At 74.7% G+C, this 43,195-nt stretch carries 41 protein-coding genes, 1 tRNA gene and 1 pseudogene (1 of these 43 running past the window's edge); 19 read left to right on the forward strand and 24 right to left on the reverse strand.

The features are described from left to right. Both G8D98_RS10570 and G8D98_RS10575 read right to left on the reverse strand, forming a co-directional pair. Nucleotides 1–1,544: the 5' portion of a sodium-translocating pyrophosphatase gene (locus tag G8D98_RS10570; protein WP_166102726.1), read on the reverse strand. 823 nt of this gene lie to the left of the window's left edge; 1,544 of the gene's 2,367 nt are visible here — the first part of the coding sequence; it begins with the start codon at nt 1,542–1,544; its stop codon lies off the left edge, out of view. A gap of 144 nt (nt 1,545–1,688) precedes the next feature. Next, the gene (locus G8D98_RS10575; protein WP_166102729.1) at nt 1,689–2,024 is read right to left on the reverse strand and encodes an STAS domain-containing protein; all 336 of its coding nucleotides are present in this window, start codon (nt 2,022–2,024) and stop codon (nt 1,689–1,691) included. Nucleotides 2,025–2,165: 141 nt separating this feature from the next. Here G8D98_RS10575 and G8D98_RS10580 point away from each other — a divergent pair, with 141 nt between their 5' ends. Together G8D98_RS10580 and G8D98_RS10585 are read left to right on the forward strand one after the other, a co-directional pair. Continuing rightward, on the forward strand, nt 2,166–4,385 hold the full coding sequence (locus G8D98_RS10580) for a DEAD/DEAH box helicase (protein ID WP_166102865.1): 2,220 nt from the start codon (nt 2,166–2,168) through the stop codon (nt 4,383–4,385). A 65-nt stretch (nt 4,386–4,450) separates the two neighbouring features. Beyond that, nucleotides 4,451–4,936, forward strand: a complete 486-nt coding sequence (locus G8D98_RS10585; protein ID WP_166102731.1) for a hypothetical protein — start codon at nt 4,451–4,453, stop codon at nt 4,934–4,936. A gap of 24 nt (nt 4,937–4,960) precedes the next feature. Here G8D98_RS10585 and G8D98_RS15615 read toward each other — a convergent pair. From G8D98_RS15615 to G8D98_RS10630, 9 genes and pseudogenes are all read right to left on the reverse strand, one after another. Then, nucleotides 4,961–5,320: pseudogene (locus G8D98_RS15615) on the reverse strand (Rv3654c family TadE-like protein); the annotation flags it as partial. Then, on the reverse strand, nt 5,317–5,676 hold the full coding sequence (locus G8D98_RS10595) for a TadE family type IV pilus minor pilin (RefSeq protein WP_166102734.1): 360 nt from the start codon (nt 5,674–5,676) through the stop codon (nt 5,317–5,319). The pseudogene G8D98_RS15615 and the gene G8D98_RS10595, both read right to left, overlap by 4 nt. Then, the gene (locus G8D98_RS10600) at nt 5,673–5,873 is read right to left on the reverse strand and encodes a DUF4244 domain-containing protein (RefSeq protein ID WP_166102737.1); all 201 of its coding nucleotides are present in this window, start codon (nt 5,871–5,873) and stop codon (nt 5,673–5,675) included. The genes G8D98_RS10595 and G8D98_RS10600 overlap by 4 nt, the downstream gene beginning before the upstream one ends. Nucleotides 5,874–6,003: 130 nt before the next feature. Further along, nucleotides 6,004–6,534, reverse strand: a complete 531-nt coding sequence (locus G8D98_RS10605) for a type II secretion system F family protein (protein ID WP_166102739.1) — start codon at nt 6,532–6,534, stop codon at nt 6,004–6,006. Next, a complete protein-coding gene (locus G8D98_RS10610) occupies nt 6,534–7,250 on the reverse strand; it encodes a hypothetical protein (RefSeq protein WP_166102742.1) in 717 nt (238 codons plus the stop codon). Before G8D98_RS10610 ends, G8D98_RS10605 begins: the two co-directional genes overlap by 1 nt. Further along, nucleotides 7,247–8,392 (reverse strand): TadA family conjugal transfer-associated ATPase, encoded by a 1,146-nt coding sequence (locus G8D98_RS10615; protein ID WP_166102744.1) that lies wholly within the window; start codon nt 8,390–8,392, stop codon nt 7,247–7,249. The genes G8D98_RS10610 and G8D98_RS10615 overlap by 4 nt, the downstream gene beginning before the upstream one ends. Then, nucleotides 8,389–9,129, reverse strand: coding sequence for a CpaE-like family protein (locus G8D98_RS10620; RefSeq protein WP_166102746.1), 741 nt, complete (start codon nt 9,127–9,129; stop codon nt 8,389–8,391). The genes G8D98_RS10615 and G8D98_RS10620 overlap by 4 nt, the downstream gene beginning before the upstream one ends. 610 nt (nt 9,130–9,739) lie before the next feature. Then, nucleotides 9,740–10,672: a Fic family protein gene (locus tag G8D98_RS10625; RefSeq protein ID WP_240920862.1), complete on the reverse strand. Its 933-nt coding sequence runs from the start codon at nt 10,670–10,672 to the stop codon at nt 9,740–9,742. A 72-nt stretch (nt 10,673–10,744) separates the two neighbouring features. Continuing rightward, entirely contained in the window at nt 10,745–11,767 is a 1,023-nt protein-coding gene (locus tag G8D98_RS10630; protein WP_166102749.1) for an Lrp/AsnC family transcriptional regulator, read from the reverse strand. A gap of 99 nt (nt 11,768–11,866) precedes the next feature. On the opposite strand from G8D98_RS10630, the gene G8D98_RS10635 reads away from it, so the two are divergent. From G8D98_RS10635 to G8D98_RS10655, 5 genes are all read left to right on the forward strand, one after another. Beyond that, entirely contained in the window at nt 11,867–13,273 is a 1,407-nt protein-coding gene (locus G8D98_RS10635; protein ID WP_166102752.1) for an MFS transporter, read from the forward strand. 124 nt (nt 13,274–13,397) lie between these two features. Next, on the forward strand, nt 13,398–14,606 hold the full coding sequence (locus tag G8D98_RS10640; protein WP_187566555.1) for a sensor histidine kinase: 1,209 nt from the start codon (nt 13,398–13,400) through the stop codon (nt 14,604–14,606). A gap of 10 nt (nt 14,607–14,616) precedes the next feature. Then, a complete protein-coding gene (locus G8D98_RS10645) occupies nt 14,617–15,399 on the forward strand; it encodes a LytR/AlgR family response regulator transcription factor (RefSeq protein ID WP_166102755.1) in 783 nt (260 codons plus the stop codon). Between the two features lie 5 nt (nt 15,400–15,404). Next, complete coding sequence (locus G8D98_RS10650; RefSeq protein ID WP_166102758.1) at nt 15,405–15,785, forward strand: hypothetical protein; 381 nt, start codon at nt 15,405–15,407, stop codon at nt 15,783–15,785. Further along, a complete protein-coding gene (locus tag G8D98_RS10655) occupies nt 15,782–17,314 on the forward strand; it encodes a sodium/solute symporter (protein ID WP_166102760.1) in 1,533 nt (510 codons plus the stop codon). Before G8D98_RS10650 ends, G8D98_RS10655 begins: the two co-directional genes overlap by 4 nt. Nucleotides 17,315–17,331: 17 nt before the next feature. Here the strand turns inward: G8D98_RS10655 and helR are convergent, their stop codons facing one another. The 3 genes from helR to tdh all read right to left on the reverse strand — a co-directional run bounded on the left by helR (nt 17,332) and on the right by tdh (nt 22,073). Continuing rightward, nucleotides 17,332–19,545: an RNA polymerase recycling motor ATPase HelR gene (helR, locus tag G8D98_RS10660; protein WP_166102762.1), complete on the reverse strand. Its 2,214-nt coding sequence runs from the start codon at nt 19,543–19,545 to the stop codon at nt 17,332–17,334. Between the two features lie 137 nt (nt 19,546–19,682). Then, on the reverse strand, nt 19,683–20,876 hold the full coding sequence (locus G8D98_RS10665) for a glycine C-acetyltransferase (RefSeq protein WP_166102764.1): 1,194 nt from the start codon (nt 20,874–20,876) through the stop codon (nt 19,683–19,685). A 156-nt stretch (nt 20,877–21,032) separates the two neighbouring features. Continuing rightward, nucleotides 21,033–22,073 (reverse strand): L-threonine 3-dehydrogenase, encoded by a 1,041-nt coding sequence (gene tdh / locus G8D98_RS10670; RefSeq protein WP_166102767.1) that lies wholly within the window; start codon nt 22,071–22,073, stop codon nt 21,033–21,035. A 211-nt stretch (nt 22,074–22,284) separates the two neighbouring features. On the opposite strand from tdh, the gene G8D98_RS15515 reads away from it, so the two are divergent. Together G8D98_RS15515 and G8D98_RS10680 are read left to right on the forward strand one after the other, a co-directional pair. Further along, nucleotides 22,285–22,623 carry a DUF485 domain-containing protein gene (locus G8D98_RS15515; protein ID WP_187566557.1) on the forward strand — a complete coding sequence of 113 codons (339 nt, stop codon included), beginning with the start codon at nt 22,285–22,287 and terminating at the stop codon, nt 22,621–22,623. 2 nt (nt 22,624–22,625) lie between these two features. Next, nucleotides 22,626–24,263 carry a solute symporter family protein gene (locus tag G8D98_RS10680; protein ID WP_166102771.1) on the forward strand — a complete coding sequence of 546 codons (1,638 nt, stop codon included), beginning with the start codon at nt 22,626–22,628 and terminating at the stop codon, nt 24,261–24,263. Nucleotides 24,264–24,318: 55 nt separating this feature from the next. Here the strand turns inward: G8D98_RS10680 and G8D98_RS10685 are convergent, their stop codons facing one another. Next, the gene (locus G8D98_RS10685; RefSeq protein ID WP_166102773.1) at nt 24,319–25,215 is read right to left on the reverse strand and encodes a phenylalanine 4-monooxygenase; all 897 of its coding nucleotides are present in this window, start codon (nt 25,213–25,215) and stop codon (nt 24,319–24,321) included. A 326-nt stretch (nt 25,216–25,541) separates the two neighbouring features. Here G8D98_RS10685 and acs point away from each other — a divergent pair, with 326 nt between their 5' ends. From acs to G8D98_RS10700, 3 genes are all read left to right on the forward strand, one after another. Then, nucleotides 25,542–27,494 carry an acetate--CoA ligase gene (acs, locus tag G8D98_RS10690; RefSeq protein WP_166102872.1) on the forward strand — a complete coding sequence of 651 codons (1,953 nt, stop codon included), beginning with the start codon at nt 25,542–25,544 and terminating at the stop codon, nt 27,492–27,494. Between the two features lie 186 nt (nt 27,495–27,680). Continuing rightward, on the forward strand, nt 27,681–29,042 hold the full coding sequence (nhaA, locus tag G8D98_RS10695) for a Na+/H+ antiporter NhaA (protein WP_166102775.1): 1,362 nt from the start codon (nt 27,681–27,683) through the stop codon (nt 29,040–29,042). A gap of 52 nt (nt 29,043–29,094) precedes the next feature. Next, nucleotides 29,095–29,487 (forward strand): phage holin family protein, encoded by a 393-nt coding sequence (locus tag G8D98_RS10700; protein ID WP_166102778.1) that lies wholly within the window; start codon nt 29,095–29,097, stop codon nt 29,485–29,487. 10 nt (nt 29,488–29,497) lie between these two features. Here the strand turns inward: G8D98_RS10700 and G8D98_RS10705 are convergent, their stop codons facing one another. From G8D98_RS10705 to nth, 3 genes are all read right to left on the reverse strand, one after another. Continuing rightward, nucleotides 29,498–30,703, reverse strand: a complete 1,206-nt coding sequence (locus G8D98_RS10705; protein ID WP_166102795.1) for a MarP family serine protease — start codon at nt 30,701–30,703, stop codon at nt 29,498–29,500. Continuing rightward, the gene (locus G8D98_RS10710; protein ID WP_229661979.1) at nt 30,700–31,377 is read right to left on the reverse strand and encodes an NUDIX hydrolase; all 678 of its coding nucleotides are present in this window, start codon (nt 31,375–31,377) and stop codon (nt 30,700–30,702) included. The genes G8D98_RS10705 and G8D98_RS10710 overlap by 4 nt, the downstream gene beginning before the upstream one ends. A 63-nt stretch (nt 31,378–31,440) precedes the next feature. Next, nucleotides 31,441–32,229, reverse strand: a complete 789-nt coding sequence (nth, locus tag G8D98_RS10715; RefSeq protein WP_166102800.1) for an endonuclease III — start codon at nt 32,227–32,229, stop codon at nt 31,441–31,443. A gap of 89 nt (nt 32,230–32,318) precedes the next feature. Here nth and G8D98_RS10720 point away from each other — a divergent pair, with 89 nt between their 5' ends. Continuing rightward, nucleotides 32,319–32,996: a Crp/Fnr family transcriptional regulator gene (locus G8D98_RS10720; RefSeq protein WP_166102803.1), complete on the forward strand. Its 678-nt coding sequence runs from the start codon at nt 32,319–32,321 to the stop codon at nt 32,994–32,996. A gap of 18 nt (nt 32,997–33,014) precedes the next feature. On the opposite strand, the gene G8D98_RS10725 is transcribed toward G8D98_RS10720, so the two are convergent. Genes G8D98_RS10725 through G8D98_RS10740 form a run of 4 tightly spaced genes read right to left on the reverse strand, consistent with a single transcriptional unit; the run spans nt 33,015 to nt 35,223 of the window. Further along, nucleotides 33,015–33,839 carry an MBL fold metallo-hydrolase gene (locus G8D98_RS10725; RefSeq protein ID WP_166102805.1) on the reverse strand — a complete coding sequence of 275 codons (825 nt, stop codon included), beginning with the start codon at nt 33,837–33,839 and terminating at the stop codon, nt 33,015–33,017. 37 nt (nt 33,840–33,876) lie between these two features. Continuing rightward, nucleotides 33,877–34,572, reverse strand: coding sequence for an NUDIX hydrolase (locus G8D98_RS10730; RefSeq protein WP_166102808.1), 696 nt, complete (start codon nt 34,570–34,572; stop codon nt 33,877–33,879). Nucleotides 34,573–34,594: 22 nt separating this feature from the next. Next, on the reverse strand, nt 34,595–35,068 hold the full coding sequence (locus G8D98_RS10735; RefSeq protein ID WP_166102810.1) for a RidA family protein: 474 nt from the start codon (nt 35,066–35,068) through the stop codon (nt 34,595–34,597). A 2-nt stretch (nt 35,069–35,070) separates the two neighbouring features. Next, a complete protein-coding gene (locus G8D98_RS10740) occupies nt 35,071–35,223 on the reverse strand; it encodes a Sp36 family protein (protein WP_166102813.1) in 153 nt (50 codons plus the stop codon). A 44-nt stretch (nt 35,224–35,267) separates the two neighbouring features. Between G8D98_RS10740 and G8D98_RS10745 the strand changes: the two genes are divergently transcribed. The 3 genes from G8D98_RS10745 to bagB are packed head-to-tail and all read left to right on the forward strand — an operon-like array spanning nt 35,268 to nt 38,256. Further along, entirely contained in the window at nt 35,268–36,032 is a 765-nt protein-coding gene (locus tag G8D98_RS10745; protein WP_166102815.1) for an alpha/beta hydrolase family protein, read from the forward strand. A gap of 32 nt (nt 36,033–36,064) precedes the next feature. Continuing rightward, the gene (gene bagA / locus G8D98_RS10750; protein WP_166102818.1) at nt 36,065–37,078 is read left to right on the forward strand and encodes an ATPase BagA; all 1,014 of its coding nucleotides are present in this window, start codon (nt 36,065–36,067) and stop codon (nt 37,076–37,078) included. Next, on the forward strand, nt 37,078–38,256 hold the full coding sequence (gene bagB, locus G8D98_RS10755) for an ArsA family ATPase (RefSeq protein ID WP_166102821.1): 1,179 nt from the start codon (nt 37,078–37,080) through the stop codon (nt 38,254–38,256). Before bagA ends, bagB begins: the two co-directional genes overlap by 1 nt. 87 nt (nt 38,257–38,343) lie before the next feature. Here the strand turns inward: bagB and G8D98_RS10760 are convergent, their stop codons facing one another. Beyond that, a complete protein-coding gene (locus G8D98_RS10760; RefSeq protein WP_187566559.1) occupies nt 38,344–38,670 on the reverse strand; it encodes a WhiB family transcriptional regulator in 327 nt (108 codons plus the stop codon). A 222-nt stretch (nt 38,671–38,892) separates the two neighbouring features. On the opposite strand from G8D98_RS10760, the gene G8D98_RS10765 reads away from it, so the two are divergent. After that, a complete protein-coding gene (locus tag G8D98_RS10765) occupies nt 38,893–41,316 on the forward strand; it encodes a penicillin-binding protein (RefSeq protein ID WP_166102826.1) in 2,424 nt (807 codons plus the stop codon). 40 nt (nt 41,317–41,356) lie between these two features. Here G8D98_RS10765 and G8D98_RS10770 read toward each other — a convergent pair whose 3' ends face one another. Then, nucleotides 41,357–41,821, reverse strand: a complete 465-nt coding sequence (locus G8D98_RS10770; protein ID WP_166102829.1) for a GatB/YqeY domain-containing protein — start codon at nt 41,819–41,821, stop codon at nt 41,357–41,359. An 80-nt stretch (nt 41,822–41,901) separates the two neighbouring features. On the opposite strand from G8D98_RS10770, the gene G8D98_RS10775 reads away from it, so the two are divergent. After that, nucleotides 41,902–42,882: a metallophosphoesterase gene (locus tag G8D98_RS10775; RefSeq protein WP_166102832.1), complete on the forward strand. Its 981-nt coding sequence runs from the start codon at nt 41,902–41,904 to the stop codon at nt 42,880–42,882. 108 nt (nt 42,883–42,990) lie between these two features. Further along, a tRNA-Pro gene (locus G8D98_RS10780) sits at nt 42,991–43,067 on the forward strand. The last annotated feature ends 128 nt before the right edge of the window (nt 43,068–43,195 follow it).

A 43,195-nucleotide genomic window follows, 5' to 3' on the forward strand; every position in this document is an offset into this window, starting at 1 on the left:
CCGAAGAGCGCGGTCGCCGCGAGGACGGCGGTGGCGATGGCGATGCCCTTGGTGATCGCCTTGGTCGTGTTGCCCACGGCGTCGAGCTCGGTGAGGACCTGGGCCCCCTCCTCGTCGACGTCGCCGGACATCTCGGCGATGCCCTGGGCGTTGTCCGACACCGGCCCGAAGGTGTCCATGGCGACGATGACGCCGACGGTCGTCAGCAGCCCGCAGCCGGCCAGTGAGACGAGGAAGAGGGCGAGCGCGGTGGAGCCGCCCCCGAGGAGGAAGGCGAGGTAGACGGCGCCGCCGATGATCGCGGCGGTGTACACGGCCGACTCCAGACCGACCCCGATGCCGGAGAGCACGACGGTCGCCGGCCCGGTGAGCGAGGTGCGGGCGACGTCACGGGTCGGCCGCTTGTCGGTGCCCGTGAAGTGGCCGGTCAGCCAGAGGATGATGCCGGCGAGGACGATGCCGACGACGACCGCGAGCAGCGCGGTGAGCCGGGGGTCGCCGGTGAGCGCGCTGATCTCGTCGTTGCTCGAGCCGAGGTCGGCGTAGCTGCCGGGCAGGTAGACGAAGGCGGCCACGGCGGAGAGCAGGGCCGAGACCACGGCGGCGATGTAGAAGCCGCGGTTGATCGCCCGCAGCGGGTTCTCCCCGGCCCGCGCACGGGTGACGTAGACGCCGAGCAGCGCGGTGAGGGCGCCGATCGCCGGGACGAGGAGCGGGAAGACCAGCCCGTAGGTGCCGAAGGCCACCGAGCCGAGGATGAGGGCGGCGACGAGGGTGACGGCGTAGGACTCGAACAGGTCGGCCGCCATGCCGGCGCAGTCACCGACGTTGTCCCCGACGTTGTCGGCGATCGTCGCGGCGTTGCGCGGGTCGTCCTCGGGGATGCCCGCCTCGACCTTGCCGACGAGGTCGGCGCCGACGTCGGCGGCCTTGGTGAAGATGCCGCCGCCGACGCGCATGAACATCGCGAGCAGCGCCGCGCCGAAACCGAAGCCCTCGAGGACCTTCGGGGCGTCACCTTCGTAGAGGAGCACGACGATCGAGGCGCCGAGCAGGCCCAGCCCCACGGTGGCCATGCCGACGACGCCCCCGGTGCGGAACGCGATCCGCATCCCGAGGTCGCGGCCGCCGTCGTTCCGGGCGGCCGAGGCGACCCGGACGTTCGCCTTGACCGCGAGGCTCATGCCGAGGTAGCCGATGGCGGCCGAGAACAGCGCGCCGAGCACGAAGAACCCGGAGCGCCCCCAGCGGATGCCGGTGGTCTCGGCGGGCAGCAGGAGCAGCAGGCCGAAGACGAGGACGACGAAGATGCCGAGGGTGCGGAACTGCCGGTTGAGGTAGGCCTGGGCGCCCTCCTCGACGGCCGCGCCGATCGAGCGCATGCTGTCGGTCCCGGTGTCGGCCGCCAGGACCTGGCGCCGGAACACGAAGCCCATGGCGAGCGCCACGAGCGCGATGACCGCGACCGTGACGACGAGCGTGAGGTTCGTGCCGCTCAGGTCGAGGCCTCCCGACTCGGCGGTCGCGAGTGCGAGGGGTGCCATTCCATCCTCCTTGACGGCGTGGGTCGTCCCCGGGCGCAGGGGTGCGCCGAGTCGAGGGACGGTTCGCGAGGACTGTACCCGGCGCGCCGGTGTGGACGCCCACCCGGGCGGGAGTGACGCAGTTCACACCCCCCGTACCGGTGCTCAGCCCTCGAGCGCCTCCTCGACGGTGCCGAAGATGCCGAAGACCTTGTCCAGACCGGTGATCCGGAACACCCGCAGGATGCGCTCGCTCGTGCACACCAGCCGCAGCCACCCGGAGCTGTTGCGCACGAGCTTGAGCCGACCGACGAGGACGCCGAGCCCGGTGGAGTCGAGGAAGGAGACGGCGTCGAGGTCGACGACGAGGCGGGTGCGCCCCTCGGCGACCTCCGCATCGAGGGCCTGCCGCAGCTGGGCGGCGCTGTGGACGTCGACCTCGCCCTCGACGGTGACGATGCCGATGTCGTCGCGCCGGGAGGTCGTGACGGAGAGCTCCACGCGTCTGGCTCCTCGGGGTGGGCGGTCCTCGCGGTCCCAGGGTGGACGGGAGCGTCGGGACCAAGGATTACCGTAGCCGCCGTGTCCAGCCCGGCCCAGCACCTCCAGCGGATCGCCCGGCGGTCCGACACCGGGCGGCTCATGCACCTCGAGGTGCTGGCGGCGCGCCCGCCGCGGCTCGCCCAGTGGCCCGAGGGGGTGGCCCCGGCGGTGCTGGCGGCACTGCTCGGGGCCGGGGTCGAGCGGCCGTGGTCCCACCAGCGCGAGGCCATCGACCTCGCGAGCGCCGGTACCCACGTCGTCCTCTCGACCGGCACCGCCTCGGGCAAGTCCCTCGGCTACCTCGTGCCGGTCCTCGCGAGCCTGGCCGAGCGGCCCGCGTCCGGGCTGAGCGGCCCGAGCGCGCTCTACCTCTCGCCGACGAAGGCGCTCGCGGCCGACCAGCTCGCCCGGGTGGACCGGCTCGCCGTCCCCGGGGTGCGGGCCGCGACCTACGACGGGGACACCCCACCGGAGGAGCGTCGCTGGGTCCGCGAGCACGCCAACCTCGTCCTGACCAACCCCGACCTGCTCCACCACTCGCTGCTGCCCGGGCACGAGCGGTGGTCGCGCTTCCTGCGCGGTCTGCGGTACGTCGTCGTCGACGAGTGCCACGTCTACCGCGGGGTGTTCGGCTCGCACGTCGCCGCGGTGCTGCGGCGGCTGCGCCGGGTGGCCGCCCGGTACGGCGCCTCGCCGACCTTCGTGCTCGCCTCGGCCACGGTGAGCGACCCCGCGGAGCACGCCGCCCGGCTCACCGGGCTGCCCGTGCGGGCGGTCACCGACGACGGCTCGCCACGAGGGGCGATGACCTTCGCGCTGTGGGAGCCCGCGGCCGACGAGGAGGGCGCCCGACGCTCCGCGACGACGGAGGCGGCCGCCCTGATGGCCGACCTCGTCGGCCACGGGGTGCAGACGGTCGCGTTCGCCCGCAGCCGCGCCGGCGCGGAGGCGCTCGCCAGCGGCGCCCGGCGCCGGCTCGCCGCCGAGCACCCGCAGGCCGTGGAGTCGGTCGCCGCCTACCGCGGTGGCTATCTCCCCCAGGACCGGCGCGAGCTCGAGGCGGGGCTGCGCGCGGGCTCCCTGCGCGGCCTCGCGGCGACGAACGCGCTCGAGCTCGGGGTGGACGTCAGCGGGCTGGACGCCGTCGTCATGGCCGGCTGGCCGGGGCGGCGGGCCAGCCTGTGGCAGCAGGCGGGGCGGGCCGGCCGCTCCGGTGGCGAGTCGCTCGCCGTCCTCGTCGCCGCCGACGACCCGCTGGACGGCTACCTCGTGCGCCATCCCGAGGCGCTGTTCGGGGCACCGGTCGAGAGCACGGTCCTCGACCCGGAGAATCCGCAAGTCCTCGCGCCGCACCTGGCCGCCGCGGCGGCGGAGCTGCCGCTCGTGGAGGACGACCTGGGCCTCTTCGGCGAGGGGTCGCGCCGGCTGCTCGACGTGCTCGTCGAGAGCGGCATCCTCCGGCGGCGCCCGGCCGGGTGGTTCTGGGCGCGGCAGGACCGGCCCGCCGCACACATCTCGCTGCGCGGGGCCAGTGAGGTGGTGGCCGTCGTCGAGCGCCGCACCGGGCGGGTCGTGGGCACGGTCGACGAGGCCGCGGCGCACAGCCAGGTGCACACCGGGGCGGTGCACGTCCACCAGGGCGAGGCGTGGGTGGTGACCGAGCTCGACCTCGAGGCCCGGGTGGCCCACGTCGTCCGGGGCGACCCGGGGTGGTCGACGCAGGCGGAGTCGGTGAGCCGGTTCGACATTCTCGCCACCGAGCGCTCCGCGCAGCGGGCCCGGGTGGTGACCTCCTTCGGCACGGTGCGCGTCACGAGCCGGGTCACCGGGTTCACCCGCCGTCTGCCGGGGGGCGAGGTCGTCGGGCGGCATGCCCTGGACCTGCCGGAGCGGACCCTGACGACCAAGGCCGTCTGGTGGACGGTCGAGCCCGAGGTGCTCACCGCGGCGGGCGTCGAGGAGGCGGCCGTCCCCGGCGCGCTGCACGGCGCCGAGCACGCGGCCATCGGGATGCTGCCGCTCGTCGCCACCTCGGACCGCTGGGACGTCGGCGGCGTCTCGACGGCCCGGCACCCGGACACCGGGCTGCCCACGGTCATGGTCTTCGACGGCTACCCGGGGGGTGCCGGCTTCGCGGAGCGGGCGAGCGAGAGGTTCCAGGCGTGGGTGCGAGCCACCCGGGACGCCGTGCTCGCCTGCCCGTGCGCCGACGGCTGCCCGGCGTGCGTGCAGTCGCCCAAGTGCGGCAACGGCAACGACCCGCTCGACAAGGCCGGCGCCGTGGCCGTCCTCGACCTGGCCGTCGCCGGCGCCGGCTGACCCCGAGCGGGCACGGTCCGCGTTCGACGGGCATCCGGGCTGGTCAGCGGAGTAGCGTGCCCGCCATGGTCCTCCTCGGCGTCGTCCTCGTCCTGCTCGGCCTGGGGCTGGGCGCCCTCCTCGTCGCGGGCTCGGTGCGCCTCGACGACCCGGTGCCGGTCCACGTGCTCGGGGGCACCATCGAGCTGCCTCCGGTGGTCTTCCTCGTGAGCGGCATGGTCGTCATCTCGATCTTCTGGCTCGGCTGGGTGGTCCTGCGGACCGGGCTCAAGCGCGGCCACCGGCGGCGCGTCGAGGCCCGGGAGGCGCGCAAGGCGGCCGAGGAGGAGCGGCTCGCCCAGGAGCAGCGGATGAAGGAGGAGGTCGAGGCGCGCGAGCGTGCCCTCGAGGCCGAGCGCCGCCGACACGAGGAGGAGACCGCCCGGCTGCGGCAGGAGGCCGAGCAGCGGGTGGCCGAGCAGCACGTCGCGACCGAGACGGCGCGCCGTCGGGCCGAGGTGGCCGAGGCCCGGACCGAGGAGGAGGGCCCCGCGCCCGAGGCTCCCCGCTGAGCGGAGCGACGCCGGGCCGGCACGCGCTCGGGCCAGAACAGCGCGTGGCAGCCCCGGCCACCACAGCGTGGGGCGCCGCTCGACCCGTAGCTCGGTGAGGACGCTGCCGTCGGGAAGCGCCGTGCAGCTGCTGAGCCGCCCGCCGTTGGCGCGGGCCACCGACTCCGCGGCGCGGCAGTCGGCCGCGCCCCCGGCCGGGAGCGGACCGGCGGCGGCGAGCGCGGCCAGGTCGGCCGCGGCTCGTGCCCGGTGGACGTCGGCGACCACCGACGTCAGCACGAGGGCACCCACGAGCACCGCCACGAGCACCCCGATACCGCCGCTGACGAGCACGGTGGCGCTCCCGCGCTCGGACCGCGACGGCCGCCGACGGACCGCTCTCACGGTGATCCCTCCCGACGGGCGACGGCCTCCCCCTGCGGGGTGAGAGGGGCCCCGAGCACCGCGAGCGGCTCGGGCGCCGAGCCACGGACCCGCACGAGCACCTGCTCCTCGCGGACCTCGAGGGTGACCTCGGCGCCGGACGGGGCGAGCGCCGCCACCCGGTTGCGCACCGTGGCGGCGGGCTCGCCGCGGGCGAGCAGCCGGGCGCCGGCCGCGGCCGCGTCCACGCAGCGCACCCGGTCGATACCGACCCGGACCGCGGAGAGGGCCACCGCAAGGACGAGGAGCAGGGCGGGGATGGCCACGGCCAGCTCGGCCGTGGCCATCCCCTGCTCGCGCCGGCCGGGCCGCCTCACGTGCCGAGCGCACCGACGATGATGCTCGTCAGCGCGCTCTTGACCGGCCCGGACTTGACGACGACGAGCAGCAGCGCCGCGAACGCGACCGCCGCCACGGTGCCCACCGCGTACTCGGCGGTGGTCATCCCGGCCTCGCCGGCCCGCGTCAGCCGCCGCGTGGTGGCGTGCACCCGCGCCATCAGACGTGCCCTCATGGCTCCTCCTTCGTGTCGTGGGGCGCGCGCTGCGCCCCCTCGGGACCACGCTGGCGCGGGCGGGGCCGCCCGGCGACGGGGCCGGGCCGATCTGTGGACGGCCCAGGCCCCGGCGCCGGCCTGTGGACGCTCACCCGAGGCTCCCGAGCAGGAGGAGGACGACCGGGACCACGGTGGTGGCGACGAACCCCGGCAGGAAGCAGAGCCCGAGCGGCAGCACGAGCAGCACCCCGGCGCGCTGGACGGCGGACTCGACACGACGCGACTCCGCGACCCGGATCCGCTCGGCGGCCGCGTCGAGCAGACCCGCGGGACCCGCGCCGGCAGCGGTCGCGGCGTGCCACGCGGCCGCGGCGGGAGCCCAGCCCGGCCCCACCCGCGACCACGCCCGCTCGTGCCCCTCGCCCCAGCGCTGGGCAGCCGCGACGACACCGAGCTCGCGCCCGGCGGGCGTCGGGTCGACGGTGGAGACCGCCTCGAGGCACTCGAGGGTGCCGCCACCGCCCCGGAGAGCCGCCGCGAGCAGCACGAGGGCGACCGCGGCGTCCTCGAGGGTGGCCGCTTCGGCCGGCGGGGCCACCGACCGCGGTCGCCCGGGGAGCCGGCGGACGGGACGGGGAAGGACGAGCACGGCGGCCACGACGAGGAGGGCGCAGAGCATCACCCGCTCCCGGAGGTCCGCCCGGGCCGGGCCGCCCCGCCGACCATCCGCCGGGCCCACGCCCAGCCGAGCGCGGTGAGGACCAGACCGCAGCACGCGGCGGCGCGGGCGGCCGCGGACCCGTACAGCTGCACCGGCGACAGCCCGAGCAGAGCGCCGACGACGGGCCCCCCGAACGGCAGGGCCGTGAGTAGGCGCATCGAGGCCCGTGGCCCGGAGAGCGCGGAGTCGGTCCGCTCCTGGGCGGCGGCGCGGGCCCGCAGCGCCGCCGCGGCCGCCGCCGTGGTGCGGGAGGCCTCCGACCCGGTCAGCTGCGAGAGCCGCCAGGCCCGGCCCACGACGGCGAGCGCGGCCCGGTCCGGGGGCGCCGCCTCGGGACCGGCCGTGCCGACCACGACGTCGGCCGGCCCGGCGCCGGTGGTGTGCGCCTCGTGCAGCGCGGCGAGCATCCAGGGCGCCTGCTCCTGCACCGCGGGGGCCCTGGCCGCGACCTCGACCGCCGCCGGGAGGTCCAGGCCCGCCCGCAGGCCGACCGCCGTGACCTCGGCGAGGTCGGCCACCCACCCCGCACCCGGCCGGCCCCGCCCACCGCGCACCCGGCGGGCGACCCGGGCCGACCAGGGTGGGCGCCGAGGCGCAGACCGTGCCGGCGCGGCCGGGACCCCGACCGCGAGCAGCACCGCCAGGGCGACGAGCACCGCCGCGAGCACGCTCACCGGAGCGCCCCGTCCGGCACGAGCTCGCCGAGAGCCGCCCAGGCCGGCCCGGGGCGCGGACCGTCGTCGGTGTCCTGGAGGCCGACGGGTACCTCGACGATCCCGTCGGGCCCGGCCCGGGGCACCCCGACCCGGTCCACCCGCCGCCGCTCGCCGTCTCGCACGACGTGGACGACGGCGTGCAGCGCGCCGCGCAGCTGGGCGTGCACGGCCTCGCGGGGCATCCCGGCCAGCACGCAGAGCGCCTCGAGGCGAGCGGGCACCTCCTCGGGCCCGTTGGCGTGCAGGGTGCCCGCCCCGCCCTCGTGCCCGGTGTTCAGCGCGGCGAGCAGATCGCGCACCTCGGGCCCGCGGACCTCGCCGACGACGAGCCGGTCCGGGCGCATCCGGAGTGCCTGGCGCACGAGGACCGTCAGCGGCACCTCACCGACCCCCTCGACGTTGGCGGCCCGCCCCTGGAGCCGCACGACGTGGGGGTGGGCCGGGTCGAGCTCGCGGACGTCCTCGACGACGACGACGCGTTCGCCCGCGGGGCACTCGGCGAGCAGCGCCCCGAGGACGGTCGTCTTGCCCGAGCCGGTGCCGCCGGTGACGAGGATGCTGCGCCGGGTGTGGACGAGACCGCGCAGGACCTCGGCCGTCCGCGGGCTCACCGCACCGGTGGCGACGAGGTCGTCGACGCCGGCGAGCCGACGGCGCGCGACCCGCAGGCTGAGGTGGGGGCCGTCCTCGGCGAGCGGCGGGAGCACCGCGTGCAGCCGGACGCCGCCGGGGAGCAGGCCGTCGACCCAGGGCTGGGCGTCGTCGAGCCGCCGCCCGGCGAGCCCGGCGAGCCGGACCGCGAGTGGGCGCAGCTCCTCCGCACCGAGGCGGAGCCCTGCCCGCTCGACCCCGGCACCGCGGTCGAGCCAGACCGCCCCGTCGCCGTTGACGAGGACGTCGGTGACCCGCGCGTCCTCGACGAGGGGGGCAAGCGGCCCGAGCCCGACGAGCCGGGAGGCCATGGCCTGCTCGGCGAGCTCGCGACCGTCACGCCCGAGCACGGGGACCTGCTCGTGGGTGATCCTCCCGATGACGGCGGGGGTGGGCCCGACCCCGGCCCGGATCGACCGTTCGACACCGGGGGTCTGCGCACCGGTCACGACGCCTGCCCGAGAACGTCGGGAGCCCCCGCCGCGACGACGGCGTCGGCACACCGGCGCAGCGCGGAGCGGGTGGTTCCCGGCCACAGGCCCCGCTCGGCCTCCCGGGGGACGTGGGCGTCGTCGACGAGATGGTCCAGGTGCGCGATGCCGAGCGCGGCGAGGACGTCGTCGAGGACGCCCGCGCTCGGCCGTGGCCCCCGGGTGACGAGCCGCAGGTCGGGGTGGCCTCCCTCCTCCGGTGCGGCCTCGATCAGCCGCTCCACGAGAGCGTCGACGTCCGCGAGCTGCCGGGTACGCAGACCGGCGAGGACGACCAGGAGCGGCTCACCGGCGAGGGCCCCTGCGAGGTGCGGCGAGGAGGGGGGCAGGTCGACGACCACGGCCTCCGGCCCCGCGAGCACCGAGGCGAGGGTGTCGCGAACGGCCACCGCGGGCACCGACCGCGGGCCTAGACCACCCGCGGAGAGCACCCGGCACCCGTCCTCGTGGGGCAGGGCGCGCAGCAGCGGCCCCGGCGGGACCGGACCACGGACCTCGGCGAGCGCGGACCACCGGCGACCGGGAAGGTGCTCGATGCCCGCCGTGACGTCGAGCCCGCCGGCCGTGGTCGCGAGGTCGACGACGGTGCACGGCGTGCCCGCCACGGCCAGCCGACGACCCACGGCGAGGGCGAGGGTGCTCACCCCGAGGCCGCCGGAGGCCCCGGTGAGCACGATGTGTGCGCGGGGAGTCATGGGTCGACGCTCGCGCGCCGTGGCGCCGTTGGACAGCTCCGTCGCCGGATCTGTGGACGGAGGAGACCGCCCGCGCCGGCTGTGGACGACGCGGGACCGGCATACCCCGGGGTGGATTCACCGCATACCCGGGGGAGGACATGGGACGGCCCCGGTCGGGGGGACAACCGGGGCCGTCGGCGAGCCGAGCTCCGGGGGGGAGAAGCCGGTTCGCCGGTCGCTCTACCCCGAAGGGGAGCGAGTAGGTCAATCGTGTCCCATGGACGGCCTCGGACGCAAGTCCGCAGGCCACCGTTCCGGAATCGTTCTGAGATCGCGCACAGGACGAGGGATTCCGCAGCCGAGGGCCGACCGGCGGGACACGTCGGCTCTCCACGTGACGGCGCCCCCGCGCGCCGGCGGGGGCGTCGTCCTGCCGCGTGCTCCGGGCGACCAGGCGTGCTCCGTGCCGTCGTCGGGAGGGGTCGAGCCCCTCGCGATCGGTCCATCAGTGGACTGCCCGCGCGTGGGTACCCGTCGCCTCGCGGTAGGTCTGGCGGTGAGGACGGCCGAGGTCGCCCTCACCGCCAGTTGTACTCCTGCGCCTCCGGGGCGGCAACCGGCGCGCGGGTCACCGCGGCGGGTCGAGTCGCCCCGCGCGGACGGCGGCGGCGACCGCCTCGCCCTCGGCCGCGGCCGCGCGGACGGCGGCGGCGCAGTGCCCGAGCCAGAGCCCCACCCCCGCTGCGTCGCCGCGGCCGTAGGCGGCCAGGGCCCCGACGTAGGCCGCGGCCCCCTCGGCGCCGTGGCCGGCCTCGGTCACGGCCACGCCCGTGGGGTCGAGGCCTCCGGCGCGGGTGACGGCCCGGTCCAGGGCGCGCGCGACGACCGCGTTGCCGCGCACGAACGGGCGCACCGTCACCAGCTCGGCGTGGACGACGGCGGCCACGAGGAGGACCGGCAGGCCCGGGGTCGCGACCAGCACCTCGACCACGCCGCGCAGCCGCTCGGCGGCGACCGCCGCCGAGGGGGCCGGGCCGAGGTCGGGCAGCTCCTCGCAGTCCTCCCCGGGCAGCCGGGGGCGGCCGAGTGCGGAGTCGGGCACCGCGCCGGCCGACGCCACCGTGTGCAGCCGGGCCAGCGCCTGCAGGGGCGAACGCAGGACGAGCCCCTCGACGTGCTCGGTCTCGAGCGTCGCGCCGAGCACGCCCCTGACCACCCGCTCCACCGGGTCGGGCGCGGGGGACCAGGTGGCCGACCCGGTGAGCACCTCGCGCACCGCGGCGAGCGGCATCCGCGCCCCTTCGAGCTCGGCGCTCGCGACCGCGCCCCGCACGCGCGACTCGGCGGCGGCCTCGGGGATGCGTCGGCGCAGGCCCTCGTGCCAGCGCAGCCGGGTGCACGCCTCCCGGGCGGCCTCGAGCTGGTCGGGCACCCCGGGCAGCTCGGCGAGCCGGGCGACCGCCGCGACGCTGCCGCTCAGCTGCCGGGAGGTGGCGCCCGTCGCTGCCCCCTTCTCCGCCCGCGACTCGGGGGTGAGGTGGGCACTCGTCGGCTCGGACACGCCGGCTCCTTCGGGGGGGACGCCGCCGGGGTGGGCAGCGCTTGGATCGTATCGGGGGCGCCGAGCCTGGGCTCAGTCGGCGGGGAGGACCAGCCGGCCGTCGTCGAGCAGGCCGCCGGACTGCTTGACGACGCGTCCGCCGATGCCGACCTCGAGATCGCGCACGCCGTCGAGGCGGCCGATCTGCTCGGTGGTGAACGTGTAGACGTCGAAGAGGGATCGACAGGAGAGGGTGGCCAGCAGGTTGTGGGTGCCGGAGATCGCCGCGGCCATCCCGACCTCGGGCCGCTCCGCGAGCGACTCCCCCACTTCCTGCAGCCGGCTCGGGCTCACCCGGAGGAAGAGGTAGGCGTGCACCGGGAAGCCGATCGCCGCGGCTGCGATGTCGGCATCGATGGTGACGGCGCGGCGCTCGATCAGCGTGCCGAGCCGACGCGCCACGCGGCCGGGGCTGATCCCGGCGGCGGCGCCGAGGTCTGCGTACGTCGCCCGCCCGTCGCGCTGCAGCGCATCGAGGATCGCCACGTCGGTCGGGAGCAGCTCGATCCCCCGCGGGTCGGTGCGGGGGCCGGGCGGCATGCGCAACGCCGCGTCCTCCTCCGCGGTGAGGTGGTCGGCGAGACCGCCCCAGTCGTCGGCGCGCAGGCCGGTGAAGTAGTGCAGGACGACGGCCGCGGAGATGTCCAGCACGTGCGAGGTCCGCGGCAGGGTGCGGGTGAGCAGCGCCTCGCGGCGTTCGGCGGTCAGCGAGCGGACGACGAAGAGCACCTCCGCGCCGGCCGCGCCGATCCCGACCCAGACGATGTCGTCGCGGCGCGCCAGCGCGTTCGCCAGGGACTCGGCGGCGTCCGGCCGGCAGCGCACCCGGACATGCCACGCCGCCTCGCCCACGACCTTGGGGTTGACCACGCCGAAGATGCGCAGCACGCCGCTGCGCACGAGCCGCCGGTAGCGGCGCGCGGTTGCCTGCTCGGAGAGGCCGAGGACCTCGCCCAGCCGGACGAAGCCGACCCGCGGCCGGAGCTGGAGACCCCGAATGATCCGTCGATCGACCGCGTCGACGGTGGCGGATCTCGCGAGGGACTGCTGTGTCATCGACGGAAATCTACAGCGCGGTCGATCCGGCCGGGTCCCGGTCCTCGCCGGTTGCGAAGGTACGTCGTCGGACATCCGCTCTCTCGAAGGAACCTGCCCATGAACCGCAAATGGTGGACCCTGGCCGTCGTCTGCGCGGCCACGTTCATGCTCCTGCTCGACGTGACGATCGTCGTCGTCGCGCTTCCCGACATCCAGACCAGCCTGAAGACCGACTTCGGCGAGGTCCAGTGGGTGACCGACGCCTACGCACTCTCGCTCGCGGCACTGCTGCTGACCTCCGGCGTGCTCGCCGACCGCTTCGGCCGACGCCGTCTCTTCCTCGTCGGGATGGTCGTGTTCACCCTCGGCTCGGCGTTGTGCGCGGCCGCCCAGAGCCCCGCGATGTTGATCTGGTCGCGGGCCGCGCAGGGCGTCGGCGGCTCGATCCTCTTCTCGACGTCGCTGGCCCTCCTGGCGACCACCTTCCACGGTCGGGAGCGTGGCGTCGCCTTCGGCAGCTGGGGCGCGGTCACCGGCGTCTCGACGGCCCTGGGACCGCTGCTCGGCGGCCTGATCACCAGCGGCATCAGCTGGCGGGGCGTCTTCTGGGTCAACCTGCCGATCGGCATCGTCGCCATCGCGCTGGCCGTGGCCAGGGTGCAGGAGTCCCGCTCGCCGCACCCCTCGCGTCCGGACTGGGGTGGCTTCGCCACCCTCACCATCGGCCTGTTCACCCTCGTCTACGGGCTGATCCGTGCCGGCCAGGACGGCTGGTCGGAGGGCCGTGTCTGGGTCTGCTTCGCCGTCGCGGTGGTCGCGCTCGCGGCCTTCGTCGCGGTCGAGGCACGGCACAGCCACCCGATGTTCGACCTCGGCCTGCTCCGGACACCGACCTTCGTCGGCGGCTCTGCCGCGGCCTTCGCGATGAACGGCTCGCTCTTCGCGATGGTGCTCTACCTGACCGTCTACCTGCAGAACGACCTCGGCTACTCGGCCCTCCAGGCAGGCCTGCGGCTGCTCCCGATCTTTGCGACCTCGATGGTCGCGGCCACCGTCGCCGGCCGGATCTCCAGCCACGTGCCGGTCCGACTGCTCGTCGGCCCCGGGCTCCTCCTCGTCGGCGCCGGGCTGCTGCTGATGACCCGCATCGGCGAGCACACCACGTGGACGGCGCTGGTACCGGGCTTCCTGGTGGCCGGGCTCGGCAGTGGGCTGGTGAACCCGCCGCTCGCGTCGACGGCAGTCGGCGTCGTCCCGGTCCACAGGTCCGGGATGGCGTCCGGCGTGAACAGCACCTTCCGTCAGGTCGGGATCGCCGTCGGCATCGCGGCGTACGGCACGCTCTACGGCAGCTCGCTCCGCAGCCACCACACGGTGGCGCACGCCCTCGACCAGCTCTTCCTCGTCTCCGGTGCGGTCGCCGTCGTCGGCGGCCTGCTCGCCCTCGCCCTGATCCGCTCGCGCGACTTCGTGGCGCACGGTCCGGCACGGCCGACCCCCGCGGAGACCACCTCCGTCTCCTGACCCCTCCGAGGGGCGTCAGGCAGCGGCCCCAAGCGGCCGGCGGAGGTCCTCTCGCGCGACCGGAGCGGCGACGGGGTCCCGGGGAGCGGCCCCGCAGGTGCCCGAGAAGCCTAGGGTGTCGGCCATGGCGGGCAGCATCCACTGGCCGACGGCGGCCCTCGTCGCGGTGACGATGCTGCTGCTCTGGCTCGGGGTCGCACTGATGCGTCGCAGCCGCCGCCGCGGGTTCATCTCGGAGACCGACCGCGCGACCTACGCGACGCTGCACACCGCCTCCCTCGCCTCGCGTCACCTCGCCGACGGGCTGACGACCGAGACGGCCGAGCGTGCGGGTCGCCACCTGCTGTCCATCCTCGGGGCGCACGCGGTCTCGCTCGCCACGCCGGGTAGCGTGCTGTCCTGGACCGGGGCCGGTGACCACCACCGCGCCGACGCCCTGGCGCTCGGCGAGCGCACCCTCGAGACGGGTCGTACGGTCGCCCACGGCCCCGACGACGTCGCCTGCGCCGACCCCGACTGCCCGATCCGGATGGCGGTCTCCGCCCCGCTCGTCTCCGACGACCTCGTCGTCGGCTCCCTGACCGCCTGGACCTCCTACTCCTCCCCCGGCCTGACCCGGGCGACCGAGGAGGTCGCGGCGTGGGTCTCCAGCCAGCTCGCCCTCGCCGAGCTCGCCCGAACCCGCGGACAGGTGGTCGAGGCCGAGCTGCGGGCGCTACGGGCACAGATCAGCCCGCACTTCATCTACAACAGCCTCGCCGCGATCGCCTCGTTCGTGCGCACCGAACCCGACCGCGCGCGTGAGCTGCTGCTCGACTTCGCCGACTTCACCCGCTACGCGCTGCGGACCGGAGGGGAGTTCACCACGCTCGCCGAGGAGCTGCGCAACGTCGAGCGCTACCTCGTCCTCGAGCAGGCCCGCTTCGGCGACCGGCTGCGGGTCTCCCTGCTCGTCGCCCCGGAGGTGCTCCCGGTGACCCTGCCCTACCTCGCCGTGCAGCCCCTCGTCGAGAACGCCGTCCGGCACGGCCTCGCGGCGAAGGAGGGCATCGGGCACGTGACGATCACCGCGACCGACCTCGGCGCCGAGGCGGAGATCGCCGTCGAGGACGACGGGGTGGGCACCGACCCCGAACGGGTCCGGGCGATCCTCGACGGCGCGCGGACCACCGGCTCGGTGGGCCTGGGCAACGTCGACTCCCGGCTGCGGCAGGTCTACGGCGACGAGTTCGGTCTCGTCGTCGAGACGGCACCCGGTGCCGGGACCCGGGTCACCTTCCGTGTGCCGAAGTTCGCACCCGGAGTGCACGCACAGGGCCGACCCGGGTCGTAGGCTGCCCGGCATGTCCTCGGACCCGGGACTGGTGGTACTCGTCGTCGACGACGAGCTGCCTGCCCTGTCCGAGCTCGGGTACCTGCTCGGCGGGGACCCCCGGGTCGCCGAAGTGGTCACCGCCTCGAGCGGCACCGAGGCCCTCCAGGTGCTCGACGCGCGCGACGTCGACGTCGTCTTCAGCGACATCTCGATGCCCGGCCTGGACGGCATGGCGCTCGCCCGGGTCATCTCGCGCTTCGCGGTGCGCCCGCAGGTCGTCTTCGTCACGGCCCACGAGCGGCACGCCGTCGACGCCTTCGCCCTGGACGTCACGGACTACGTCATGAAGCCGGTGCGGGACGAGCGGATCGCCGAGGCGGTCCGGCGGGTCGTCGAGCAGCGCGAGCGGGCCGGCAGCGAGCCCCCCACCGAGGCCACCGCGCCGCCGGTGAGCGAGGACGAGACGATCCCCGTCGAGCTCGGCGGGGTCACCCGGTTCATCGCCCGCAGCCAGATCCGCTACGCCCAGGCGCACGGTGACTACGCCCGGCTGCACACCGACACCGGCAGCCACCTGGTCCGGGTGCCGCTGAGCGTGCTCGAGGAGCGGTGGGGCGAGTTCGGGTTCGTGCGCATCCACCGCAGCACCCTCGTCGCCCTCCCCCACGTCCGGGAGGTGCGGATGGACCACGGGCACTGCACCGTCCTCGTCGGCCAGGCCGAGCTCCAGGTGAGCCGCCGGCACACCAAGGAGCTGCGCGACACCCTGCTGCGGCGGCCGATCGGCGACCGCCGGCCACCCGCCGGCTGACCGGCATGAGTGACCTCCCGCCCCCGCGCGAGCGCGTCCGGGTCACGAGCTCCCGCCGGGGCGCCAGCCCGCTGCGGGTCCGGGCCGCCGCCCGCGACATCGACGAGCAGACGGCGCTCGGTGACGTCTACCTCGAGGGCCTGATGCGTGCCCAGCTGCGCCTGTCGCTCGCCGTGCTCGCCCTCACCCTCGTCGGGCTGGCCGCCCTCCCGGTGCTCCTGCTCCTCGTCCCGGCGACCCGGAGCACCACCGTCGCCGGCCTGCCGTTCGCCTGGCTCGTGCTCGGCGTGGTGGTCTACCCCGTCGCGTGGGTGCTCGCCCGCTGGTACGCGCGGGCGAGCGAGCGGATCGAGGCCGACTTCGCCGACGTCGTCGAGGACCCGTGAGCCACCCGCTCTCCCTGGCCGCCGTGGCCCTCGTGTGCCTGACGACCCTCGTCGTCGGCGGCCTCGGGCTGCGGCTGTCCCGGCGCACGAGCGACTTCTACGTCGCCGGCCGCACCGTCTCCCCGCGGCTGAACGCCTCGGCCATCGGGGGCGAGTACCTCTCGGCGGCGAGCTTCCTCGGCGTCGCGGGGCTGGTCTACGGGGTCGGGGTCGACATGCTGTGGGTCCCGGTCGGCTACACCCTCGGCTACCTCGTGCTGCTCGTCATGGTCGCCGCCCCGATGCGCCGCTCCGGCGCGTACACCCTCCCCGACTTCGCCGAGGCACGGCTCGGCTCCCTTCCGGTCCGGAGGGTCTCCTCGATCCTCGTCGTCGCCATCGGGTGGCTCTACCTCGTGCCCCAGTTCCAGGGGGCCAGCCTCACGCTGACCCTCGTGTCGGGCGCACCCTCCTGGGTCGGGGGGCTCGTCGTCATGGTCGTCATCGCCGCCGCGGTCGGGGCGGGAGGGATGCGCTCGATCACCTTCGTCCAGGCGGTGCAGTACTGGGTCAAGCTCACCGCCCTCGCCGTCCCGGCGTTCGTCCTGCTCGCGCTGTGGTTCCGCGACGGCCACCCCTCGCCGACGGTCCCGGACGGCTGGAGCATCCCGCTCGCCCCGACCGCACCCGACGACCACCCGGTCTACCGGACCACCTCGACCGTGCTCGCGCTCTCCCTGGGGACGATGGGGCTGCCGCACGTGCTCGTCCGGTACTACACCAACCCGGACGGGGTCGGCGCCCGGCGCACGACGGTCACCGTCGTCGCGCTCCTCGGCACCTTCTACCTCCTCCCCCCGGTGTACGCCGCCCTCGGCCGGCTGGCCTTCCCCGTCCTGCCGGAGGGCGTGCGCTCGGACTCGGTGGTCCTCCGGCTGCCCGGGGAGCTCGTCGGCGGTCTCGGGGGCGACGTCCTCACGGCGATGCTCGCAGGAGGCGCCTTCGCCGCCTTCCTCTCCACCGCCTCCGGACTGACGATGTCCGTCACCGGCGTCCTCGACCAGGAGGTGCTCCGGCCCCGGCTGGCCCGGCTGACCGGCGGCGACGCGCCCGGGGTGCGGGGCTTCCGGTTCGCTGCGGTCGCCGCGGTCGTCGTGCCGTACGTCGTGAGCAGGGCCTCCGAGCCGCTCGGCGCCGCGACGACCGTTGGGCTCGCCTTCGCGGTGGCCGCGGCGACCTTCGCCCCACTGATCATGCTCGGCGTCTGGTGGCGACGGCTGTCCACGGCGGGGGCCCTGGCAGGCCTCGTCGTCGGCGGGGGCGCGACGGTCGCCGCACTCGGCACGACGATGGCCACCGACCGGTTCACCGGCTGGCCCGGTGCGCTGCTCGCCGACCCGGGGCTGTGGGCGGTGCCCCTCGCCTTCGCCACCGCCGTCGTCGTCTCCCTCGCCACGCCCGGTCGCGTGCCGGCGTCGACCACCCGCGTCCTCGTGCGCCTGCACACACCCGAGCGGGTCCGGTTGGCCCGCAGCCGAACCCACGACTGAGCGGATGCGCGGCGCGGTCAGCCCCCGCTCGTCAGCACGACGAGCTGCTGGGTCGCCCGGGTCATCGCGACGTAGTGGTCGACCGCGCCCTCGACCCCCTCGCCGAAGGTCTCCGGGTCGACGAGGACCACGAGGTCGAACTCGAGCCCCTTGGTGAGCACCGGGGTGAGGGACCGCACGCGAGGGCGGTCGGAGAGCCCCGGGGCGCCGACGACGCAGGCGACCCCCTGCGGATGGTCGGCCGCCCAGCGCCCGACGAGGTCGTCCAGCTCGTCGACCCCGCCGTGGTGCACGGGAATGCCGCTGCGGCGCACCGACGTCGGCACGTTCGCATCCGGCAGGACCGCCCGGATGACCGGGGCCGCCTCGGCCATCACCTCCTCGGGGGTGCGGTAGTTGACCGTGAGCGTCGAGACCCGCACGTCCCGCAGGCCGACCCGGGCGAGCCGCTCGCCCCACGGCTCGGCGAACCCGTGCCGCGCCTGCGCCCGGTCTCCGACGACGGTGAGGCTCCCGGACGGGCACCGCTGCAGGAGCATCCGCCACTCGGCGTCGGTCAGCTCCTGGGCCTCGTCGACGACGACGTGCCCGAAGGGGCCGCCGAGCCGGTCGCGGTCGACCGGCGGACCCGCGGAGCGGTCGACGAGCGCGGAGCGCAGGTCCTGACCGCGCAGCATGGACATGACCTGGAGGTCGGAGTCGTCGCTCGCGAGCAGGTCGGTGACGACGTCGTCCATCCGGGCACGTTCGCGGGCCTGCGCAGCGGCGCGGCGGCGGCGGCGTTCCGCGTCGTCGGGGTCGCCGAGGCGCCGGCGCAGGGCGTCGAGCAGCGGGAGGTCCTCGACCGTCCAGGCCGCGGGGTCCGCGCGCTGCAGAGCGGCCACCTGCTGCGGCGTCAGCCAGGGCGCACAGCGACGCAGGTAGGCCGGGACGCTCCAGAGGTCTCCGAGCAGGTCGGTCGCCTCGAGCAGCGGCCAGGCTCGCTCGACGGCGCGCACGAGGCCGCGGTCGGCGGCGAGCGCGCGGGCGAGCGCAGGCCTCGAGCCCTCCACGTCGAGGGCGTATGCGTCGAAGTCGTCCGACCCCTCGCGCCAGTCGGTGTCGTCGCCCACCTGGACGCGCACGGCGTCGGCGACGAGGTCGACGAGCGCCTCCCACACCGTGTCCCGGGCCTCGTTGTGCGGCGTCCCGGGCTCGACGGCCGCGAAGGCCTCCTCCCAGGCGCTGGGCGCCAGCCGCACCTCGCCCCACGGCGTCACCACCTCTACCGCGGAGGTGGGTGGCTCCTCGTAGAGCGCCACCGCGGGCTCGACCGCGTCGAGCATCCGGGCCGACGCCTTGAGCCGTGCCACCGCGGGGTCCGGTTCGGGTGCGGCGGAACGGCCCTCGGCGACGAGGTCGCGAATGGTGCACGTGGCGACGCCCTCCTCGCCGAGGCTCGGCAGGACGTCGGCGACGTACTCGAGGTACGGGTGGTGGGGGCCGACGACGAGGACGCCACCGCGGCCCTGGCCGAGGTGGGGCTCGGCGTGCAGCAGGTACGCGGCCCGGTGCAGCGCCGCGACCGTCTTCCCGGTGCCCGGGCCGCCGTCGACGACGAGGACCCCGCGGGAGCCGGCCCGCACCACCGCGTCCTGGTCGGCCTGGATGGTCGCGAGCACGTCGGGCATCCGGCCGTCCCGAGCCGCCCCGAGGCTCGCGACGAAGGCCGACTGGTCGTCGAGGGCGGCGTGCCCGGCGAGGGACCCCGGGTCGAAGACCTCGTCCCAGTAGTCGGTGACCCGACCGAAGGCCCACCGGTAGCGGCGCCGGCTGGCGAGCCCGAGTGGGTGCGCGTGCGTCGCGGCGAAGAAGGGCTCGGCCGCGGGGGCGCGCCAGTCGACGAGCAGCGGGTCGCCGTCGGCGTCGGCCAGCCCGAGGCGCCCCACCCGGACGACGTCGCCGCCGGTCGTCACCATCCGCCCGAGGCAGAGGTCGAGGCCGAAGCGCTGGAGGAGGCGGAGGCGGGCGGCGAGGCGGTGGGTCTCCAGGTCGCGCTCGACGGCCTCGCTGCCCTCGCCGGCCGGGGCGCGTCGGGCGGCGTCGAGGCGCTCGGCGGTGGTGGCGACGCGCTCCTCGAGTGCCTCGGCGAGGTGGTGGAAGAAGCGCTCGTCGTCGGCGACGAGGGCCGGGTCGCGCTTGGCGGCGAGGTGGTCGGGCAGGTCGAACGCGCTGGTCGTCGCGGGGGTCACGGGTGTGCTCCGGTGCCTCTCGGCCGGCCGGGTGCCGGCACTGCAGCGGTGATCGTCCCGCGCACGGGGGGCCTTGCCGCAAGGCCCCCTGTGCGCTATACGTTGGAGGTAGAGGGGATCCGGGGGCGATCGGAGCGTCAGTCGACGGCGTCGCGCCCGGCCACGAACGCCTCGACGCAGCGCCGCACGTCTGCCTCGGAGTGCGCCGCCGACAGCTGCACGCGGATGCGAGCCCGGCCCGTCGGCACCACCGGGTAGCTGAACGCGATGACGTAGACGCCGTGCCCGAGCATGTGGTCGGCGATCTGCGTGGCCCGGCGCGCGCCGTCCTCCCCGGGGAACATCACCGGGACGATGGGGTGGCTGCCCGGCAGCAGCTCGAAGCCGGCGTCGTCCATCAGGTCGCGGAACAGGGATGCGTTGCGGCGCAGAGCTTCCCGTGACTCGGCGGACGAGGAGACCAGGTCGAGCGCGGCCAGCGACCCCGCGACGACGCCGGGCGCGACGGAGTTCGAGAACAGGTACGGACGCGAGCGCTGGCGGAGCAGGTCGACCACCTCGCGGTGGCTGGAGACGTAGCCGCCCGAGGCGCCGCCGAGGGCCTTGCCGAGCGTGCCGGTGAGGATGTCGACCCGGTCCATGACGCCGAACAGCTCCGGGGTGCCCCGGCCGCCGTCGCCGACGAACCCGACGGCGTGGCTGTCGTCGACGAGGACCATCGCCTCGTACTCGTCGGCGAGGTCGCAGATCCGCTCGAGCGGGGCGTACGACCCGTCCATGGAGAACACCCCGTCGGTGACGACGCACAGCCGCCGGGCACCGGCCTCCCGTGCCGCCTCCAGCCGGCGTCGCAGGTCGTCGGTGTCGGCGTTGCGGTAGCGGTAGCGCGCCGCCTTCGACAGCCGGATGCCGTCGATGAGCGAGGCGTGGTTGAGCTCGTCGCTGACGATGGCGTCCTCGGCGCCGAAGAGCACCTCGAAAACCCCGCCGTTGGCGTCGAAGCACGAGGAGTACAGGATCGTCGCCTCGGTGCCGAGGAAGGCCGAGAGCCGCTCCTCGAGCAGCGTGTGCTGGGTCTGGGTGCCGCAGATGAAACGCACCGAGGCCATCCCGAAGCCCCAGGTGTCGAGCGCCTCGCGGGCGGCGGCGACGACCCGGGGGTCGTCGGCCAGGCCGAGGTAGTTGTTCGCGCAGAAGTTGAGCGACTCCCCACCCGTCGTCGAGACGTGCGCGGCCTGGGGGCTCGTCAGCTCCCGCTCGCGCTTGGTGAGCCCCGCGTCCTCGATCTCCCGCAGCGTCGCCGCGAGCTCGTCCTTGACCGCTCCGTACACCTGGGCTCCTCCGTCCGCTCTGCCGGACCTCTCCACGGGATGTCACCGCACCGCCGGGCCGGCGTCACCAGCACTCTCGCAGACCCGGCGCCGGAGGACGAGGGGTGGGGGCTCGAGGCATCCTCCCCCGGCTCCGGTCGAGAGCCGCCGCGCCCGTCAGGTCCAGTCGAGGACGACCTTGCCGCCCTGCCCGGCCCGGGCCTCGGCGAACGCCGCCTGCCACTCGTGGGCCGGGTAGCGGCCGGTGACCACCGACGACACCGCCGAGCGCAGCCGCGCCGACGAGGCGAGCATCGAGCCCATGAGGTACCACGTCTCGAACATCTCGCGGCCGTAGATGCCGCGCAGGGTGATCATGTGCGTGATGACCCGCCCCCAGTCGATGGCGTAGCGGTCCTGGGGCAGCCCGAGCATCGCCACCCGGCCGCCGTGGTTCATGTTCGCCAGCAGGTCCTCGACCGCCCCGGGCGCGCCGGACATCTCCAGCCCGATGTCGAACCCCTCGAGCATGCCCAGTGCCTCCTGGGCCTCCCGGAGGGTCTCACCCAGGGAGACGTCGACCACGTGGTCCGCGCCGGCCGCCAGGGCCAGCTCCAGGCGCCGGGCGGACAGGTCGGTGACGGCGATGCGCCGGGCCCCCGCGTGCCGGGCCACCGCGGTCGCCATGACCCCGATCGGACCGGCCCCGGTGACGACGACGTCCTCGCCCGCCACCGGCCACTGCAGCGCCGTGTGCACCGCGTTGCCGAGCGGGTCGAAGAGGGCCCCGAGGTCCGGGTCGAGGTCCGTGGGCTGGACCCACGCGTTGGTCGCCGGGATGACGACGTGGTCGGCGAAGGCGCCGTCGCGGTTCACCCCGACGCCGACGGTGTGGATGCACAGGTGGCGCCGGCCGGCCCGGCAGTTGCGGCAGGTGCCGCAGACGATGTGCCCCTCCCCCGAGACCAGGTCGCCGACCGTGACGTGGTCGACGTCGGAGCCGACCTGCACCACCTCACCGAAGAACTCGTGCCCCACGGTCATCGGCACCCGGACCGTCGACGCGGCCCAGTCGTCCCACCCCTCGAGGTGGAGGTCGGTGCCGCACAGGCCGGCCCGGGCGACTCGCACCTTGACGTCCTTCGGTCCGCACACCGGCTCCGGGATGTCGACCAGCTCGAGACCGGGACCCGCGGAGACCTTCCTCAGCGCACGCACGCCGACCATCATGCCCGCGTCGCCGCTGGGCGCACCATCGGGCCCGTTCGGCGCGCGCCCGTGGGCCCGCTCGCCGGGCGCGCACCCGTCCGGCGCGGCAAGCAGCCGTCGGGCGCGGGGGTGGGCGGAGGCACTCCCCTCCCGCGTGGAGGTGGCGCACCCTGGGTCGCGACCCGGGCGTCCGCCCGAGGCATCGACACCGGAGGTGACCGTGAGCAACGACGCTCGCACGTCGGCCGAGGACCCCTACCTCGCGCTGCAGTCCACACCGGAGTTCCAGGAGCTGCGCCGCAGGTTCCGGGGGTTCGTCTTCCCGATGACCGCGTTCTTCCTCGCCTGGTACTTCCTCTACGTCCTGCTCTCGATCTTCGCGCCCGGCTTCATGGGCCAGCGGGTCGGCGGCACCATCACCGTCGGCCTGCTCTTCGGCCTCGGTCAGTTCGTCACGACGTTCGCCATCACCCTGCTGTACTCGCGCTGGGCGACCCGTCAGCTCGACCCGGCCGCGGACGCCCTGGGCGCCCGCCTCGACGGCGTGAGGGAGCACTGACCATGACCAGCCTGCCCCTCGCCGACGCCACGAGCGTCGGCACCCCCGCGCTGAACATCGGCATCTTCGCCGCCTTCGTCCTCTTCACCCTCGTCATCGTCATCCGGGTGGCGTCGGGGCGGAAGACCGCCGAGCAGTACTACACCGCCGCCGGCGCCTTCGACGGGCGCCAGAACGGCATCGCCATCGCCGGGGACTACCTCTCGGCGGCGTCCTTCCTCGGGATCGCGGGAGCCATCGCGCTCCAGGGCTACGACGGCTTCCTCTACTCGATCGGCTTCCTCGTCGCCTGGCTCGTCGCCCTACTGCTCGTCGCCGAGCTGCTGCGCAACACCGGCCGGTTCACGATGGCCGACGTCCTCTCCTACCGGCTGCGCCAGCGCCCGGTCCGGGTCGCCACGGCGATCTCGGTCATCTGCGTCTCGTTCTTCTACCTGCTCGCCCAGATGGCCGGCGCCGGCGGCCTCGTGTCGCTGCTGCTCGGTGTCAGCGGCGAGGCGGCCCAGAACCTCGTCATCGCCATCGTCGGCGTCATCATGATCGCCTACGTGCTCATCGGCGGGATGAAGGGCACGACGTGGGTGCAGATCATCAAGGCCATCCTGCTCATCGCCGGGACCTTCGTCATGACCGTCTGGGTGCTCGGCAAGTACGGGTTCAACCTCTCCAGCCTGTTCCAGTCCGCGGTGGACAGCTCCACCACCGCCGGGGAGAAGCTGCTCGAGCCGGGCCTGAAGTACGGCCAGAGCACGACGACGAAGATCGACTTCATCTCGCTGTCGATGGCCCTGGTCCTCGGGACCGCGGGGTTGCCGCACGTGCTGCAGCGCTTCTACACCGTCCCGACGAGCAAGCAGGCCCGCCGCTCGGTCGAGTGGGCCATCTGGCTCATCGGCGGCTTCTACCTGCTCACCCTCGTCGTCGGGTACGGCGCGGCGGCCCTCGTCGGCCCCGACACGATCGCGGCCGCACCGGGCAAGGCCAACGCCGCGGCGCCGCTGCTCGCCTACGAGCTCGGCGGGTCGGTGCTGCTCGGCATCATCTCCGGGGTCGCGTTCGCGACGATCCTCGCGGTGGTGGCCGGCCTGACGATCACCACCTCGGCGACCTTCGCGCACGACCTCTACAAGGAGGTCTTCCGGCACGGGCGCACGACCGGCGACCAGGAGGTGCGCGTGGCCCGGATCGCCGCCGTCGTCATCGGCGTGGTCGCGATCGTCGGCGGGATGTACGCCAAGAGCCAGAACATCGCCTTCCTCGTGGCGCTCGCGTTCGCCGTGGCCGCCTCGGCGAACCTGCCGACGATCCTCTACTCGCTGTTCTGGAAGGGGTTCAACACCCGCGGGGCGCTGTTCTCCATCTACGGCGGGCTCGTCTCGGCGATCGGCCTGATCGTCTTCAGCCCGGTGGTCTCCGGGAAGGTCGACGCGACCACGGGCGCCAACCTGGCCATGCTGCCCCCGAGCGTGGACTTCCACTGGTTCCCGCTGGACAACCCCGGGCTGGTCTCCATCCCGCTGGCGTTCTTCCTCGGCTGGCTGGGGTCGGTGACGAGCAGGGAGCACAACGCGGCGAAGTACGCCGAGATGGAGGTGCGCTCGCTGACCGGGCACGGGGTGGCCCAGCCGGTCGAGCACTGAGCACCCCGCGGCGCCGGGTCGGTCCGACCGACCCGGCGCCGTCGTGCGTGGCCGCTCAGACCGACGCCGGGGCCTGTGCTCGCAGCCGGGCGGCGAGGTCGTCGTCGACCGTCGCGAAGAAGCTCCCGACGACGTCCTCGAGCTCGTCGACGCTCGCGGCCCGGAAGAGCACCGGCTGGTAGGCGGTGATGTCGTAGTTGAGCGTGCCCATGTCGACCAGGTCCAGCGGCCGGATCTCCATCGAGCCGAACTCGTCCATCTCGCCGTAGCTCGAGAGGATGCCCGCGCCGTACGCCTTCAGGTCCGGGCCGTCGGCCATGACGCCGAACTCCATGGAGAACCAGAAGACGTCGGCGACGAACTTGACCGCCTCGTCGGTCTCCAGGCGTGCCGTGGCGGCCCCCGCGGCCTCGGTGACCGCCGCGAACCGGGGGCTCGCCAGCTGGTTCCCGTGCCCGACGACCTCGTGGATGATGTCCGGCTCGGGCGTGTACAGGGGCTGGCTGCCGTGGCGCAGGTACTGCGTCGAGCTGAACACCCGCCGGCCGAGCCGGCCGTAGAAGTCCCGCAGCGGGACCAGGCCCGGGGCGCACGTGTACGACCACCCGGTGAGCGGCGCCAGGAGCGCCGTGACCTCGGACAGCTGGGGGACGCGTTCGGCGGGCAGCCCGAGAGCCTCCTTGCCGCGCAGGAACTCCGGATGGGCGTACCGCTCGTGCTTGGGCGCGAGCTCGGCACACACCGTCCGCCAGATGCCGTGCTCGTCGTCGGTGTACTGGACGACCGGCACCGGTCCGCCCGGCTCGTGCGCGAGCGCCGCCGCGGCGATCTCGCCGCGGCGGGCCAGGTAGGCCTCGTCGTGCAGGCCGGGGTGGTTGTCCGCCAGGTGCACCGTCACGGTGCCGTCGTCCTGGGTCGTCACGGCCGAGTAGAGCTGTCCCTCCTCGAACACCGCGCTCACCTCCTCGTGAGTGGTGGGGCCCCGGGGGGCGAGGCACCACCGAAGCACGCCGGCGCGGCGAGGGGAACCGGTGGGCGGGCACCTGGTCAACGAGTGCACACCCGCGGGAGCCCACCCCGCCACGGACCGGGCAGTGTGTCCAGCCCGCGAGTCCCGGCACCGCGCCGCTCGGCGCACCTGCGCGCCGCTGGGCCGCCCGCCCCGCGGCCGACGGTTGCCTCCGGGCCCGTCGTCGGGTTGGGTTGGGTGGAAGAAGACTCAACGACGAGGAGGAGCCCGCCGTGACCGACGACAGCCTGTCGAGCCACCTGCACGAGATGGACCTGAGCCCGGACGCCGCGTTCACCGCCCAGGCCAACGGCACCGCCGCGATGTACGACGAGGCCGAGGCCGACCACGAGGGGTTCTGGGCCCGGCAGGCGCGCGAGCGCATCAGCTGGTCGACGGACTTCGAGCAGACGCTCGACTGGAGCGGCGCGCCCTTCGCCAAGTGGTTCGTCGGGGGCGAGCTCAACGTCGCGTACAACTGCGTCGACCGGCACGTCGAGGCCGGCAACGGCGACCGCGTCGCGATCCACTTCGAGGGCGAGGGCGGCGACACCCGGACCATCACCTACGCCGACCTGCTGGCGGAGGTCTCGAAGGCGGCCAACGCCCTGGAGTCGCTCGGGGTCGCGACGGGTGACCGTGTCGCCGTGTACATGCCGATGATCCCCGAGACCGTCTTCACGATGCTCGCCTGCGCCCGCATCGGCGCCCCGCACTCGGTGATCTTCGGCGGCTTCTCGGCCGAGGCGCTGCACACCCGCATCGCCGACGCCGAGGCCAAGGTCGTCGTGACGACGGACGGGCAGTGGCGCCGGGGCAAGGCCGCGCCGCTCAAGGCCGCCGTCGACGCCGCCATCCACCACGGCGACGACGCCTCCCCGGTCGAGAAGGTGCTCGTCGTCAAGCGCACCGACTCCGAGGTGGAGTGGGACGACGACCGCGACGTGTGGTGGCACGACCTCGTCGACGGCCAGCCCGACACCCACGAGGCGCAGCCGATGGACAGCGAGCACCCGCTGTTCATCCTCTACACCTCGGGCACCACGGGGAAGCCGAAGGGCATCTTCCACACGACCGGGGGCTACCTCACCCAGGCGGCCTACACGAACGCGGTCGTCCACGACGTGCACCCGGAGACCGACGTGTACTGGTGCACCGCCGACGTCGGCTGGGTCACCGGCCACAGCTACATCGTCTACGGGCCGCTGGCCAACGGGGCCACCCAGGTGCTCTACGAGGGCACCCCGGACACCCCGCACCAGGGCCGGTGGTGGGAGATCGTCGAGAAGTACAAGGTCTCCATCCTCTACACCGCCCCGACGGCGATCCGCACGTTCATGAAGTGGGGCGCCGAGATCCCCGCGAAGTTCGACATGTCCTCGATCCGCGTCCTCGGCAGCGTCGGGGAGCCGATCAACCCCGAGGCCTGGCTCTGGTACCGCAAGCACGTCGGCCACGACACCGCCCCGATCGTCGACACCTGGTGGCAGACCGAGACCGGGGCGATCATGATCAGCCCGCTGCCGGGGGTCACGACCCTCGAGCCGGGCTCGGCCCAGCACCCGATCCCGGGCATCTCGGCCGAGATCCTCGACGACGACGGCAACCCCTTCACCGAGCCGGAGAAGGTCGGCTACCTCGTGCTCACCAAGCCCTGGCCCTCGATGCTGCGCGGCATCTGGGGCGACCCGGAGCGCTACCGGGAGACCTACTGGAGCCGGTTCGGCGAGAAGTACTACTTCGCCGGCGACGGCGCCAAGTACGACGACAAGGGCAACATCTGGCTCCTCGGGCGGGTCGACGACGTCATGAACGTCTCGGGCCACCGGCTCTCGACCGCCGAGATCGAGTCCGCCCTCGTGTCCCACCCGAAGGTCGCCGAGGCGGCGGTCGTCGGCGCGAGCGACGACACGACCGGCCAGGCGGTCTGCGCCTTCGTCATCCTGCGCGCCGACGCCGTCGAGGAGGCCGACGAGCCGGGCGAGGGCGGCGAGCTCGTCCAGGAGCTGCGCAACCACGTGAGCCAGGAGATCGGGCCGATCGCCAAGCCCCGCCAGGTCATGGTCGTCCCCGAGCTGCCCAAGACCCGCTCGGGCAAGATCATGCGCCGCCTGCTGCGCGACGTCGCGGAGAACCGCGAGGTCGGCGACGTGACGACGCTCGCCGACTCCTCGGTGATGAGCCTGATCAAGGAGGGCATGTCCGGCGGCTCCTCGGACTGACCCCGGCGCGGCAGACGGGGCGTCACCGGCACGGCCGGGTGGCGCCCCGTCCGCATGCGGTGGGCCCGGACCGGGCCGGCGGGGCGGCCACTACACTGGGAGGCGGAGCGCCGGGAAGTCTGGTCGGCAGTCGCCCACGCGAGCCCCGACACCGGTTCGCTCCCGCCCACCACGACAGGAGCCGTGATGAGCCCTCCCCTTCCCACGCCCCGGTCCCCCGAGCGCCGTCGGGTCTTCAACCGGCCCTCGTGGGCCGAGGCCCAGCTCGTGGCCGACGCCCTGCGCACCGAGACCATCGGCGGGGCGATCCTGCTCTTCGCAGCGGTCCTGGCCATCGCGCTCGTCAACAGTCCTGCCGCGGACGCCTACACGGCACTGCGCGACACCGAGGTCGGGGTCGAGTGGGGCCACCTGCGGCTGTCGTTGGGACACTGGGCGGCCGACGGCCTGCTCGCGATCTTCTTCTTCGTGGCCGGGCTGGAGCTCAAGCGCGAGTTCATCGTCGGCGAGCTGCGCAACCCCGCCAAGGCCGCCGTCCCCGTCGTCGCGGCCGTCTGCGGCGTCATCACGCCGGCCCTCGTCTTCTTCGCGGTCGTCTCCGCGATGGGAGGCGACGGCGAGGCGCTGCGGGGCTGGGCGATCCCCACCGCGACCGACATCGCCTTCGCTCTCGCGGTGCTCGCCGTCATCGGCTCGCACCTGCCGTCGGCGCTGCGCTCCTTCCTGCTCACCCTCGCCGTGGTCGACGATCTCATCGCCATCACGATCATCGCGGTCTTCTACACCTCCGAGCTGCACGTCCTGCCCCTGCTGCTCGCCGTGCTGCCGCTCGCCGCCTTCGCCTTCCTCGTCCAGCGCCGGCTCGGCCAGTGGTGGCTGCTCGTGCCGCTGGCCGCCCTGACCTGGGGTTTCGTCCATGCCTCCGGCGTGCACGCCACGGTCGCCGGGGTCCTGCTCGGACTCGTCGTGCCCGTCAAGCCGCGGCGGCAGGTGCCGTCCCTGAGCACGATGTCGCGCGACACCGACGTCGCGCACCGCTTCGAGCACCGGATGCGCCCGCTGTCCGCGGGGGTCGCGGTGCCCGTGTTCGCGTTCTTCGGGTCCGGGGTCGCCATCGCCGGAGGCGGGCTCGCCGAGGCCGTCACCGACCCGGTCGCCGTCGGGGTCGTCCTCGGGCTCGTCGTCGGCAAGCTCGTCGGCGTCCTCGGGTCCACCTGGGTCATGGCCCGCTTCACCAACGCCGAGCTGCACGACGACCTCACGTGGTCCGATGTCGCGGGCCTCTCGGTGCTCACCGGGGTCGGGTTCACCGTCTCCCTGCTCGTCGGGGAGCTGGCGTTCGGCGTCGGCAGCGACCGGGAGGAGCACGTCAAGCTCGGCATCCTCCTGGGGTCGCTCGTCTCCGCACTCATCGCCGCGGCCATCCTGCGGCGGCGCAACGCGGTGTACCGCCGGATCGAGGAGCGCGAGGCCCGCGACGCCGACGAGGAGGGGCGCGCAGAGCGTCACGAGGAGCGGGCCGGCCCCGGCGAGGCGTCCACTGGGTAAGGTCGGGGAAGAACCGCCCCGACGTGGGACGACGACAGTGAGGGCAGCACGGATGGCACCCGAGAGCAGCGAGCGCACCATCGGACAGCTCGTCGCCGACGCGACGCACGACCTGCAGGGCATCGTCCGCGGCGAGATCGCGCTGGCCAAGGCCGAGGTCACCGAGGGCGCCAAGACGATCGGCAAGGGGGCCGGGCTGCTCGCGGGCGCCGCCGTCGTCGGGCTGTTCGCGCTCGTGTTCCTCCTGCACACCCTCGCCCGGGTGGTCGCCATCTGGCTGCCGGTGTGGGCCGGCTACCTCGTCGTCACGGTGCTCCTGCTCCTCGGGGCCGGCGTGCTCGGGCTGCTCGGCCGCAACGCCCTCCAGCACGCCCGGCCGGCGCCCGAGCGCGCCATCGCGCAGGGCAAGGAGACGGTGGCGGTCCTCAAGCGCGAGCAGGGCTGACGCCGGCGGCTCAGCCGACGCGGCAGGCCCCGCTCGAGACCGGCTCGTCCCGGACGTCGGCGCCGCGGACGACCGGGGAGACCTCGTCCAGCGTCATCGCGTACCCGGTCTGCGGGTCGTCGAGCGAGGTCGCGAAGACCATTCCCACGACCCGGCCGTCGGTGTCGAGGACGGGACCGCCGGAGGCGCCCCGGCGCACGGTGGCCCGCAGCGAGTAGACCTCCCGCGTCGTGCCCTCGCTGCCGTAGATGTCGGCGCCGCGGGCCTGGAGCACCTCACGCACCCGCGCCGCGCCGACCCACAGGCCCTGGTCGCCGGGGAAGCCGGCCAGGACGGCGTCCTCGCCCCGGGCCAGCTCCTCGCCGGCCCGTAGCGCCGGGGCGCCGAGGCCGGGGACGGCGAGCACCGCGACGTCCCGGTCCGGGTCGAAGCGCACGACCCGGGCGGCCAGCTCTGGGCCGACGCCGTCGACGCTGACCCGCACGCCGTCGGCCCCGGCGACGACGTGGGCGTTGGTGACGGCGAGCCCCGCGGAGACGACCCATGCGCTGCCCACCTGGGTCTGCCCGCACCGGGGGGCCTCGGCCCGGACGTGGAGGACCGAGCGCATCGCGCGGACGACGGACCGGTCACGGACGAGGTCGGCGTCCGGCGCGGGGACCGCGGAGATCGGCTCGGGACCGAGCCCCTCGAAGACACGGGGGAAGCCCTCGCGGTCGAGTGCCCGGGTGAGGTCGGTGACGAGCCGGCCCGCCGAGGGCGGCACGACGTCGTCGACGACACCGACGACGCGCGAGCCCGCGACCGCCGAGCGCAGGGTGGGCGGGCCGCCCACGCGCACCGCGCCCGCCAGCACCCACAGCACGAGCACCGCAGCCGCGAGCACGGCGAGCGCCCCGAGGAGGTGGTCCAGGGCGCCGACGCCGACGTCCTGGAGGGCCGCCCGCACGCGCCGGGCGACCAGGAGCATGACCGACTGCCCGAGGACCGCCGCGAGCAGCACCACGCCGACGACCACGAGGACGCCCGAGGAGCTCCCGAGGTCGCCGAGGTGACGCTCGAGCTGGGCAGGGGCGTACCGGGCCGCGAGGTACCCACCCGCGAGCAGCCCGACGAGACCGAGGGCTGCGGTGACCAGCCCCTGGCGCCAGCCCCGCCACGTCGTGCCGGCGAGGAGGAGCAGGAGGACGACGTCGAGGACCCCTGCCGCGCTCACGGCGTCTCCGCGCTCGGGTCCAGGCCCCGCATCCACGGCGAGCGGACCCGCTCGGGCAGGCCCCGCTCGAGCGAGACGTCCCAGGGGCCGGCCAGGCCGGCGAGGTCGAGGAGGGCGTCGAGGAGCATCGCGGTGAACCCCCACACGAACAGGTCCCCGACCTCGAAGCCGGGCCCCCGGTAGGGCCCGAAGACCGTCGTGAAGCGGCGCTCGGCCGCGACGAGCTCGGCCAGCGGCACCCGGTCCACCCGGGCCACCTCCGCGCGGTCGACGACGCCGACCCGCCCCGGACGCTCCCACCAGGCGAGGACGGGCGTGACGGCGCTCTCGCTCGGGGCGAGGTGCAGGGTCGGCAGCTCGGCGAGCACCTCGACCTGCGAGCGGTCGAGCCCGACCTCCTCGTGCGCCTCCCGCAGCGCGGCGTCCACCGGTCCGTCGTCCCCGGGGTCGAGCCGGCCCCCCGGGAAGGAGACCTGGCCGGGGTGGGAGCGCAGCCCACGGGAGCGCTCGGTGAGCACGACGTCCGGGCCGGCTCCGGTGCCCGGGCCGAAGAGGACGAGCACGGCCGAGCGGCGCGCCCCACCCGCAGGGACGGGGTGCGCGGCGAACCAGGGGTGCTCACCGACGTCCGGGCGAGCGGCCAGCCGGGTCAGCCAGTCCGGGGCCGGGGTCATGCCGGTCATCGTAGGCACGCGCCACCGACGGGTGGCCGCGCCGGCCGGCGGGAACGCTCCTCGTCAGGCCTCGCCGGGGAGCGGGCCGGGAGGCGGGTCGGGGAGCACCGCCCCCGGGGCGAGCTCGAACTTCAGCAGCCGGCGCGCGGCCTCGGGGTCGGTCTCGCCCTCCCCGTACGCGGGGCACCAGCGGGTGACCGGGCAGGCACCGCAGGCCGGCCGCCGGGCGAAGCAGGTGCGCCGGCCGTGGAAGATCACGACGTGGCTGAGCATCGTCCACTCCCGGCGCGGGATGAGCGCTGCGACGGCGGCCTCGACCTTGACCGGGTCGGTCTCCTGGGTCCACCCCCAGCGCCGGACGAGCCGGCCGACGTGGGTGTCGACGGTGATGCCGGGGACGCCGAAGGCGTTGCCGAGGACGACGTTGGCCGTCTTGCGCCCGACGCCCGGCAGGGTGACGAGGTCCTCCATCCGGCCCGGCACCTGGCCGCCGTAGCGCTCCACGAGGGCCTGGGCGAGCGTGATGACCGAGTTGGTCTTGGCCCGGAAGAACCCCGTGGGCTTGAGCACCGCCTCCATCTCGGCCCGGTCGGCCGACGCGAGCGCTTCTGCCGTGGGCCAGCGCGAGAAGAGCGTCGGCGTCACCGTGTTGACCATGACGTCGGTGGTCTGGGCCGACAGCACCGTGGCGACGAGGAGCTGCAGCGGGGAGTCGAAGTCGAGCTCGCAGTGGGCGTACGGGTACCGCTCGCGCAGTGCGTGGTAGATGCGCCGGGCGCGACGGGTGCGCGCGACGGGGGTCTCGTCCCCGGTCGCCGCGCGGCGTACGGCGGGGGTGGGGCGGGCGGGCACGACGCCAGCCTACGGCCGACCCCCGACAGCGGGCGGGGCGGCCACGCGCCACCCGGAGGCAGCGACGCCGTTCTGGCACACTGTGGGACGTGGATCACGACGTCGTGCGGAAAGCGCCGCTCTTCTCACCCCTCGACGACCAGGCCGCCGAGGGGCTCATCGCGACGATGAGCTCCTCCCGCCTCGAGCGCGGCGACGTCCTCTTCCACGAGGGCGACCAGGGCGACCGGCTGTACGTCATCGGCGAGGGCAAGATCAAGCTGGGGCGCTCCAGCAGCGACGGCCGCGAGAACCTCCTGGCCATCCTCGGGCCCGGTGAGATGTTCGGCGAGCTCTCGCTCTTCGACCCCGGTCCGCGCACCGCCACCGCGACCGCCGTCGCCGAGACCCAGCTGCTGTCGATGGGCCACGAGCAGCTCAAGGAGTACCTGCGCGAGCGCCCCGGCGTCGCCCTGACCCTCCTCGCCGCGCTCGCCCGCCGGCTGCGCCGCACCAACGACGTGCTCGCCGACCTCGTCTTCACCGACGTGCCGGGCCGGGTGGCCAAGGCGCTGCTCGACCTCGCCAAGCGCTTCGGGCGCCCCGTCGAGGAGGGGGTGATGGTCGCCCACGACCTCACCCAGGAGGAGCTGGCCCAGCTCGTCGGCGCCTCCCGGGAGACGGTGAACAAGGCGCTCGCGGACTTCGCCTCCCGCGGCTGGCTGCGCCTCGAGGCCCGGGCCGTCCTCCTCGTCGACGTCGAGCGCCTGCGCCGCCGCGCCCGCTGAGCGCCGGACCGCGGCAGGTCACCCCCGAGGCGCTCGGAGGTACTCCAGCTGGGCCCGCACGGACAGCCGGGCGGCGGGCCACACCGACCTCGGGACCTCGGCGTAGACGCGCCGCAGGACCCCCTCCACGGGGTCGTCCTCGCCGGCCGCACCGTCGGCGAGCGCCTGGCGCACCTGCTCGAGCCGCTCGGCGCGGTGTACCCGGTAGAACGCGACCATCGCCGCCGCGTCGGGGACGAGCGGTCCGTGGCCGGGGAGGATGCGGGTGACCTCCCCGTCGCCGGTGAGCGCGGCGATCCGCTCGAGCGAGTCCAGGTAGGCGGCGAGCTCGCCGTCCGGGTGGGCGACGACGGTCGTCCCCCGCCCGAGGACGGTGTCCCCGGTGAGGAGGGCGTGCTCGGCGGGGAGGGCGAAGGAGAGCGAGTCGGCGGTGTGCCCCGGGGTGGCGACGACCCGCAGCTCGAGCCCGCCCACCCGCACGACGTCTCCGTCCCCGAGGTCGTCGTGGCCGGCGCCCAGCGCCCGCGTGGGCGCTCCCGAGAGCTCGGCGAAGCGCGGGGCGGCCTCGGCGTGGTCGTGGTGCCCGTGGGTGAGCAGGGTCAGGGCGACCCGGGCCCCCCGACCGGCGACGAGGTCGAGCACGGCCCGCAGGTGCTCCTCGCCGTGCGGCCCGGGGTCGACGACGACGGCCTCGCTCGACCCCGGCTCCAGGAGCACCCAGGTGTTCGTGCCGTCGAGCGTCATCGGCCCGGGGTTCGGCGCGAGGACGCAGTGGGCCCGCTCCCCGACGGCTCCCCCGGCCCACGGGTCGGCCACGGACGGCGGCGGCGCGGCGGTGCTCATCGCGCCCGCCCGGGCTCGGCGGACACCGGTCGCGCGCTCACGGCAGCTCGGCCCGCAGGACGAGGCCGCCGTCCTGCCGGCGCTCCGGCTCCGGGAGGACCGGCACGATGCGGGGCCGCTCGGCGAGGAACGTGGCAGCGTCCGCGCAGCGGCCGAGCGCCTCGAGCGCCCAGACCTGCGGCGGCAGCATCCGCACCCGGCCCGAACCGGCCCCGGCCAGCAGGTCGGCCGGCCGCGCCCAGCCCCCGCCGTCGGACTCGCCGCTGGTCTCGCGGGGGTGCTGTCCCGGCGGCATCCCGGCCGCGAGGATCCACGTGTCGTAGCGCCGGGGCTCGAACGCGGGGGTCACCCAGTGGCCGCGTCCGCGCAGCGCCGCCACCTCGAGCCGGACGCCGCACTCCTCCTCGACCTCCCGCACGGCCGCCGCGGCGAACGGGGCCGCGTGCTGCGCGCTCACCCCGAGGTGGGCCGCGAGGTCGGCCAGCCCCGGGGTCGAGAGGTCGAGGGCGTGGTCGGCCGGGTCGACCCGGCCCCCGGGGAAGACGACCATCGAGGGCGCGAACGCCATGGTCGCCGCGCGGCGCTGGACGTACACCTGCGGCCCGTCGCGGCCGTCCCGGACGAGCATGACCGTGGCGGCCGGTCGTGGCGCCGACCCGGCGGGGCGCCCCCGGGCGACCCAGTCCTCGGCGCGGGCGCGCAGCGCGTCCTCGCGCAGCGGGAGCCGGACCACCCGCAGTTCGGGGGGTGCCCCGTCAGTCGCGGACGTGGGCGATCACCTCGACCTCGACGGGCGCCCCGAGCGGCAGCGCGGCCACCCCGACGGCCGAGCGGGCGTGCACGCCGGCCTCGCCGAACACCTCGCCGAGGAGCTCGCTCGCGCCGTCGACGACGCCCGGCTGGCCGGTGAACGAGGGGTCGGAGGAGACGAAGCCGGTGACCTTGACGACGCGCTGCACCCGGTCGAGCTCACCGACGACGGAGGCGATGGCGGCCACGGCGTTGAGGGCACACAGCCGCGCGAGCTCGCGGGCCCGCTGCGGCGTGACGAGCCCGACGAGCTCGCCCACGTGGCCCACCTCGGGCAGCCGCCCGGCGACGAACGGCAGCTGGCCCGAGACGTAGACCCGAGAGCCGTCGAGCACGGCGGGCCGGTAGGCGGCGACCGGGGCGGGCGTCTCGGGCAGGGTCAGCCCGAGCGCGGCGACCCGCTCCTCGACGGCGCCCACGGTCAGCCCTTCGGCCGCTTGAGGTAGGCGACGAGGTTGCCCTCCGGCATGAGGATGACCTGGACCAGCTCCCAGCCGTCCTCGCCCCACTGGTCGAGGATCTGCTTGGTCGCGTGGACGATGAGCGGCACGGTCGCGTACTCCCACTTCTGCATGCGCGCCACCCTACCGGCGGCCCGGCGGGGCTACGGTGGCCGTGATGAGCGACGCCGAGGTCACGCCCCGACCCGCCCGAGCGCCGGACCGCACCGAGGTCACCGGGCCGGAGCAGACCGACGTCTACGACGTCTACGAGCCGGAGGCGCACCGGGCCCGCGGGGTCACCGTCGCCCTCGTCCACGGCGGCTTCTGGCGCGCACGCTACGACCGCGCCCACCTCGCCCCGCTCGCCGAGGCCCTGGCCCGCGACGGGTTCCACACCGCCAACCTCGAGTACCCCCGCACCGGGATGCCCGGCGGCGGGTGGCCCGGCACGGCCGACGCCCTCCGGGCCACGGTGGACGCGGTCCGCGCCGACAGCGACCTGCCCGACCCGCTCGTCCTCGTCGGCCACTCCGCCGGCGGCCACCTGGTGACCTGGCTGGCCTCCGAGCACCGGGTCCCGGACCTGCTCGGCGCGGTCGGTCTCGGGGCCGTGGCCGACCTCGCCGAGGCCGACCGGCTGCACCTCGGGGACGACGCCGCACGCTCCTTCCTCGGCGGCGCCCCCGAGGAGGTCCCGCAGGCGTGGGCGGCCGCCGACCCCGCCCGCCAGCACCTCTCGGCACCGGTGGCGCTCGTCTCCGGGGAGCGTGACGACGTCGTCCCGGCATCGGTGTCGCAGGCCTACGCCGCCGCCCGCACCGGCGACGAGCACGCCGGTACCGCCACGGCCCGGGGTGCCGACCACTTCGACCTCGTCGACCCGGAGCATCCCGCCTACCTGCTGCTGCTCGCCGAGGTCGAGGAGCTCACCCTGCCCTGAGGACACCACCGCCGCGGCTCTACGCTGGCGGCATGGCGGCCCCTCCCCTCGAGCGCGTCCTCGACGGCGTCCGCCTGCACGTCGTGACGGGCAAGGGCGGCGTCGGGAAGACGAGCGTCGCCAGTGCCCTGGGGCTGGCCCTGGCCCGGCAGGGGCGGCGCGTGCTGCTCGTCGAGGTCGAGGGCCGGCAGGGCATCAGCCAGACCTTCGGCGTGCCCCCGCTCGGCACCGCGGAGGTGCGGCTCGTCCAGGACCCCTCCGGCGGCGAGCTGTGGGGCCTGTCGGTCGAGGCCAAGGCGGCGCTGCTGGAGTACCTGCAGACCTTCTACAAGCTCGGCCGGGCCGGGGGCACCCTCGAGCGGATGGGCGTGGTGGACTTCGCGACGACCATCGCCCCCGGGGTGCGGGACGTCCTGCTCACCGGCAAGGTCTACGAGGCGGTCGGGCGCACGACCGGTCCGCGCCGCGGGCAGGGGCGCTACGCCTGGGACGCCGTCGTCCTCGACGCACCACCGACCGGCCGGATCACCCGCTTCCTCGGGGTCAACGAGCAGGTGGCCGACCTGGCGCGGGTGGGCCCGATCCACGGCCAGGCCGAGTCGATCACCCGGATGCTGCGCAGCCGCCGCAGCGCCGTCCACATCGTCACCCTCCTGGAGGAGATGCCCGTCCAGGAGAGCGCCGACGCCCTCGCCGAGCTCGCGGGTGCCGGGTTCGGCCTCGGCGCGCTGGTCGTCAACCAGGTGCGTGAGCCGCTGCTGCCGGACGAGCTGCTCGCCCGCCTCGAGGGCGACCCCGACTCGGTCGAGGAGCAGGTGCGCGCCGACCTCGCCGCGGTCGGCGTGCGTTCCGGCGCCCGGACCGTCGGCGGCCTGCTCGCCGAGGGCCGGGCGCACGCCGAACGGGTCGCCCTCGAGCGCGCGCTGGCCACGCAGGTCGCGGCGCTCGGGCAGCCGGTGGTCACCCTGCCGGCCCTGCTCGCGGGGACCGACGACGGCGGGGTCTCGGTGCTCGCCGACGAGCTGCTCGGGCAGGGGGTGCACTGATGGCTCGCCGCGGAGCCGAGCGGCTCGACGTGGACCGGCTGCTCACCGACCCGGACACCGGCATCGTCGTGTGCTGCGGCTCGGGAGGGGTCGGGAAGACGACGACCGCGGCGGCGCTCGGGGTGCGCGCGGCCGAGGCCGGACGCCGGGTGGTCGTCCTGACGATCGACCCGGCCCGCCGGCTGGCCCAGTCCCTCGGGCTGACCGAGCTGGACAACACCCCTCGACCGGTCGAGGGGGTCGGTGCCGCGGCGGGGGGCTCGCTCGACGCGATGATGCTCGACATGAAGCGCACCTTCGACGAGGTGGTGCTCGCGCACTCGACCCCGGAGAAGGCCCGCCAGATCCTCGACAACCCCTTCTACCAGTCGGTCTCCAGCTCGTTCGCGGGCACCCAGGAGTACATGGCGATGGAGAAGCTCGGCCAGCTGCGCGCGCAGGCCGACCGGGACGGCACGTGGGACCTCGTCATCGTCGACACCCCGCCCTCGCGCTCGGCGCTGGACTTCCTCGACGCGCCCAAGCGGCTCGGGTCCTTCCTCGACGGCCGGTTCGTGCGCCTGCTCATGGCGCCGGCGAAGGCGAGCGGCCGCGCCTACCTCAAGGTGTTCTCGGTCGGCGCCAACCTCGCGGCCGCGACCCTCTCGAAGGTGCTCGGCGGCCAGTTCCTCGCCGACGTGCAGACCTTCGTCGCCGCGCTCGACACGATGTTCGGCGGCTTCCGGCAGCGGGCGGACGTCACCTACGCCCTCCTCGGGGAGCCCTCGACGGCCTTCGTCGTCGTCGCGGCTCCCGAGCGGGACGCGCTGCGGGAGGCGACGTTCTTCGTCGACCGGCTCGCCGCCGAGGGGATGCCGCTCGCCGGGGTCGTCGTCAACCGGATGCAGGTGCTCGCCGCGCCGGGGCTGAGCGGGTCACGCGCGGCGGCCGCGGCCGAGCAGCTGGAGGACCGCGCCGACGACGCCGACACCGACGCGCCTCAGCCCGGCCCGACCCCCGCGCTGCTGCGGCTGCACGCGGCGCTGGCCGAGGTCGCGGCCCGGCACGAGGCGCGCGTGCGCCAGTTCGCGGCGTCCCACCCCGGCGTCCCGCTCTCGATGGTCCCCGCGGGCGCGACCGACATCCACGACCTCGACGGCCTGCGGTCGGTCGGTGCGTCACTCGCCTCGGGCGGCTGAGCGGCGCGCTCGCCGGAGCGCCACGACGGCTCCCAGCACGGCCGCGACCGCGCCGACCACGCCGCCCGTCGTCGCAGCGACCAAGGGTCAGGCGATGGCCCCCTCGGCGCCCTCGCTCTTGGCCGCCGACAGCACGGCGGCCCACGACCGCACGTCCGGGCGGCGGCGCAGGAGCGCCCGGCGCTCGCGCTCGGTCATCCCGCCCCAGACCCCGAACTCGGTGCGGTTGTCCAGCGCGTCGGCGAGGCACTCGGCGACCACGGGGCAGCCCTTGCAGACCACCTTGGCGGCTCGCTGGGCCTTGCCCTGCACGAAGAGCGCGTCGGGGTCGCTGCCGGCGCAGCGACCGAGCGGTGCCCACTCCGACACCCACTGGCCGTCGCTGCTCGACGTCGTGGCTGGGGAGATGCTCATACCGACCTCGTCTCGCTGGCTCAGGGTCATCCCGTCCGTCGCGACTGAGGACCCGCGGACACGCTAGGGTGATACCTCGCCGAGCAGATATCCGCCGAAAGGGCCCCTTTCCTGGCCGAACGGCCGATAGCGGGACGGAACGGGCGGCAGGGGGAAACGCCGCGTGGTAGCGCCGTGGCGCTCGGCGACCCCTTCGCAGGAGGCCGCGTTACCCTGTCCGCCATGGACGGACGCGCCCAGAACATCTCCGCCGTGCTCAGGCTCCTGCTCGGCTTCGTCGTGCTGAGCGCGGTCTCCGGGCTGCTCGTGGCGGGCATCGCCGTGCCGGCGATCGGCGCGGGCGGCCAGGCCGCCAAGGACGGGGTCGAGGCGTTCAACGAGCTGCCGAGCGAGTTCACCATCTCCCCGCTCGCCCAGCAGTCCAAGATCGTCGACGCCAAGAACAACGTCATCGCCAACCCGTACGACGAGAACCGCATCATCGTCCCGCTGAAGAAGATCTCCCAGACCATGCAGGACGCGCAGATCGCGATCGAGGACGCGCGCTTCTACGAGCACGGTGGCCTGGACCCGCGAGGCTTCACCCGAGCCCTGATCTCCAACCTCCAAGGCGGCCAGGTCCAGGGAGCCTCGACGCTGACCCAGCAGTACGTCAAGATCACCCTCCAGGAGCAGGCGCTGCGGGCCGGCGACGAGCAGGCCGCCGAGGCCGCGGTCGAGAAGAACTACGCGCGCAAGCTCCAGGAGCTCAAGTACGCGATCAACGTCGAGGACAACTACACCAAGGACCAGATCCTCCAGGGCTACCTCAACCTCGTGTACTACGGGGACCAGGCCTACGGGGTCGAGGCCGCCGCCCTCAACTACTTCGGCGTCCACGCGAGCAAGCTCAACCTCGGCCAGTCGGCCCTGCTCGCCGGCATCGTCCAGCAGCCCACGGCGTACAACCCGGTCATCAACCCCAAGCAGGCCCGGGCCCGCCGTGACGTCGTCCTCACCCGCATGGAGCAGCTCGGGCTCGCCTCGGCCAAGGACGTCGCCGCGGCCAAGAAGGTGCCCGTCGTCAAGATGGTCAAGAAGACCCCGGTCAAGGGCGTGTGCCACCGCTCGTCGCAGCCCTACTTCTGCGCCTACGTCATGGCCTACCTGCAGAACTCGCCGCAGCTGTCCGCCCTCGGCAAGACCCCCGAGGAGCGCCTCAAGCGGATCAACCAGGGGGGCCTGACGATCCGCACCACCCTCGACCCGGCGATGCAGAAGGCCGCGCAGCAGGAGATCGTCAAGGCGGTGCCGATCGGGAACAAGAGCAACCTCGGCGGCGCGACGAGCGTGGTCGAACCGGGCACCGGCAAGGTGCTCGCGATGGCCCAGGCGTCCAACTTCGAGAAGACCCAGACCAACTGGAACGTCGACCAGGTCTACGGCGGAGGGCCCTACGGCTACCAGTTCGGGTCGACGGCGAAGGTGTTCGGTCTCGTCACCGCCCTGGAGAAGGGGATGCCGATGGACTCGCAGATCTACGTGCCCTTCGCGTCATCCTCCACCCCCTACTCCTTCGACGGGCCCGAGGTCGTCGGCGCCCCGTGCGGCGCCGACAAGCCGTGGGATGTCACGAACGACTACTCGATCGGTGGCCGGGAGATGTCGCTGGCCGAGGGCATCTCGAAGTCGATCAACACCTGGGCGGCCCAGCTGACCATCGACGTCGGGCCGTGCGACGTCCTCGACACGATGAAGAAGATGGGCGTCCACATGGCCAACGGCGAGGAGATCCTGCGGAGCATCTCCAACGCCACCCTGGGCTCGGGCACGACGACCCCGCTCGACCTGGCCAGCGCCTACGCGACCCTCGCCGCGAGCGGCACGTACTGCGAGCCGAGCCCCATCGTCTCGATCACCACGCCCGAGAAGGAGGAGATCAAGGTCCCCAAGACCGAGTGCAAGCAGGTCATCTCCGCGGACACCGCCGACGCCGTGAGCTACTTGCTCAAGGGGACGCTGCGCGCGGGCGGCACCGCGCAGGGCCTGTGGGACGTCGACCAGCGTCCCGCCGCGGGCAAGACGGGGACCACCGAGAACCACAACCAGGGCTGGTTCGTCGGGTACACCCCCCAGGTCGCCACCGCGGTGTGGACCGGCAACGTCGTCGCCGCCGACAAGAACGGCGCCCTGTACACGCTCAACGGCAAGTGCTTCGGCGACTACGGGTGCTTCTCCAAGGTCTTCGGCAACACCGTCTCGGCGCCGGTGTGGGCGGCCACGATGAAACGGATCACCGAGGGGATGCCGGCCAAGGACTTCCCGGCACCGAGCGAGAAGGCTCGGCGCGGCGACCTCGACCCGATCCCCAGCGTCTACGGCCGCGACCCGGACACCGCCATCGCGATACTGCAGGACGCGGGCTTCGCCGGGCAGGTGGGCTCGACGATCAACTCCGACGCCCCCGCGGGCACGGTGGCCGGCACCTCGCCCTCCAGCTCGGCGCTCGCGGGCTCGACCGTGACGCTGTACATCTCCGCAGGGCCGGCGCCCGACCCCGAGCCGACCACGCCCGAACCGTCGAAGACGAGCAAGCCGACCTCGAGCGCGACCCCGACGACACCGTCCGGCAGGCAACGGCCGACCAAGCCCCCGGGCCGCGGCTGAGCCGCGCGCCCGGGAGGCCGCGGGGGGCTGCGGCCGAGCCTCAGCGCCCGGCGAGCACGTCCTTGACGACCGCCGCGACCCGGCCGCCCTCGGCCCGCCCGGCCACCTCGGCCTGGGCCGCCTTCATGACCCGGCCCATGTCCGCCATGCCGCTGGCACCGGTGGACTCCACCGCACGCTGGACGAGCGAGCGCAGCTCGTCCTCGCCGAGCTGCGCCGGGAGGTAGCCCTCGAGGACGGCCAGCTCGGCCTCCTCGGTGGCGGCCAGCTCCTCGCGGCCCGCGTCGTGGTACGCGGCGGCCGCCTCGCGGCGCTTCTTGGCCTCCTTGGCGATGACCTTGAGCACCTCGTCGTCGGCGAGCTCGCGGGCCTCGTCCCCCGCCACCTCGGCGGTCGTCACCGAGGTGAGCGTCATCCGCAGGGTGGCCGAGCGGACCTTGTCCCGGGCGCGCATCGCGTCGTGCAGGTCGCCCTGCAGCCGGGCCTTGAGACTCGTCGCGTTCATGGGGCCCAGTCTCCCACCCGCCCCGCCGCCCGGACATCCGGGATTCCCCGGTCGGCCCCGGCGTTTGCGAGGATGGCGCGATGGACGACACCGCACGCACCGCACTGCGCGCCGTCGGGGGACTCGTGGGGGCCGGCGCGGCCGCGGTCGCCTACGCGGCCTTCGTCGAGCGCACCTGGTTCACCCTGCGTCGCTTCACGGTGCCCGTCCTGCCACCCGGCTCCGAGCCGGTCCGGGTCCTGCAGGTCTCGGACCTGCACCTCACCCCGGGGCAGCGACGCAAGATCGACTGGGTCCGCTCGCTCGCCGAGCTGCGCCCCGACTTCGTCGTCAACTCCGGCGACAACCTGGCCCATCTCGAGGCGGTCCCACCCCTGCTGCGGGCGATGGAGCCGCTGATGGACTTCCCCGGGGCCTTCGTCCTCGGGTCCAACGACTACTTCGCCCCGGTCCCGAAGAACCCCGCCCGCTACCTCACCTCGTCCTTCGCGCAGGCTCCGACCCGGCGCAGCGACCTGCCGGTCGGCGAGCTCGTCGCGGGCCTGCGCGCCGGCGGCTGGTCAGACCTCGACAACGCCCGTGAGGTCGTCACCATGGGTGAGCACCGCGTCGAGCTCGTCGGCGTCGACGACCCCCACGTCGAGTACGACCGGTACGCCGAGGTGTCCGCACCGGCGCGCGGGGACGTCGCGCTCACGGTGGGGCTCGTCCACGCGCCCTACCAGCGGGTGCTCGACGCCATGGTCGCCGACGGCGCCGGGCTCGTCCTCGCCGGCCACACCCACGGAGGCCAGCTGGCCGTGCCCGGGTACGGGGCGCTCGTGACGAACTGCGACCTGGACACCGGGCGCGCCAAGGGCGTCTCGCGGTGGTGGGAGGGCGCGGGGCGTGCCGGACACGGCGGCCGGAGCGCACCGTCGTCGCACGCTCCGCGGGACGCCGCCTGGCTGCACGTCTCGGCCGGCCTCGGGACCTCCCCGTACGCCCCCGTGCGCTTCGCCTGCCGCCCGGAGGCCACCCTACTCACCCTCGTCGCGGCCGACCCCGACGGCACCGCCTGAGGCGCACCTCGGGCCGCGGCCGCCGGTCCCCGACCCGATTTCGGGAGGCTGTCGCCGGTCGGCTATCCTCGGGTGTCGCCGCGGGCCCGGAGCCCGCACGACACGCCACGGGGTGTGGCGCAGCTTGGTAGCGCGCTTCGTTCGGGACGAAGAGGTCGCAGGTTCAAATCCTGTCACCCCGACCACTGTGATGTCTCAGGACATCGCGGACTCCCCGAACCCTCAGGGTTCGGGGAGTCCTTGGTTTTGGGGCTGGTATCGGCGGGTGGTGTCGAGGGTGAGCTGGCGGATGAGCTCGCCGGTGGTGGTGTCG

It is taken from the genome of Phycicoccus endophyticus (assembly GCF_011326735.1).
Classification (GTDB): Bacteria; Actinomycetota; Actinomycetes; order Actinomycetales; family Dermatophilaceae; genus Phycicoccus; species Phycicoccus endophyticus.

What these genes read in the sequence shown, in the direction of transcription:
- G8D98_RS10710 (WP_229661979.1), bottom strand. Translation starts at nt 31,377, where the DNA reads ATGACCCCGGCCCCGGACTGGCTGACCCGGCTGGCCGCTCGCCCGGAC.
- G8D98_RS10765 (WP_166102826.1), top strand. Translation starts at nt 38,893, where the DNA reads ATGGACGGACGCGCCCAGAACATCTCCGCCGTGCTCAGGCTCCTGCTC.
- G8D98_RS10680 (WP_166102771.1), top strand. Translation starts at nt 22,626, where the DNA reads ATGACCAGCCTGCCCCTCGCCGACGCCACGAGCGTCGGCACCCCCGCG.
- G8D98_RS10635 (WP_166102752.1), top strand. Translation starts at nt 11,867, where the DNA reads ATGAACCGCAAATGGTGGACCCTGGCCGTCGTCTGCGCGGCCACGTTC.
- G8D98_RS10770 (WP_166102829.1), bottom strand. Translation starts at nt 41,821, where the DNA reads ATGAACGCGACGAGTCTCAAGGCCCGGCTGCAGGGCGACCTGCACGAC.
- G8D98_RS10740 (WP_166102813.1), bottom strand. Translation starts at nt 35,223, where the DNA reads ATGCAGAAGTGGGAGTACGCGACCGTGCCGCTCATCGTCCACGCGACC.
- G8D98_RS10775 (WP_166102832.1), top strand. Translation starts at nt 41,902, where the DNA reads ATGGACGACACCGCACGCACCGCACTGCGCGCCGTCGGGGGACTCGTG.
- G8D98_RS10700 (WP_166102778.1), top strand. Translation starts at nt 29,095, where the DNA reads ATGGCACCCGAGAGCAGCGAGCGCACCATCGGACAGCTCGTCGCCGAC.
- G8D98_RS10630 (WP_166102749.1), bottom strand. Translation starts at nt 11,767, where the DNA reads ATGACACAGCAGTCCCTCGCGAGATCCGCCACCGTCGACGCGGTCGAT.
- nhaA (WP_166102775.1), top strand. Translation starts at nt 27,681, where the DNA reads ATGAGCCCTCCCCTTCCCACGCCCCGGTCCCCCGAGCGCCGTCGGGTC.
- G8D98_RS10725 (WP_166102805.1), bottom strand. Translation starts at nt 33,839, where the DNA reads ATGAGCACCGCCGCGCCGCCGCCGTCCGTGGCCGACCCGTGGGCCGGG.
- G8D98_RS10620 (WP_166102746.1), bottom strand. Translation starts at nt 9,129, where the DNA reads ATGACTCCCCGCGCACACATCGTGCTCACCGGGGCCTCCGGCGGCCTC.
- G8D98_RS10585 (WP_166102731.1), top strand. Translation starts at nt 4,451, where the DNA reads ATGGTCCTCCTCGGCGTCGTCCTCGTCCTGCTCGGCCTGGGGCTGGGC.
- G8D98_RS10745 (WP_166102815.1), top strand. Translation starts at nt 35,268, where the DNA reads ATGAGCGACGCCGAGGTCACGCCCCGACCCGCCCGAGCGCCGGACCGC.
- G8D98_RS10760 (WP_187566559.1), bottom strand. Translation starts at nt 38,670, where the DNA reads ATGAGCATCTCCCCAGCCACGACGTCGAGCAGCGACGGCCAGTGGGTG.
- G8D98_RS10580 (WP_166102865.1), top strand. Translation starts at nt 2,166, where the DNA reads ATGCACCTCGAGGTGCTGGCGGCGCGCCCGCCGCGGCTCGCCCAGTGG.
- G8D98_RS10645 (WP_166102755.1), top strand. Translation starts at nt 14,617, where the DNA reads ATGTCCTCGGACCCGGGACTGGTGGTACTCGTCGTCGACGACGAGCTG.
- G8D98_RS10640 (WP_187566555.1), top strand. Translation starts at nt 13,398, where the DNA reads ATGGCGGGCAGCATCCACTGGCCGACGGCGGCCCTCGTCGCGGTGACG.
- bagB (WP_166102821.1), top strand. Translation starts at nt 37,078, where the DNA reads ATGGCTCGCCGCGGAGCCGAGCGGCTCGACGTGGACCGGCTGCTCACC.
- acs (WP_166102872.1), top strand. Translation starts at nt 25,542, where the DNA reads ATGGACCTGAGCCCGGACGCCGCGTTCACCGCCCAGGCCAACGGCACC.
- G8D98_RS10650 (WP_166102758.1), top strand. Translation starts at nt 15,405, where the DNA reads ATGAGTGACCTCCCGCCCCCGCGCGAGCGCGTCCGGGTCACGAGCTCC.
- G8D98_RS10600 (WP_166102737.1), bottom strand. Translation starts at nt 5,873, where the DNA reads ATGAGGGCACGTCTGATGGCGCGGGTGCACGCCACCACGCGGCGGCTG.
- bagA (WP_166102818.1), top strand. Translation starts at nt 36,065, where the DNA reads ATGGCGGCCCCTCCCCTCGAGCGCGTCCTCGACGGCGTCCGCCTGCAC.
- G8D98_RS10605 (WP_166102739.1), bottom strand. Translation starts at nt 6,534, where the DNA reads ATGCTCTGCGCCCTCCTCGTCGTGGCCGCCGTGCTCGTCCTTCCCCGT.